Origin of the sequence: Comamonas sp. 17RB (assembly GCF_030056555.1) — a bacterium.
In the GTDB taxonomy this organism is placed as follows: Bacteria; Pseudomonadota; Gammaproteobacteria; order Burkholderiales; family Burkholderiaceae_C; genus Comamonas; species Comamonas terrigena.
In genome coordinates this window covers 626,939-671,270 of sequence record NZ_JASHHY010000002.1, presented here as the reverse complement: position 1 = coordinate 671,270, position 44,332 = coordinate 626,939, and the positions used below count along the sequence as shown (strand labels likewise).

The 44,332-nt window shown below is 65.6% G+C and carries 34 protein-coding genes, 1 other RNA gene and 1 pseudogene (1 of these 36 only partly in view); 21 read left to right on the top strand and 15 right to left on the bottom strand.

Features of this window, described 5'->3' with window-relative positions; genetic code table 11:
* Positions 1-1,216: 1,216 nt before the first annotated feature.
* Together QM470_RS06210 and QM470_RS06205 are read left to right on the top strand one after the other, a co-directional pair.
* Positions 1,217-3,592: a calcium-binding protein gene (locus QM470_RS06210; protein ID WP_283338559.1), complete on the top strand. Its 2,376-nt coding sequence runs from the start codon at positions 1,217-1,219 to the stop codon at positions 3,590-3,592.
* A 284-nt stretch (positions 3,593-3,876) separates the two neighbouring features.
* Positions 3,877-4,896, top strand: a complete 1,020-nt coding sequence (locus QM470_RS06205; protein ID WP_283338558.1) for a hypothetical protein — start codon at positions 3,877-3,879, stop codon at positions 4,894-4,896.
* Positions 4,897-4,992: 96 nt separating this feature from the next.
* Here QM470_RS06205 and QM470_RS06200 read toward each other — a convergent pair whose 3' ends face one another.
* From QM470_RS06200 to sbcD, 4 genes are all read right to left on the bottom strand, one after another.
* Complete coding sequence (locus tag QM470_RS06200) at positions 4,993-5,532, bottom strand: VUT family protein (RefSeq protein ID WP_283338557.1); 540 nt, start codon at positions 5,530-5,532, stop codon at positions 4,993-4,995.
* 151 nt (positions 5,533-5,683) lie between these two features.
* Positions 5,684-7,474, bottom strand: a complete 1,791-nt coding sequence (locus QM470_RS06195; protein ID WP_218333509.1) for an NAD(P)/FAD-dependent oxidoreductase — start codon at positions 7,472-7,474, stop codon at positions 5,684-5,686.
* Positions 7,475-7,783: 309 nt separating this feature from the next.
* Positions 7,784-11,221, bottom strand: coding sequence for an AAA family ATPase (locus QM470_RS06190; RefSeq protein ID WP_283338556.1), 3,438 nt, complete (start codon positions 11,219-11,221; stop codon positions 7,784-7,786).
* Positions 11,218-12,486 carry an exonuclease subunit SbcD gene (sbcD, locus tag QM470_RS06185; protein ID WP_283338555.1) on the bottom strand — a complete coding sequence of 423 codons (1,269 nt, stop codon included), beginning with the start codon at positions 12,484-12,486 and terminating at the stop codon, positions 11,218-11,220. Before sbcD ends, QM470_RS06190 begins: the two co-directional genes overlap by 4 nt.
* 473 nt (positions 12,487-12,959) lie before the next feature.
* Here sbcD and QM470_RS06180 point away from each other — a divergent pair, with 473 nt between their 5' ends.
* From QM470_RS06180 to QM470_RS06170, 3 genes are all read left to right on the top strand, one after another.
* Positions 12,960-15,395, top strand: coding sequence for a membrane-bound PQQ-dependent dehydrogenase, glucose/quinate/shikimate family (locus QM470_RS06180; protein WP_283338554.1), 2,436 nt, complete (start codon positions 12,960-12,962; stop codon positions 15,393-15,395).
* A gap of 437 nt (positions 15,396-15,832) precedes the next feature.
* Positions 15,833-16,792 carry a Bug family tripartite tricarboxylate transporter substrate binding protein gene (locus QM470_RS06175; RefSeq protein ID WP_283338553.1) on the top strand — a complete coding sequence of 320 codons (960 nt, stop codon included), beginning with the start codon at positions 15,833-15,835 and terminating at the stop codon, positions 16,790-16,792.
* A gap of 167 nt (positions 16,793-16,959) precedes the next feature.
* Entirely contained in the window at positions 16,960-17,175 is a 216-nt protein-coding gene (locus QM470_RS06170) for a hypothetical protein (RefSeq protein WP_280013052.1), read from the top strand.
* 192 nt (positions 17,176-17,367) lie between these two features.
* On the opposite strand, the gene QM470_RS06165 is transcribed toward QM470_RS06170, so the two are convergent.
* Positions 17,368-19,212 (bottom strand): ABC transporter ATP-binding protein, encoded by a 1,845-nt coding sequence (locus tag QM470_RS06165; RefSeq protein WP_283338552.1) that lies wholly within the window; start codon positions 19,210-19,212, stop codon positions 17,368-17,370.
* A 314-nt stretch (positions 19,213-19,526) separates the two neighbouring features.
* Between QM470_RS06165 and QM470_RS06160 the strand changes: the two genes are divergently transcribed.
* Positions 19,527-19,883 (top strand): DUF3617 domain-containing protein, encoded by a 357-nt coding sequence (locus QM470_RS06160; protein WP_283338551.1) that lies wholly within the window; start codon positions 19,527-19,529, stop codon positions 19,881-19,883.
* A 126-nt stretch (positions 19,884-20,009) separates the two neighbouring features.
* On the opposite strand, the gene QM470_RS06155 is transcribed toward QM470_RS06160, so the two are convergent.
* From QM470_RS06155 to QM470_RS06140, 4 genes are all read right to left on the bottom strand, one after another.
* On the bottom strand, positions 20,010-20,774 hold the full coding sequence (locus QM470_RS06155) for an amino acid ABC transporter ATP-binding protein (protein WP_066542011.1): 765 nt from the start codon (positions 20,772-20,774) through the stop codon (positions 20,010-20,012).
* 46 nt (positions 20,775-20,820) lie between these two features.
* Positions 20,821-21,471 carry an amino acid ABC transporter permease gene (locus QM470_RS06150; RefSeq protein WP_066542012.1) on the bottom strand — a complete coding sequence of 217 codons (651 nt, stop codon included), beginning with the start codon at positions 21,469-21,471 and terminating at the stop codon, positions 20,821-20,823.
* A 16-nt stretch (positions 21,472-21,487) separates the two neighbouring features.
* Positions 21,488-22,150 carry an amino acid ABC transporter permease gene (locus QM470_RS06145; RefSeq protein WP_283338550.1) on the bottom strand — a complete coding sequence of 221 codons (663 nt, stop codon included), beginning with the start codon at positions 22,148-22,150 and terminating at the stop codon, positions 21,488-21,490.
* Positions 22,151-22,260: 110 nt separating this feature from the next.
* Complete coding sequence (locus QM470_RS06140; protein ID WP_066542022.1) at positions 22,261-23,061, bottom strand: transporter substrate-binding domain-containing protein; 801 nt, start codon at positions 23,059-23,061, stop codon at positions 22,261-22,263.
* Between the two features lie 320 nt (positions 23,062-23,381).
* On the opposite strand from QM470_RS06140, the gene QM470_RS06135 reads away from it, so the two are divergent.
* The 4 genes from QM470_RS06135 (at position 23,382) to QM470_RS06120 (ending at position 27,827) form a co-directional block, all read left to right on the top strand.
* A complete protein-coding gene (locus QM470_RS06135; RefSeq protein WP_283338549.1) occupies positions 23,382-24,254 on the top strand; it encodes a MurR/RpiR family transcriptional regulator in 873 nt (290 codons plus the stop codon).
* Positions 24,255-24,318: 64 nt separating this feature from the next.
* A complete protein-coding gene (locus QM470_RS06130) occupies positions 24,319-25,560 on the top strand; it encodes a diaminopropionate ammonia-lyase (RefSeq protein WP_283338548.1) in 1,242 nt (413 codons plus the stop codon).
* Complete coding sequence (locus QM470_RS06125) at positions 25,557-26,801, top strand: Zn-dependent hydrolase (RefSeq protein WP_283338547.1); 1,245 nt, start codon at positions 25,557-25,559, stop codon at positions 26,799-26,801. The genes QM470_RS06130 and QM470_RS06125 overlap by 4 nt, the downstream gene beginning before the upstream one ends.
* A gap of 69 nt (positions 26,802-26,870) precedes the next feature.
* Positions 26,871-27,827: an N-carbamoyl-D-amino-acid hydrolase gene (locus QM470_RS06120; protein WP_283338546.1), complete on the top strand. Its 957-nt coding sequence runs from the start codon at positions 26,871-26,873 to the stop codon at positions 27,825-27,827.
* A gap of 40 nt (positions 27,828-27,867) precedes the next feature.
* On the opposite strand, the pseudogene QM470_RS06115 reads toward QM470_RS06120, so the two are convergent.
* A pseudogene (locus QM470_RS06115) lies at positions 27,868-29,004 on the bottom strand (sterol desaturase family protein); the annotation flags it as partial.
* Positions 29,005-29,160: 156 nt separating this feature from the next.
* Positions 29,161-30,081 (bottom strand): cysteine synthase A, encoded by a 921-nt coding sequence (gene cysK / locus QM470_RS06110; protein WP_066542020.1) that lies wholly within the window; start codon positions 30,079-30,081, stop codon positions 29,161-29,163.
* Between the two features lie 269 nt (positions 30,082-30,350).
* On the opposite strand from cysK, the gene QM470_RS06105 reads away from it, so the two are divergent.
* Both QM470_RS06105 and rnpB read left to right on the top strand, forming a co-directional pair.
* Positions 30,351-30,515, top strand: coding sequence for a hypothetical protein (locus QM470_RS06105; RefSeq protein ID WP_225608711.1), 165 nt, complete (start codon positions 30,351-30,353; stop codon positions 30,513-30,515).
* Positions 30,516-30,576: 61 nt separating this feature from the next.
* Positions 30,577-30,915, top strand: an RNA gene (rnpB, locus tag QM470_RS06100) — RNase P RNA component class A.
* 391 nt (positions 30,916-31,306) lie between these two features.
* Here rnpB and QM470_RS06095 read toward each other — a convergent pair.
* Positions 31,307-32,092 (bottom strand): RNA pseudouridine synthase, encoded by a 786-nt coding sequence (locus QM470_RS06095; protein ID WP_066537830.1) that lies wholly within the window; start codon positions 32,090-32,092, stop codon positions 31,307-31,309.
* A 102-nt stretch (positions 32,093-32,194) separates the two neighbouring features.
* Positions 32,195-33,871: an MBL fold metallo-hydrolase gene (locus QM470_RS06090; protein WP_283338545.1), complete on the bottom strand. Its 1,677-nt coding sequence runs from the start codon at positions 33,869-33,871 to the stop codon at positions 32,195-32,197.
* 145 nt (positions 33,872-34,016) lie between these two features.
* Here QM470_RS06090 and QM470_RS06085 point away from each other — a divergent pair, with 145 nt between their 5' ends.
* Positions 34,017-35,018: a Bug family tripartite tricarboxylate transporter substrate binding protein gene (locus tag QM470_RS06085; protein ID WP_283338544.1), complete on the top strand. Its 1,002-nt coding sequence runs from the start codon at positions 34,017-34,019 to the stop codon at positions 35,016-35,018.
* Between the two features lie 136 nt (positions 35,019-35,154).
* Here QM470_RS06085 and QM470_RS06080 read toward each other — a convergent pair whose 3' ends face one another.
* The gene (locus tag QM470_RS06080; RefSeq protein ID WP_283338543.1) at positions 35,155-35,547 is read right to left on the bottom strand and encodes a DoxX family protein; all 393 of its coding nucleotides are present in this window, start codon (positions 35,545-35,547) and stop codon (positions 35,155-35,157) included.
* 314 nt (positions 35,548-35,861) lie between these two features.
* On the opposite strand from QM470_RS06080, the gene QM470_RS06075 reads away from it, so the two are divergent.
* Complete coding sequence (locus QM470_RS06075; protein WP_283338542.1) at positions 35,862-36,449, top strand: BPSL1445 family SYLF domain-containing lipoprotein; 588 nt, start codon at positions 35,862-35,864, stop codon at positions 36,447-36,449.
* A gap of 103 nt (positions 36,450-36,552) precedes the next feature.
* Here the strand turns inward: QM470_RS06075 and QM470_RS06070 are convergent, their stop codons facing one another.
* Complete coding sequence (locus tag QM470_RS06070) at positions 36,553-38,121, bottom strand: FAD/NAD(P)-binding protein (RefSeq protein ID WP_283338541.1); 1,569 nt, start codon at positions 38,119-38,121, stop codon at positions 36,553-36,555.
* A 21-nt stretch (positions 38,122-38,142) separates the two neighbouring features.
* Between QM470_RS06070 and QM470_RS06065 the strand changes: the two genes are divergently transcribed.
* The 7 genes from QM470_RS06065 to QM470_RS06035 all read left to right on the top strand — a co-directional run.
* Entirely contained in the window at positions 38,143-38,775 is a 633-nt protein-coding gene (locus tag QM470_RS06065) for a 2-hydroxychromene-2-carboxylate isomerase (RefSeq protein ID WP_283338540.1), read from the top strand.
* Between the two features lie 30 nt (positions 38,776-38,805).
* Positions 38,806-39,681, top strand: coding sequence for a diaminopimelate epimerase (gene dapF / locus QM470_RS06060; protein ID WP_280013069.1), 876 nt, complete (start codon positions 38,806-38,808; stop codon positions 39,679-39,681).
* On the top strand, positions 39,678-40,376 hold the full coding sequence (locus tag QM470_RS06055) for a DUF484 family protein (protein WP_066537810.1): 699 nt from the start codon (positions 39,678-39,680) through the stop codon (positions 40,374-40,376). The genes dapF and QM470_RS06055 overlap by 4 nt, the downstream gene beginning before the upstream one ends.
* 65 nt (positions 40,377-40,441) lie before the next feature.
* A complete protein-coding gene (locus QM470_RS06050) occupies positions 40,442-41,383 on the top strand; it encodes a tyrosine recombinase XerC (RefSeq protein ID WP_283338578.1) in 942 nt (313 codons plus the stop codon).
* A 267-nt stretch (positions 41,384-41,650) separates the two neighbouring features.
* A complete protein-coding gene (locus QM470_RS06045) occupies positions 41,651-42,760 on the top strand; it encodes a CobW family GTP-binding protein (RefSeq protein WP_283338539.1) in 1,110 nt (369 codons plus the stop codon).
* Between the two features lie 272 nt (positions 42,761-43,032).
* Entirely contained in the window at positions 43,033-43,758 is a 726-nt protein-coding gene (gene dksA, locus QM470_RS06040) for an RNA polymerase-binding protein DksA (RefSeq protein ID WP_083520462.1), read from the top strand.
* 39 nt (positions 43,759-43,797) lie between these two features.
* Positions 43,798-44,332, top strand: partial view of an STAS domain-containing protein gene (locus QM470_RS06035; RefSeq protein ID WP_283338538.1) — the 5' portion only. Its footprint extends 581 nt past the window's final position; only the first 535 of its 1,116 coding nucleotides appear in the window; the start codon lies at positions 43,798-43,800; the stop codon falls past the right edge of the window.

Here is a 44,332-nt window from a genome sequence, read left to right as displayed (position 1 = left end):
GACGGAAGCCCCGACTGAAGCCCCGACTGAAGCCCCAACCGAGGCTCCGACGGAAGCTCCGACTGAAGCCCCAACGGAAGCCCCAACGGAAGCCCCAACGGAAGCACCTACCGAGGCTCCAACCGAAGCCCCGACTGAGGCTCCGACCGAGGCACCTACTGAGGCGCCCACGGAAGCACCAACTGAGGCTCCGACGGAAGCGCCTACCGAGGCACCAACCGAGGCACCAACCGAGGCTCCAACGGAAGCGCCTACTGAAGCTCCGACGGAAGCCCCTACTGAGGCACCGACGGAAGCACCTACCGAGGCTCCAACCGAAGCCCCGACTGAGGCACCTACGGAAGCCCCAACAGAGGCGCCCACGGAAGCTCCGACAGAAGCGCCTACCGAGGCACCGACTGAGGCTCCAACGGAAGCGCCGACAGAAGCTCCGACGGAAGCACCGACCGAGGCTCCTACTGAGGTGCCCACGGAAGCCCCGACCGAGGCCCCAACTGAGGCTCCCACGGAAGCACCGACGGAAGCTCCAACAGAGGCTCCTACGGAAGCGCCGACAGAAGCTCCAACCGAAGTGCCTACCGAGGCTCCGACGGAAGCGCCGACCGAGGCCCCAACAGAGGCGCCTACGGAAGCACCTACCGAGGTCCCAACTGAGGCACCCACGGAAGCGCCTACCGAAGCTCCAACTGAGGCCCCGACGGAAGCGCCGACCGAGGCTCCTACTGAGGCTCCGACGGAAGCGCCTACCGAGGCACCGACCGAAGCTCCTACAGAAGCTCCAACCGAGGCGCCGACGGAAGCGCCTACTGAAGCTCCGACCGAAGCCCCGACTGAGGCACCTACGGAAGCTCCGACAGAGGCCCCAACTGAGGCGCCCACGGAAGCTCCGACTGAAGCGCCTACCGAGGCACCAACTGAGGCTCCAACGGAAGCCCCGACAGAGGCGCCTACTGAGGCGCCCACGGAAGCTCCGACTGAAGCGCCTACCGAGGCACCGACTGAGGCTCCAACGGAAGCGCCTACTGAAGCTCCGACGGAAGCACCTACCGAAGCCCCGACTGAGGCGCCTACTGAAGCTCCGACCGAAGCCCCTACCGAGGCTCCAACGGAGGCCCCAACTGAGGCCCCAACTGAGGCTCCAACGGAGGCGCCTACTGAAGCTCCCACCGAAGCACCGACAGAGGCTCCGACGACTCCGCCTGGAAATCCTCCGGAAGTGACCATCTCGCTGGAGGAAGAGTCGCGCCGTACGGAAATCATCTATACCAAGGGCGACTCCTCCATCACGGTGGGTGACGGTGGCGTGGTCGTGGACGGCATGGGCAAGACAACGGTGACTGCCGTGACCTATGACATGGGTGTAGGCACCCAGTCCCATGCAGTGGTCATCAACCAGGTGGGCTACAACCACACCACGGTGAAGGGGACGACCAATGTGGTGGGCACCTGGGATCAGGCCAACCAGAAGCCGGTGGACATCCTGGTGCTGCCCAAGCCGCTGGACCAGTACGACCTGTCGGGCCTGGTCTATCAAGGCGGAAGCTGGAAGGGCACGATCAAGGACAAGTCGTCGCCAGACACCTTGTCGCTGACGCTGGACCGTTTTGCCGGCATTGTCTTTGGCGACGGCCAGACCATCGATGGCGGCATGCCTGGGTTTGAACAGCACCTGACCGATCAGGTGACGCTGGACCTGGATGCCCTGCTGACGCAAGGTGATGCAGGCGATGCAATGTCCGATGTGGAGGTGCGTGGCCTGGGCGATGCCAAGGTGGTTTCGATCGAACACAACGGCAAGACCCTGGTTGAAGGCACGGACTACACCTTGCACGATGGCGTGCTGACCTTGCACAACCCGGGCGGCGTGAGCCTGGCCGATGTGAAGATCACGCTGGACGTGCCGCATGGCAGCCCGGCGCTGGACCTGACGGCGGATGTGTCGGCCTCGGGCAAATACGGCAGCGACACCGCATCGGATGATCTGACCGTGGCAGTCCCTGCCGTGGTGGTGCCGGAAGTGCCGGAGGTGCCCGGCGATCCGGACCCGGTGGTCAATGCACCCGAGGTGCAGCTGGAGATCACTGCGCACAATGTCGCCAAGGATCCGCTGGAAGGCACGACGGCCGTCAACGGCGGTGCCAAGGACCCCAGTGGCAATGGCTTCAACCTGGATGCTGCCGGCAACGTGGTGGCCGTGGGCTTCAATGTGCGGGTGTGGGGAACCTATTCCACCAGGGGTGTCGATGGCACGGGCAAGACGCCGATCAACGACTTTGACTCCAACGGCGATGGCAAGAACGACATCCTCGTCTACAAGAACGGTGCGTTCAGCGAGGCCCAGTACGGTGAAAACCTGATCCGCATTGGCTACGACACCAACGGCCAGGCCAACACCAACTCCGCCGCTGCCGACAAGACCGACCTGTTCCTGCTGCACAGCAGCAGCGGTACCTGGTCGGGCAATGGCAATGTCTCGGATGGCGAGTACGGCTCCTGGCGTGCGTTCAACAACTTCACGGGCAACAACGGAGCCAAGGGTTCGACGGCACCAGACTATGCGATCCTGATTGGGGACGCCGCCTCTGGCGCCAAGATCAACACGCCGACGGCCAACAACGCCAGCACCCAGGTCAATGTGCTGGAAAGCCTGAACATCTCCACCAGCACTGGCAAGCAAGTGGGCCAGGGCATGAACAAGGTGGAAGGTGTCTTCGCTGGTGGCCAGCTGGTGGTGAACACCCCGGGCCACACGGATGTGAGCAAGCTGACCACGGTGCCCGTCACGGCTGATGCGGCCGAGTACATCGTGACCATCACCGCCACCTTGGCGGATGTGGATGGCAGCGGTGAAGTGCTGTCGCAGCATCTGACCCTGGAAGGCATTCCTGCCGGGGCCAAGGTGGTCTACAACGGTGTGGAAGTCGCGGTGGTCGATGGCAAGGTCCACATTGACGGCGTGCTGGCGGACAACGGCCAGTCTGTGCATGCGCAGCTGACCATCACGGGGGCCAAGGATGCCGACTTCACGCTGACCGCGCATGCGCAGTCTGCGGATGCGCACGATGCATCGGCCACGGCCGATGGCCATGACGCCTCCAGCGTGGTGGCCGGTGCCGACGCAGCGGACACACTGCTGGGTTCCGACGACGATGACCTGCTGTTTGGCGGTGCCGGTAACGACAAGCTGGAGGGCGGCAAGGGCGACGACCACCTGTATGGCGGTAAAGGCAACGATACGTTGCTGGGCGGTGATGGCGACGATACCTTTGTCTGGCTGAAGGGCGACGAAGGCACGGCCAAAGCGCCGGCGGTGGATACCGTCCAGGACTTCGGCAACGGCAAGGATGTGCTGGACCTGAGCGATCTGCTGCAGGGCGAGAACAAGTCCAACCTCAGCGATTACCTGGGCGCCTCCACCGAAACGGTGAACGGCAAGTCGACGACGGTGCTGAACATCTCGACCACAGGTCATCTGGCCAGCGAAGGTGCCAACCAGAAGATCGTGCTGGAAGGGCAGAACTACGACACCACCGACCAGGCCAAGCTGGTGCAGGACCTGATCAGCCAGGGCAAGCTGCACGTGGATCTGTAAAGCCAGGCGCCGGCGCTCGTGTGCTGCAAGGTGTACGGGCGCTGCCACCACCAGAGCTGCTTGTGCCTACGGGCACAGGCAGCTCTTTTTTGTGTGGGCTGCCATGGCACCGCGGGCGCGCCGCTGCCTTGATGGCCTGGCCTTTTCTGCTTGGCTGCAGCGAGTGGGGCAAGGCATGAGGCCGTGGCGCTTGGTGGCAGAACCCGTATCGGTGAAAATCGCATGGGGCTGAGGTATTCAGCAGATAAAAGCCACGCGGTCAAAATTTTTATGAATGATTCGGAATGAGTCAGAACCGGTTGTCCGAAGCAGAATATAGAGAAGCGGTCGCCCAAGATGCTTTGAATCACAAAGCCTGGTATGGCCTTGGCTTGTGCCTGAAAGACATGAAGCGCTACCAGGAAGCTTCGGATGCCATCTTGGCAGCGATGCGCATCCAGGAAGACAATTTTTATTACCGGAATGTGCTGGTGTCCACGTTGTGGCTGGCAGGGAAAGAAGACGAGGCGGTGAGACAGGGCTATTTGTGCCTGGCGCTGAAAGACCGTATTGCGGTAGATAAATTCCAGAGCTCTGCCTATGCTGATTTTTCAGTCAGAAGCAGGCATCCGCTGTTTGACTATAAAAAAAAGAAAAGCAATATCATCGCTTTTTCCTTGTGGGGGGATGATCCGGTTTACGTCACCGGTGCATTGATCAATGCACAGCTGATACCGCATATGTATGACGGCTGGACCGCCAGATTCTATTGCGATGCATCGGTGCCGCCCCAGGCGCTGGATGCCTTGAGAAAGCTGGATGCCCAGGTGGTGATGATCGAGGATGAACGCCTGAAGAAATTCCGCTCCATGTGGCGGTTTCTGGTGATGGATGATCCGGGTGTGGAGTATTTTCTGTGTCGGGATACTGATTCACGGGTGAATGTGCAGGAAGTCGTTGCGGTGCAGGAATGGCTGCATTCGGACAAGAAGTTCCACATCATGCGTGACCATCCCTACCATGTGGAGCTTATCTTGGCCGGCATGTGGGGTGGGGTGGCCGGGGTGCTGCCAAATATCCAGGAGATATTGCTGGAGAGTGGCAAATATGGGAACAATCCACTATTCGACCAGGTATTTTTGATGGAAGTGGTCTGGCCGCTGATCAAGCAGGATGTGCTGGTCCATGACAGCTACTATGCGTTCCCGGATGGCAAGGATTTTCCAAAAGCGTTTCGCTTGCCTCCCGGCAGGCATGTGGGGGGCGGCATCAAAAAAATACCCGAGAATCAGCAGAATTTCTTCAAGGATTTCTATATGAAATGAGCGGAAACTCCAGGCGCAGGATGTCTGGAATTTCCAATCGATGCAGCAGATTTCCCTGTCGCTGCATTCCGCGCTGAATGCGTGGATCCCGCAGGCTCAGCGCGTTGCCACCACTTTGCCCATCAGCAGGCGGAAGGGCAGCAGCAGGCACACCCCCAGCACCAGCTTCACGCCCAGATCGCCCAGTGCCCAGGTGACCCAGGGCAGTTCTTCCCCGGCAAAGCCCACGCTCCAGAAGATGGCGGTATCCAGGCAGGCGGCCAGCACGGTGGCAATCAGCGGCGCGCGCCACCAGCGGCTGTGGCGCAGGCGGTCAAACACGGTGATGTCCAGCATCTGCGAGCAGGCGAACGCCAGGCCCGAGGCCATCGCAATGCGCGGTGGTGCCAGGACCAGGGAGGCGGCCACGGCCACGGCAAAACCCACCCAGGCCACGCGCCGCGCCTGCACCGGGCCAAAGCCGCGGTTGACCAGTTCGCTGACCAGAAAGGCAAACGGGTAGGTGATGGCGCCCCAGGTCAGCCAGTCGTTGATGGCGTACTGCACCAGGATGTTGGACGACAGCACGACCACCACCATGGCCGCGATGGCGATCAGCAGCGGGGTGCGGGAGGCAACGGTGGGGTGGTGGTTCATATGCAGAAATCCATGGCACTGCGCGCAGTCACCGGCCTGCGCAACCGGTACGGCCCCTTTGCAGAGGCCGCGAGGAGGGGCCTCCCTGCGCCGTGGTGCCCATCCCCTTGAGAGGGGTGGCGCACCACGCGGCAGGGGGCGTTCAATGTACTTACGCCGCGCCGCCCGAACTGCGGATGCCGGACGACGGCAGCTCCAGTCCCAGCATGGCGCAGGCCACGGCCTCACCCACCTTCACGCCGTCCACACCGGCCGACAGAATGCCGCCGGCGTAGCTGGCGCCTTCACCGGCCGGGTACAGGCCGCGCGTGTTCTCGCTCTGGAAATCGGCGCCGCGGCCGATCTTCACCGGCGAGGAGGTGCGTGTTTCCACGCCGGTCAGCACCGCATCGGGCATGTCGTAGCCGCGGATCTTCTTGCCGAAGGCGGGCAGGGCTTCGCGCATGGCTTCGATGGCGTAGGCGGGCAGGGCATGGTGCAGATTGGTCAGGTGGATGCCGGGCTTGTACGAGGGCTCCACGCTGCCGAATTCCCTGGATTCGGTGCCGGCCACAAAGTCACCCACCAGCTGGCCGGGGGCGCTGTAGTTGCGTCCTCCCAGCAGGAAGGCCTTGGACTCCAGTTGGCGCTGGAAGACGATGCCGGACAGCGGGTGAAACTGGCCTTCCGCCAGGTCTTCCACGCCATAGGTCTTGCCGTCGAAGGCCCAGGCAAAGCTTTTGGCATCGCGCGGGAAGTCTTCGGGGTTGATGGCGCAGACCATGCCGGCGTTGGCATTGCGCTCGGCGCGCGAGTACTGGCTCATGCCGTTGGTGACCACACGTTCGGGTTCGCTGGTGGCTGCCACCACGGTGCCGCCCGGGCACATGCAGAAGCTGTAGACCGCACGGCCGTTGGCCGCGTGGTGCACCAGCTTGTAGTCGGCCGCGCCCAGCAGGGGGTGGCCGGCATCCTTGCCCCAGCGGGCCTGGTCGATGATGCTTTGCGGATGTTCGATGCGAAAGCCGATCGAGAACGGCTTGGCTTCCATGGCCACCCCGCGCTCGTAGAACATGGCAAAGGTGTCGCGCGAGCTGTGGCCCAGGGCCATCACGGCGTGCTGCGTGGGCAGGGCATAGCTTTCGCCAGTGGCCTGGTTCAGCACCTGCAGGGCCGTCAGCTGGCGTTGTGCACCTTCGCCGTCAATCTGCACATCGGTCACGCGCTGCTCAAAGCGGATCTCGCCGCCCAGGCGGATGATTTCCTCGCGGATGCCTTCCACCACCTTGACCAGCTTGAAGGTGCCGATGTGGGGATGGGCGGCGTAGAGGATTTCTTCCGGTGCGCCGTGCTGCACAAACTCGGTCATCACCTTGCGGCCCAGGTGGCGCGGGTCCTTGATCTGGCTGTAGAGCTTGCCATCGGAGAAGGTGCCGGCGCCGCCTTCGCCAAACTGCACATTGGACTCGGGTGTCAGTTCGCGCTGGCGCCACAGGCGCCAGGTGTCTTTGGTGCGCTCGCGCACTTCCTTGCCGCGTTCCAGCACGATGGGGCGGAACCCCATCTGTGCCAGCACCAGGGCGGCAAAAATGCCGCAAGGGCCAAAACCCACCACCACCGGGCGTTCGCTGTCGGCCAGCGTGGCAGGGGCTGCGCCCACGGGTTTCCACGCCATGTCCGGCGTGGGGTTCACATGGGACTGGTCGGCAAACCGGGCCAGCAGGGCGGCTTCCTGCGCCGGATCGGCCAGGGTGATGTCGGCGATATAGACCGCCAGCAGCGCGCTCTTGCGGGCGTCAAAACTGCGCTTGTGCACATGCAGCCGGGCAATGGCGCTGGCGGGGATGCCCAGACGCTCGGCCGCCAGGGCGGTCAGCTTGGCGATGGGCTGGTATTCGGTGTGGTTCTCGGGGTGGTATTCCACTGCCGAGAGGGGGAGTTTGAGTTCTGCAATCCGGATCATGGCTTGTACCTATCAAGCAAGGGCCTGGATGGTACGGTAAAGCACGCCCATGCAGGGGGCGCGCGCGTGGTGGCCTTGGAGCAGGCTCGGGAACGGAGCGGTGGCAGCGCTGTTTTTTATAGCGTTCCATGCAGGTACCACAGGTACCACAGGTACCACAGGTACCACAGGTACCACAGGTACCACAGGTACCACAGGCACCACAGGTACCACAGGCACCACAGGCACCACAGACGCAACCGGCATCCGCGGGCTGTGGGCCGGTTGAGAGGGAAGGCCGGCGCACGGTGTAGCCCCTGCGCCGCAAGCCTAGATCACCAGCCGCGAATGGCCCACGCCGCCACCCTTTTCCACGCGGATCTGGGCGGGGATGCGTTCCTTCAGCGCTTCGACGTGGCTGATGATGCCGATCATCTTGCCGCTGGCGTTCAGGGCATCCAGTGCGGTCAGCGCCACTTCCAGCGTGTCGCCGTCCAGCGTGCCAAAGCCTTCGTCCAGGAACAGCGAGTCGATCGAGGTCTTGTGGCTGACCAGATCGGACAGTGCCAGGGCCAGCGCCAGGCTGACCAGGAAGGCCTCGCCGCCCGAGAGCGTGCGCGTGTCGCGTGCCACATCGCCTTGCCAGCTGTCCACGATGTCCAGTTCCAGCTCGCCTGTGGTCTTGCGGCGCAGCAGGTAGCGGCCATGCAGCCGGGAGAGGTGCCGGTTGGCCAGGTGCAGCAGGTGGTCCAGCGTCAGACCCTGGGCGAATTTGCGGAACTTGTCGCCCCTGGCCGAACCGATCAGCCCATCCAGGCGTTGCCAGAGGTCGCTGTCTTCGGCCAGCACCGTCATCTGCTGCAGCAGGGCCTGCTGGCCCTGGTGGCGCCGTGCATCGTCATCCAGCCGGGCGCGGGTGGCGCCCATCTGTTCGCTGAGGGCGGTGCGCTGCGCTTCCAGTGCCTGCAGCTGCGCGGCCAGGGTCTCGGGCGCGGCATCGGTCAGTGCCTGGCTGTGCAGCTGCTGGTGGCGTTGCAGCGCCTCGGCATGGAGCGTGGTGGCGCGTTGCAACCCGGTGTGCAGTTGCTGCTGCAGGGCGGTCAGGCGCTCCACCTCGGCGGAGGGCAGCAGGGCCTGGGCATAGGCCGCTGCATCGGCAAACGGGCTGGATGCCAGGGCCTGCGTCCATTCCGATGTGGCCTGCGCGGCGTCGTCGCCTTGCTGAGCCAGCGTGGCCTGTAGCTGGCGGATCTGGCCATCCAGCGTGGCCATTTGCTGGCGCTGCTGTTCCAAGGCCTGCACGCAGGCTGCCAGCTCGCCGGGCAGGGCGGTGGCTGCCGGTGCGGGAGCGGCCAGGGATGGCTGCAGCTGCTGCCAGCGGCCCTGCCACAGCGCGGCATCCTGCTGGGCGCTGGCGCTCAGGTGCTGCTGCAGATCGCGCTGGTGCACCGTGTCCTGCCATTGGCTGTGCTGGCTTTGCCAGGTCTGCCATTCCGTCTGGCGGGCCTGCAGCCAGGCTAGGTGGTCGCTATCGGGCGGCAAGGGGTAGCCGGCGGCTTCGACGACGGTGCGCAAGGCCTGGGCCAGCGTGGCGGCCTCCGCTTCCAGGGTCTGGGCCGCCTGGGTGCTGCGCTGCTGCTGGGCCGCTGCGTCGCATTGGGCCTGCTGCAGGCTGTCCAGCCGGTGCTGTGCGGCTTGCAGCCCTTGCAAGGCCTGCTGGCTGGCATCTTTGGCGGACTGCAGCGTTTGCTCGCCCGCCTCGGCGGCTTGCAGGGCCTGGGACAGCGCTTCCAGTTGCGCCGCGGCGTGGGTGCGGGCATCGGCCAGCGCCTCGGGCTGTTGCCAGGCGTTGGCGGCGGGGGACGGCTGCAGGCCGGCGCACAGTGCCGTCCATTGCGCCTCCCAGCCGGGGATACGGGCGGCCAGTTCATCGCGCTGCGCCTGCAGCGCGGCATGCCGGGCCTGGTGGGCGGCATGGGCGCTGGCCTGCTGTTCGCCCTCTGCCTGCAATGCATCCAGCGTGGCGCGGGCCTGTTGCAGCGCGGTCTGGGTGGCCGAGAGGTCCAGCGCTGCGTAGGCTGCAATGGCCGGGTGTTCGACGGCACCGCACAGCGGGCAGGCCTCTCCGGGTTGCAGTGCATGGCGGTGGGCTTCCAGGCTTTGGATGCGCTGCTCCTGTTCCAGCAGCTTCTGCTTGTCGGCTACCCGCTCTTTTTGCTGCTTGTATTGGGCGCGCAAATGGGCCAACGCCTGCGTCTGTTGCGCGGCATGTTCGGTGCTGGTCTGCTGTGCTTCTTCGGTTTGAGTTTGCTGCAGGGCCCATTGGCGGCGCTGGGCCGCGTGGGCTTCCAGCTGCTGCCTGGCATGTTGCAACTGCTGCGCCGCTTGCCACTGGGCACGCAACTGGGGCAGGCTGCCGCCGTGCGGTGCCAGGCGCTGCGCCTGGGCGTGCTGCGCCTGTGCGGCAGCCGCGCTGGCCTGCTGGTGCGCCAGCCCGGCTGCGGCCACTTCTCCGTGCTGTGCCGCAGTGTCTTGCTGCAGTTGGGCGCACCGGGTGGTGGCATGGCGCAGTTCCAGCTGTTGCGCGGCATGTTGCTGCTGTACGTGGCGCTGCTGTTCCAGCTGCTGTTGCCAGCCACTGAGCCGTTCACCCAGCTGCGCAAAACGCGCGTGTTCCGTGCGCCAGTGCTGCAGGGCAGCTTCTTGCGCCTGCAGCGATTGCAGTGCGTGCTGTGCGGACTGGGCTGTGCGGTCGGCCAGCACATGCGCCTGGTGGTGCAACTGCAACTGCCGCAGTTGGGTGCTGTCCTGCGCGGACTGCAGTTGCTGCAGCTGGGCGGCACTGCCTTGCTGCAGGGCCTGGGCATGCTGCCAGCGCTGGTGCAGCGGCTGCAGGGCCTGGGCGGGGGCATGGTGCTGCAAGCGTTGCAGCTGCGGGGCGGCGGCATCCAGGGCCTGCTGGGCGGCGGTGTGTGCCAGGCCGCTTTGCTCGGCATCGTGTGCGGCCTGTGCCGTTTGCTGGTGCCAGCGTTGCAGGGCCAGGGTGGCGCTGTGATCGCCCTGCACCTGGGCCAGCTCGCCTTGCAGGCGGTCGCTGTCCTGCTGCAGCTGGGCGCGTGCCTCGCTGGAGAGCAATTGCATGCCATCGATCTGGGCCTGGGCCTTGTCCAGCTGCTGGCGTGCGTCGCGGGCGCGTTCAAACACGGCTTGCGATATCTGTCCGTAGATTTCGGTGCCGGTCAGTTCTTCCAGCAATTCGGCGCGTTCATTGGCCGTTGCCTGCAAAAAGGCCGCAAAGCCGCCCTGGGCCAGGAGCATGGACTTGGTGAAGCGCGCAAAGTCCAGACCGGTGAGCTGTGCAATCTGCCGCAGCTTGTCGCCGCTTTGGCTGCTGAGGATGTGACCGTCTGCCACCCGGGCCAATTCCACCTTGGGGGCCTGCAACGCACCCTGGGCTTTGTCGCGGGCGCGGCGCTGGCTCCAGAAGGCGCGGTAGACGGTGCCCTGGACTTCGAATTCCACTTCGGCCAGGCAGTCGGCGGTGTGGCGCGTCATCAGATCGTTGCTGCCGGCGCTGATGGTGGCCAGGCGCGGGGTCTGGTGGTACAGCGCCAGGCAGATGGCATCCAGCAGCGTGGACTTGCCTGCACCCGTGGCGCCGGTGATGGCGAACAGGCTGTTGTCGGCAAACGGTGCGGCGGTGAAGTCGATCTGCCACTCACCGTGCAGCGAGTTCAGGTTCTTGAGCCGCAGCTTGAGGATCTTCATGCCGCACCTCCTGGGGCATCTTCTGCCGCTTCTCCTGCCGCATTTGTGAGGCGCTCCACCACCTGGCGGTAGCGTGCGGTCAGCGCCTGCTGCAGCGGAGGCTCCAGCGTTTCCTGCGCCAGGCGGCGGGCAAAGACTTCCTGCGGGCTGAGTTCATCCAGCGATTCGCTGGCGTCGGCCGTGAGCTGGGCAGTCGCAGTGCCGCGCTGGCGCCTGATGCGCAGCAGGTGCACGGGCAAACCTTCCAGCAGTGCCTGCACCCGGGGCGCCAGATCGGTCAGGTAATCGTCTTCCTCGATGGTGACTTCCAGCCAGACCGGGCGTTCCGGGGTGGCGCTGGCAGCGAGGGCCTGCAGGGCGCTGGGCAATTCCGCCAGGGTGCCGCGCACCGATGCCAGGGGCTGGAACACCGGCACCGGCAGGGGGGTGACGGCCTGCAGGCCGGCTTCATTCAGATCGACCAGCAGCACCTGCTTGGTCTGGCGTGCCTCGTCAAAGCCCAGGGCAATGGGGGAGCCGCAATAACGGATGTGTTCCAGTCCGCCGACTTTCTGCGGCTGGTGGATATGGCCCAGCGCAATGTAGTCGGCCGCCGGGAAGGCGGTGGTGGGGAAGGCTTCCAGCGATCCCACATAGATTTCGCGCACCGATTCGCTGCTGCTGGCGCCCACGGTGGTCAGGTGGCCGGTGGCTACGATGGGCAGCTTGCGTCCCAGCGATTGCTGCAGCGCCGTCTGCTGTGCCACGGCGGCGTCATACACCTGCTGGTAGGTGGTCAGGATGGCCGTCTGCAGTGCCTGCTGTTTGTCCTGGGCGCTTTGCGCCGCCTGGCTGTGGACCACATCACGCGGGCGGATGAAGGGCAGGGCGCAGACGATGCAACCGGGTTCTACCGGCTGGCCGCGCAGCGGCAATGTGACCACATGCCCGGACGCCTCGCCCACAGCGGCAATCACCCGGGTACCCAGGTAGGCCAGCAGGTCCTGGCTTTCGCCCAGCACGCTGACGGAGTCGTGGTTACCGCCCAGCAGCAGCAGGGCCACGCCAGCCCGGTGCAGGCGGGCGATGAGCTGGTTGTACAGCTCGCGCGCATAGCTGGGGGGGGCGCCGGTGTCGAAGATGTCGCCTGCAATCACCACCGCGTCCACCGCATGCGCTTCCACCTGGACCAGCAGCCAATCCACCAGCGCACTGTGCTCGGCCTGGCGGCTTTGGCCCATGAAGTGCTGGCCCAGATGCCAGTCGGAGGTGTGAAGCAGTCGCATGCGAAAAGGAATGGAAGACGTGACAGGGGCGGCGCAGCTAGTGCCGCCGAACACGCCATGGTAGCGATTGCCCGGGGCGGTGCTGCGAGGCTGGTCGTTGGCAGCTTGCCAGGCCGGCTGTTGGTAGGAATGTCGTTGGATATGACATTCTTTTTGGGAATAACTGGTCGGTCGCTCGGGATGCGCCAGATGGTGCTTGGGGCACCTGAGCGGGGTGCGTGAAGGTGTGGTCCAAATACGCAATAAAGAGAAGGTTTTATGCAGATTGCTGTATTTTCAGTGCTTTCTGAAAATAAAAAATACATTTGAATTCAAATGCTTGTATTGCATTTGCAAGATTTTATTTTCGAGATACCTGTCGGTAATATTTTGTTTTGCAGCCTGCTGCCTACAGGCGCTGCAACCCTCTGCAGGAAACAGTCAGGCTTCCTAGAATCATTCTGGTATCGATTGAATGAAACATAGGAATCAACATGTCACAAGCTGATGTGCCGAACCGCGTGCCCGTATGGCCGCGCGTGTTGGGCGTTGTCTTGGCGCTGGTGGGTCTGGCGCTGCTGATGGGCGGGATCCAGCTGGTCACGCTGGGTGGGTCTTGGTATTACCTGATCGCTGGGGCTGCCTCCGTGGTGTCCGGCGTGCTGCTGGTGCGCGGCAAGCCACTGGGTGCCCTGCTGTATCTGGTAGTGGTCATTGCCACGGCCATCTGGGCGCTGGCAGAAGTCGGCACCGCATTCTGGGGGCTGGTGCCGCGTCTGGCGCCGGTGCTGGTGCTGGGCCTGTTTGCCGCGCTGGCGCTGCGTTCGCTGCGCTCGCCGGCCCAGGCCATTGCCCTGCCTGCCGCAGCCGTGCAGGCCGTGGTGGTGCTGGCGGGTGCTGCCTCGATCTTCACGCCCCACAACACCGTGGAAAACACGGCCAAGAAGGGCGTGGACATCGTCAAGGAAGTGGCTGTGGTGAGCGATGCCGCCAGCCCGGACAACCGCTGGACGCACTATGGCCGCGACGACCACAGCAACCGCTTTGCACCGTTCGACCAGATCACGGCCGACAACGTCAAGGGGCTGGAAGTGGCCTGGACCTACCGCACCGGCGCGAAAACCGGTGGCGGCAACGAAGACCAGAACACCCCCATCCAGGTGGGTGACTCGGTCTACCTGTGCACGCCGCAGAACAAGGTCATGGCGCTGAACGCCGAAACCGGCGAGGAAAAGTGGGTGTTCGATCCCAAGACGCGTGAGAATAAGTGGTGGAGCCGCTGCCGTGGCGTGGCCTACTACGAAGTGCCTGCCGTGGCATCGGCCGCTCCCGCCGCACAAGGCGGCGACAGCGCGCCTGCCGCACCGGCGCCTGCCAAGTGCAGCGCACGCATCATTACCACCGACAAGGATGCACGCCTGTGGGCGCTGGATGCCAAGACCGGTGAAGTCTGCGATGGCTTTGGTGACACCGGCAAGGGCTATACCGACCTGAGCGTGGGCATGGGCCAGTACCAGGACTTCTATTACATGCCCACGTCGCAGCCGCTGGTGGCGGGTGACCGCGTGGTCATCGGCGGCTGGGTCTGGGACGGCAAGAAGACCGAGCAACCTTCCGGTGTGGTGCGTGCTTACAGCCTGAAGGATGGCGCGCTGGAATGGGCCTGGGATCTGGGCAACCCTGCGATCACCAAGCTGCCCCCCGAAGGGCAGACCTACACCAAGGGCACTCCCAATTTCTGGTCGCATGGCGCCTATGACGCCAAGCTGGGCCTGATCTACCTGCCGCTGGGCAATGCCACGCCCGACTTCTGGGGTGCGCACCGCACACCCGAGATGAACCAGTACTCCACGTCCGTGGTGGCACTGAAGGCCGACACCGGCCGCGAAGCATGGCACTTCCAGGCTCTGCACATGGACACCTGGGACTATGACAACGGCACGCCTCCCACCCTGGTGGATGTGCCCGATGGCAAGGGTGGCAACACCCCGGGCCTGGTGCTTGCCACCAAGACCCACCAGCTGTTCCTGCTGGACCGCACCAATGGCAAGCCGCTGGCGGATGTGGAAGAAAAGCCCGCGCCCCAGGGTGTGATGGAAGGTGATGCTGCACCATCGCCCACCCAGCCCTGGTCCGTGGGCATGCCGCAGGTGGCCAAGAACACCTTGACGGAGAAGGACATGTGGGGCGCCACCATGTTCGACCAGCTGTACTGCCGCATCAAGTTCAAGCAATTGAAATATGACGGCCCCTACACCAAGCTGACCGACAAGATGACGCTAATCTACCCCGGCTACTACGGTGGCTTCAACTGGGGCGGTCATGCCTATGATCCGCGTACCAACATGCTCATCGTCAACGACATGGTCATGCCGCAGATCGGCTTCCTGCACCCGCAGGAAGGCGCCAAGGAAAAGCTGGAGTCGCTGAAGAAGAACGACATCACCAATGCCTCGTGGGCCACCCACGTGCAGGAAGGCACGCCCTTCCAGTCCATCCGTGGTGCGTTCAACTCCTTCCTGGGTCTGCCCTGCCACCAGCCTTCCTGGGGCAATCTGACGGCCATCGACCTGAACACCAAGTCGATTGCCTGGCAGGTGCCGCTGGGTACGGTGGAAGACAGCAAGCTCCAGGGCGTGCGCTTTGGTCTGCCGGTGCCGGTGGGCATGCCTTCGCTGTCCGGCCCGTTTGCCACGGCGGGTGGCCTGACCTTCTATGCCGGTACCCAGGACTACTACCTGCGCGCCTTTGACAACCAGAGCGGCAAGGAGGTCTGGAAGGGCCGTCTGCCCGTGGGAGCCCAGGCCACGCCCATGACCTATCTGTCGCCCGAATCGGGCCGCCAGTTCGTGGTGGTGTCTGCCGGTGGTGCTCGCATGACCACCGACAAGGGCGATTATGTGATTGCCTACGCACTGCCTAAGAAGTAGGCAGCGGCTGGGGCTGAGGCCCCGTGACCCCGCGACAGAGAGGCCCGCCCTCCGCAAGGAAGGCGGGTTTTTTTGCGTCTGCCAGCGGCTGCGGACCTGACCTGACTTGGTCTGGTCTGTGCGTTTTCTGCAGAGCCGGATGGCGGTGACCAGGCTTTGGGGGCAGTGGTGGGTGATGCGCAATACCATCCTGCGGCCCAATGAAGCGGCGGCAATTGAGTCTGTAGTTTGTCGCCTAAATGACAAGTATTAGACAATCGAAGGCGCTGCGCTGTCGCTGGAACGGGCCGATAAGCCGCGCCATTGCTGGGATCTGGCCTCAGGGAATGGATGATTAAAGGGTAAACCCTTGATGTGGATTTCCCGTAAAGGTTGCCCCGGAGTACGCACCTACATTGCAAGCTCTTTCGAGCAAGCAAGAGCAAGAGGAGACTTGAATGCAGCGTCGTACGTGGGGTGCCGTGGCCTGTGCCGTGGCCGCTTTGTGGGCTACCGGTGCCCAGGCCCAGGCCAACTACCCGAACCAACCCATCACCCTGCTGGTGCCCTACGCGGCCGGCGGGACCACCGACGTCCTGGCGCGCGCCCTGGCCAACAGCATGGGCAAGCTGCTCAAGCAGAGCGTGATCGTGGAAAACCGGCCCGGTGCCGGCGGTTCCATGGGCGTGGTGGAAATGCTCAAGACCAAGCCCGACGGCTACAAGCTGACCTTGACCCCGGTGGGCATCTTCCGCCAGCCGTACCTGCAGAAAACGCCGTACGACCCGATCCGCGATGTGACCTACATCGCCTCGTTCGCCACCTATGACTTCATTCTGGGCGTGTCCGCGACGGCGCCGCACAAGACGCTGAAGGATCTGGTGGATTACGCCAAGAAGAACCCCGGCGCCATCGACTACGGCACGCCCGGCAAGTATTCCGGCAACCAGGTGGCCATGGTGCTGCTGGGCAAGGCCGTGGGCACGGAATTCGTGCATGTGCCGTTCAAGGGCGACGCCGAGAACGTGAACGCGCTGCTGGCTGGTCACATCAAGTCGTCGGTGTCCACCAACAGCATCATGACCTTCATCGAATCGGGCAAGGTCCGTCCGCTGGCGATTGCGTCCGAGCAGCGCTCGCCCGCCTTCCCCAATCTGCCGACCTTCAAGGAGCAGGGCTATGACGTGGTCGTGCCATCTCCGCTGGGCGTGGGCGGTCCCAAGGGGCTGCCCCAGCCCATCGTGGAGAAGCTGGATGCGGCCGTGAAGGCAGCGCTGCAGGACCCCGACTTCCAGCGCGTCGTCAAGAACTACGGCATCCGCACCGATTACCGTGACGCCAAGACCTACACCGAGTTCGCACGCACCACGTTTTCGGGTGAAAAGGCCTTGGTGCAGAGCATGGGCCTGAACGACTGAGGCTGGCGCTGACCGCTACCCGGAGCCCAGGCATATCCCGTGGCTCCGGTGCGGTCCCCGGGGCCTGCCTGCGCAGGCTGCTTACAGTCTTTACCTGCGTGATGGACAGCGGCGTGCAAAGCGGTGGCATGCTGGCTCCATCACCACTTGCAGGAAAGGACGAACCCATGCGTACATCCCGTTGGCTGGCACTGGCTGGCGCCGCGGTGGCTGCGGCGGCCCTCTCGGGCTGCATACTGCCTCCGCCGCACGACCATGGCAGGGACGGCGGTCGTGGCGATGGCCGTTATGACAACCGAGGTGACCGTGACGGCGACGGCCGCTGGGACCGCGATGGCCGGCCCTCGGGCCCACCGCCCGGCGGCTATGGCCAGCGCTATTGACAGTGAAGATGAGGACGGCCTCCGATGGGGGCCGGATGCAAAAAACGGGTGCCTTGGCACCCGTTTTTTTTATGGACTTGCGCTGAAAGCGCCGCCGCGTGTGCGGCCCCCTGTGTTCTGACGTCCGGCCAACCGATGTCATAGATGCCACCGATGCAACCGGTGACACAGGCACCGCTGCCGCCGCCGGAATCAGTCCGCCGGATCCTCGGGCTCGGCCAGGAAGCCTCCGCTCTGGTGGGCCCACAGCTTGGCGTAGATGCCGCCCTTGGCCAGCAGTTGCTGGTGCGTGCCTTCTTCGACGATATGGCCTTCGTTCATCACGATCAACCGGTCCATGGCGGCAATGGTCGAGAGGCGGTGGGCAATGGCAATCACCGTCTTGCCGTGCATCAGGCCATCCAGGCTGTGCTGGATGGCGGCTTCCACCTCGCTGTCCAGTGCGCTGGTGGCTTCGTCCAGCAGCAGGATGGGGGCGTTTTTCAGCATCACCCGGGCAATGGCCACGCGCTGGCGCTGGCCGCCCGAAAGCTTGACGCCGCGCTCGCCCACCTGGGCGTCATAGCCGCTGCGGCCTTTGAGGTCGGTCAGCGTGGCGATGAAGTCCGAGGCCTCGGCCTTGTCGGCAGCGGCGCGCATCTCGGCCTCGGTGGCATCGGGCCGGCCGTAGAGGATGTTGTCGCGCATGGAGCGGTGCAGCAGCGAGGTGTCCTGCGTGACCATGCCAATGGCGCCGCGCAGGCTGTCCTGCGTGACGTGTCGGATGTCCTGGCCGTCGATGGTGATACGGCCGCTTTGCGGCTCGTGAAAGCGCAGCAGCAGATTGACCAGCGTGGACTTGCCGGCGCCCGAGCGGCCGATCAGGCCGATGCGTTCGCCCGGGCGGATCTGCAGATTCAGCTGGTCGATGACCTTCTTGCCGCCGTCCTTGTAGCTGAAATCCACGCCTTCAAAGGCAATGGCTCCCTGCGTGACCTGCAGCGGCTGGGCATTGGGCGCATCGACGATGGAGCGGGGCTTGGTCAGGGTGGTAATGCCGTCCTGGATGGTGCCCACGTTCTCAAACAGGCCGGTCATCTGCCACATCACCCAGTGTGAATAGCCCATCAGGCGCAGCGCCATGGCAATCACCGCGGCCACCACGCCGGCGCTGGCATGGCCCTGGGTCCACAGGTAGAGGGCGGTGCCGCCGCTGCCCAGCAGCAGCAGGGCAATCATCAGGTGGTTGGTGATCTCGAACAGGCTGACCAGGCGCATCTGCGCATAGCCCGTGGCCTTGAAGGCCTCCATGGCGTTGCGCGCGTACTCGGCCTCGCGGCGCGTGTGGGCGAACAGCTTGACGGTGGCGATGTTGGTATAGGCATCGGTCACGCGGCCGGTCATCATCGAACGCGCATCGGCCTGCTTCTTGCCGATCTGCCCCAGGCGCGGCACAAAGTAGAAGCAGGCGGCGATGTAGGCGGCAAACCAGATGGCGAAGGGAATCATCAGCCGCCATTCGAAGCTGGCCGCCAGGATCAGGATGCCGATCATGTACACGCCGACCCCGACCAGCACGTCGACCACCATGAACACCACTTCGCGCACGGACAGCGCGGTCTGCATGATCTTGGTGGTGATGCGGCCGGCAAATTCGTCCGCGTAGAACGACATGCTCTGCCCCAGCATCAGCTTGTGGAAGACCCAGCGCAGCCGCATCGGAAAGTTGATGGCCAGTACCTGGTGCATGACCTGGGTGTGCAGGGCCAGCAGCGCCACGCTGCCCAGCAGGATGCCGACAATGCCCAGCACTGTGTCGCGTTGCTGTTCCCAGAAGTTGGCGGGCGATACCGTGCCCAGCCAATCGACCACATGGCCCATGATGGCGAACAGCAGCGCTTCGTACACCGACAGCAGGGCCGAAGTGAGGGTTAACAGCGCAATCCAGCCGCGCATACCCCGGGTGCAGGCCCAGATAAAGGCAAAGAAGCCTGTGGGAGGAACCGGGGGTTCTGTTGCCGGATAGGGCGGCACCTGTTTTTCAAATAAACCGAACAAGATCGAGCTCTCCTTGTACTGCCCATGGTAGTGGGGCGGCCACCCGGTGGAAAAGGAGCAGGCGATGCCCGTGCGGTGGCGGGGAGATTGGCGCAGTCCCTGCCGGCGCCGGGATCCCGTGGCAGGTGCAATCGCTGCCTATACTTTGCCCGGGCTGCTCCGTCCTACAGGGGGCAGCCGATTCAAGCGAAAGCAGGTAGAGATTGAAAGCATATTGCAAACGGATGAAGAGCGGGAGTGCATGGCTTGCCATGTGCCTGTTGGCAGGGGCTGTGCAGGCCGTGCAAGGGCCAACGGTCCAGGACATCGAAGTGTTGAAAACCATTCCCGGCGGGCAGTGGGAGTTGACCAGCCGTGTCGATCACGCGGAAAAGGCGACGCCACCGCAGCTGGGCTGTCTGTCGGCCGAAGGCCTGGCCCGTGGTCTGCAGGAGCTGGTGACCACGGTGCAGTCGGAGCAGCGCTGCACCATCCAGCTGACGAGCAACACCGACGCGCTGGGTGTGCTGGAGCTGCGTTGCCCGCAGGACGGGCGTGAGCTGGTGCCGGCGGTGATGGAGTTCCGGCGCCCGGCGCCGGATCGCCTGGAAGTGCGCAGCCAGCTGCAGTTTGGACCCCGCTCCATGCACCTGGCGCAGGACTACCAATGGAAAGGTGCCTGCCCCCAGTGACCGGGTGAAGGCGCCGCTGCCCGGTCCGGGGCAGAAGGGCCTGGGAGGTACCGGCAGCGGCCTGCGGCTGCCGGTACCTCCGAGCGGCGGGCGCCCACAGGGCGCGCCGGGCGGCAGGTGCAGGTATCAGGCCGTGACCATGCCCAGGAACTGGCGCAGTTCCGGCGTTTGCGGCGCACCGAAAATCTGCTCCGGTGCCCCGACTTCGTGCACCTTGCCCTGGTGCATGAAGACCACTTTGTCGCTGACCTTGCGGGCAAAGCTCATTTCGTGCGTGACCATGATCAGCGTCATGCCCTGTTCGGCCAGGCTTTCCACCACGCCCAGCACTTCGGCCACCAGTTCCGGGTCCAGGGCGGAAGTGACTTCGTCGCACAGCAGGATTTCCGGGTCCATGGCCAGGGCGCGGGCAATGGCCACGCGCTGCTGCTGTCCGCCGGAGAGCTGGTCGGGCATGGCGTCGAACTTCTCGGCCAGGCCGACACGGTCCAGCAGGCGTTCGGCATTGGCGCGGGCGGTGTCCTGCGGCTGGCGCATCACCAACGAGGGGGCCAGCATCACATTGCGGCCCACGCTCAGGTGGGGAAACAGGTTAAAGCTCTGGAAGATCATGCCCACGTTCTTGCGCAGCTCGCGCAGGGATTGGGCGTTGTCGGCCTGCAGCGGCTGGCCATGTACCAGCAGCTGGCCTTCCTGAAAGGTTTCCAGGCCGTTGATGCAGCGCAGCAGCGTGCTCTTGCCGGAGCCGCTCTTGCCGATGATGGACACCACTTCGCTGCGGTTGATCTGCAGGTCCACGCCCTTGAGCACTTCGTTGCTGCCATAGCGCTTGCGCAGGCCACGGATATCGACCAGGGGGAAGGTGGAAGGAGAGGATGCAGGGGCGTTCATGTGCGCAATCCAGAAGTCGTCAGGGGAAACAGGGGGAGGCGTGCCATCAGGTGCGGGGACGCAGTCGTTTTTCCATGCGTTGGCTCCACAGCGACAGCGGGAAGCACAGCACGAAGTACAGCGCGGCCACGCAGCCGTAAACCAGGAAGGGTTCGAACGTGGCGTTGGCAATCAGCTGTCCGGCCTTGGTCACTTCCACAAAGCCGATCACGCTGGTCAGCGCGGTGGCCTTGATGATCTGCACGCCAAAGCCGGCGGTGGGGGCAATGCCCAGGCGCATGGCCTGGGGCAGGATCACGTGGCGTAGCTGTTCGGTGAAGCTCATGGCCAGGCAGGACGAAGCCTCCCATTGGCCGTGGGGCACGGCCTCCACACAGCCGCGCCAGATGTCGCACAGATAGGCGGCGGAGTACAGCGTCAGGCACACGGCGGCCGCCATCAGTGCCGAAGTCTCGATGCCGATCAGCGCCATGCCGAAGTAGGTGAGAAACAGCTGCATCAGCAGGGGCGTGCCCTGGAATAGCTGCACATAGAGCGACACGGCGCGCACGGCCCCGGGCAGCTTGGACAGGCGCAGCACCAGCAGGCCCAGGCCCAGCAGGCCGCCGCAGACAAAAGCGATGAGAGACAGGCCCACTGTCCAGCGCAGGGCCAGCAGCAGCTGGCGGGCAATGTCCCAGTACGTGAATTCAACCATGGGGAACACTCCGAAATCAGCGACGGCGGCCAAAGACACAACGGGGGCCGAACCAGTTCAGGAACTGGCGCAGCAGCACGGCCAGACCCAGGTAGACCAGGGTGACCACGATGTACGACTCCAGGCTGCGGAAGGTGCGGCTGGAGATCAGGTTGGCGGCGTAGGAGATTTCCTCGGTCGAGATCTGGCTGCACACGGCCGAGCCCAGCATCACGATGATGATCTGCCCCGTCAGGGCCGGCCAGACACGGTTCAGGGCAGGTGGCAGCACCACACGGGTGAAGATCTGCATGCGGTTCAGCGCCAGGCACTGGGCGGCTTCGATCTGGCCGCGCGGCGTGGCTTCGATGCCGGCACGGATCTGCTCACAGGCGTAGGCCCCCAGGTTCAGCGTCATGGCCAGCACGCTGGCCACTTCGGGCGACATGCGCAGGCCCAGCGAGGGCAGGCCGAAGAACAGGAAGAACAGCTGGATGATGAAAGGGGTGTTGCGGAACACTTCCACATAGGAGGCGACCAGGGTGCGTACCGCCAGGCCGGCGTGCAGGCGCATCCAGGCGCAGGCAATGCCCAGCAGCACACCCAGTGGCACGGCAAAGGCCGTCAGCAGCACGGTGAGCCACAGGCCCTGAAGGAGCATGGGCCATTGGCCCAGCACCGTTGCGAAGTTCATTTCCATGGGCGTGGCCCCGTTCTCGATTCTGTGCAATATCCAAAGTCAGGTCCTGGCGGCGCGGGCGCGCCAGGCGGGAGGGACCCATGGGGTCCGTCCCGGAAGTCGACCGGCGGTCAGTCCGGCAGATTGCCCATGTCGCGGCCCAGCCACTTCTTGGAGTAGGAGTTCAGCGTGCCGTCCTGCTTGGCGGTGCGCAGGATGTCATTGACCTTGTTCAGCAGCGCGGTCTCGCCCTTGCGCACGCCGATGTAGTTGGGCGAGTCCTTGATCAGCAGCTTGTATTCGGCCTGGACCTTGGGGTTCTTGGCCAGTGCGGCGCCGGCGACGGCTGCGCCCACGGCCACGAACTGGGTTTGCTGCGTCATGAAGGCGGCCATGGTGGCGTTGTCGTCTTCAAAGCGCTGGATCTTCAGCGTCTTGGGGGCGAGGTGCAGCAGCGCCTCGTCCTGGATGGTGCCGCGCGTCACGGCCAGGGTCTTGCCGCCCAGGTCGTCAAAGCTCTTGACGGCGATGTCCTTGGGGCCGAAGACGGCCTGGAAGAAGGGGGCGTACGAGGTGGTGAAGTCGATCACCTTGGCGCGCTCTTCGTTCTTGCCCAGGGCCGAGACGATCAGGTCGATCTTGTTGGCCTGCAGGTAGGGAATGCGGTTGGGGGTGCTCAGGGGCACGAATTCGGCTTTGACGCCCAGCTTGTCTGCAATCAGCTGGGCCGTGGCCACGTCCACGCCGGTGGGCTTGAAGTCGGGGCCCATGAAGCCGTAGGGCGGGTAATCGGTGGGAATGCCCAGGGCGATCGACTTCTTGTCGAGCACGCGCTGCAGCGACTTGTCCTCTTGCGCCATGGCGCCGGCAGAAACGGAGAGGGCGATGGCGGCCAGTGTGGTGGCGGTGAAGGTGCGGCGGCTCAAGGACATGGGTGCACTCCGGGAAGCAAAAAAGTTGCGGGTGCACTGCTTGAGCATTTACCGTGCCAGCTTGAAACGCGGGTTTCTGTTTGCGGTGTCGGGGCGGTGCCAGGCGGTGTCCGCACCCCGGGTGCACGTGCCCAGCCGGGAGACTGCCGATGGCTTTTTCTACAGAGCGCCAAAGCAGGCATCGGTTTTGCAAGCAGGGATGGTGTTGTTGAAACTTTTGTGCCTTTGTTTCATATTTTTGGCACGTTCGTTTCATGTGCGGTGCAAGCCACGCCCCATGGTGGTGCGCACTCCCCAAATTGGAGACAAGGTTCCATCCCATGCACGATCCGCTCAATCCCAGCACGCTGGATGCCCGCATCCGCCATGTCTATGCCCAGCTGTCCTCGGCCGAACGCAAGCTGGCCGATATGGTGCTCACCCGGCAGCGGGAGCTGCTGGGCTATTCGGCCACGGAACTGGCCGGACTGGCTGGCACGTCCAAGTCCAGCGCGGCGCGCTTTTTCCGCAGCCTGGGCTATGCCGGGTATGACGAATTCCGCCAGGCCCTGCGGGCGGCGCAGTTGCAGCAGTCGCCCCTGGCGCGCATGGAGCAGCCACGCCGCAAGCGCAGCCTGGCGCAGCATTTCCAGGCCCATCTGCAGGCCGATGCCGGGCTGCTGAATGCCTGGGCGGAGTCCATCCCCGAGGCGCAGCTGGAAGCGGCGATTGCCATGCTGGTCAGGGCGCGCAAGGTCTGGGTGGTGGGCTACCGCCACAGCCACCTGACCGCGTTCTATGCCCAGTCGCTGCTGGCCCAGGTGCGGGGAGAGGTCGGCAGCCTCAACGATGTGGCCGGGCGCGAAGCGGATCTGCTGGCCAGTGCCTCGGAAAAAGATGTGCTGCTGGCCGTGGACTTTCGCCGCCGCAGCACGCGCCTGCCGCGCCTGCTGGCGGCGGCGCAGGCCGTGGGGGCCCAGACGCTGGTGCTGACCGATGCGCCGGTGTCCGCCCTGGCCATGCAGGCCCAGGTGGTGCTGCGCTGTGGCGCCAGCAGCCCGCAAGGCCTGTTCGATTCCTATGTGTGCGCCGTCAGCCTGGTGAACTTTCTGGCCAGTGCCCTGGCCCAGCAGCAGCGTGTTCCCACCCAGGAGCGGCTGGAACGCATCGAGCGCCTGCATGTGGCGCTGGATGACCTGGAACCCCAGCTGTGACCCGCCGCTGGCTGGCGTGATGTGTTTTCTCCCCCTCTCTCTGTCCCTGATGTTGAAAGCCCCTATGACTTCTGCTTCCCTCCCGGCCCTGACCGTGGAATGCTTTGCCAACCCTGCCGCCAACCGCATGACACCGTATGGTGCGCGCCGCACCGACATCCTGGGTGCCGATGCGCTGGCCCTGGCGCAGCGCGAGCTGTCGCAATGGCAAGGCTATGCCCCCACGCCCCTGCACAGCCTGCCGGCGCTGGCCCGCGCACTGGGCGTAGCCAGCGTGCACTACAAGGATGAAGGCGGCCGCTTTGGACTGGGCAGTTTCAAGGCGCTGGGCGGCGCCTATGCGGTGGCCCGTCTGCTGTGCCGCGAGCTGGGGCGCAAGCTCGGCCGTGCGCTTGGCACCCAGGACCTGCTGCGCCCGGAAATGCGTGCGCTGTGCCAGAACATTACCGTGACCTGTGCCACCGATGGCAACCATGGCCGCTCCGTGGCCTGGGGCGCGCAGCGCTTCGGCTGCCAGTGCGTGATCTACATCCACGCCACGGTGAGCGAAGGCCGCAAGGAGGCCATCGCACAGTACGGTGCGCAGGTGGTGCGCACCAGCGGCAATTACGACGATGCCGTGCGCCAGGCCGATGCCGATGCACAGGTGCACGGCCGTTTCGTGATCTCCGACACCTCCTACCCCGGCTATATGGATGTGCCGCGCGATGTGATGCAGGGCTACCAGCTGATGGTGGAAGAGGCCGCTGCGCAGCTGCAGGAGCGCCCCACGCACATTTTTGTGCAGGCGGGGGTGGGTGGTCTGGCGGCAGCCGTCTGCGGCTACTTCTGGGAACGCGATGGGGGCGACCGCCCCTTCTATGTGGTGGTGGAGCCCGACAAGGCCGATTGCCTGGCGCAGAGCGCCAAGGCGGGCGCACTGACTGCGGTGACGGGCGACATCGACACGCTGATGGCGGGCCTGGCCTGCGGCGAGGTCTCGCACCTGGCCTGGGAAATTCTGGAAAAAGGCACAGATGCGTTCTGCGTGATTTCCGACAGCGCAGCGGTGCAGGCCATGCGCCTGCTGGCCCATCCACTGGAGGCCGATCCGGTGATCGTCGCTGGCGAGTCGGCCGTGGCCGGTGTGGCTGCGGCCCTGGCGGCCAGCCAGAGCGACACCGCACGCGCCCTGCTGGGCCTGAACGCCGGCAGCCGCATCCTGTTCTTCGGCAGCGAGGCGGCGACCGATCCGGTGCTGTATGCCGAGCTGGTGGGCGAAACTGCCCAAGCCGTGGCCGCACGCGCCGACAAGGTGGCCGCATGAGTGCGATGGGCACCCTGCGCATCGATGGTGCGCGGCTGCTGCAGCGGCTGAAGGAGTTGGGCCAGTTCGGTGCGCTGGAGGGCGGCGGGACCAACCGTCTGGCCCTGGGGGACGCCGACAAGGCCGGCCGTGACTGGACCGTGGCACAGATGCAGGCACTGGGGATGCAGGTGCAGGTCGATGCCATCGGCAATGTGGTGGCCACCTGTGCCGGCACCGAAGACCTGCCGCCGGTGATGACCGGCAGCCATATCGACACCGTGCGCACCGGCGGCCTGTATGACGGCAACTATGGCGTGATGGCGGGTCTGGAGGTGGTGGCCACCTTGCGTGACGCAGGGCTGCGCACGCGCAGGCCCCTGCAGGTGGCGTTCTTCACCAACGAGGAAGGCGCCCGCTTTCAGCCCGACATGATGGGCAGCCTGGTGATGGTGGGCGGCATGCCGCTTGAAGAGGCGCTGGCGGTCCGGGCCGTGGACAACGGTGCCACCGTGGGCGCCGAGCTGCAGCGCATCGGCTATGCCGGTGGGGCGCCTGTGGGAGCGCCGCAGGTGGACAGCTTTGTGGAGCTGCACATCGAGCAAGGCCCCGTGCTGGAGCAGCAGGGGGTGGAGATCGGCGTGGTCGAAGGCGTGCAAGGCATCTGCTGGATGGAATTCACCTTCGACGGCACCAGCAACCATGCCGGCACCACGCCCATGGCCTTGCGCCATGACGCGGGCATGTGCGCCATGCGCACCGCCGCCTTTGTCGCCGAGCTGGTGGCGCGCTACGGCGGCCGGCAACTGGGCACCGTGGGGGCCCTGCAGCTCAAACCCAATCTGATCAATGTGATTGCGGCGCAGGCGGTGATGACGGTCGATCTGCGCAACACCGATGGCGCGATGCTGCTGCAGGCGCAGGCCGAGGTGCTGGCGTTTGCACGGCGGATCGCGGCCGAGAACGGGGTGCGCTTTGCACACCGGCAGCTGGCGGACTTTGCCCCCGTGGCCTTCGATGCCGCGCTGGTGCGCAGCGTGGAGCAGCACGCCGGTGCACAGGGTCTGAGCACCTTGCGCATGCCCAGCGGTGCGGGCCATGACGCGCAGATGCTGGCCCGCGTCTGCCCCACGGCCATGGTGTTTGTGCCTTCGGCCGCAGGCCTGTCGCACAACGTGCGCGAGCACACCGATGCCGCGCAGCTGGAGCAGGGCGCGAATGTGCTGCTGCAGGTGCTGCTGGAGCGCGCGAACCGCATGTGAATGCAACGGACCGCCTGGGCGCCGTGCGGCGGCCCGGGCAGTGTCCACCCCATAGAAAGCGAATGTGAAATGACCCGTATCGTCAACGTTGCCCTGGGCCAGCTGGGCCCGGTGCAGAAAGCCGACTCCCGCGCCAGCGTGGTGCAGCGCCTGTGCGCCATGATGCGTGAGGCCAAAAGCCTGGGGGCCGATGTGATCGTCTACCCCGAGCTGGCGCTGACCACCTTCTTCCCGCGCTGGTACATCGAGGACCAGGCCGAGCTGCACCGCTACTACGAGCGCAGCATGCCCAATGCAGAGGTGCTGCCGCTGTTCGAGCTGTCCAAGGCGCTGGGCATCGGCTTTTACCTGGGCTACGCCGAGCTGGCCGAGGAAGCCGGTCGGCTGATGCAGTACAACACGGCCATTCTGGTGGACAAGACCGGCAGCATCGTCGGCAAGTACCGCAAGATCCATGTGCCCGGCCACTTCGAGCACGAACCCTGGCGCCAGTTCCAGCATTTGGAAAAACGCTATTTCACACCCGGCAAGTCCTTCGATGTGTACCAGGCCTTTGGCGGCACCATGGGCATGGCGCTGTGCAACGACCGCCGCTGGGCAGAGAGCTACCGTGTGATGGCGCTGCAGGGCGCGGAAATGATCTTCATCGGCTACAACACGCCCGTGCACAACGCACCGGCCCCGCAGCACGACGACCTCTCGCTGTTCCACAACCAGCTGGCGGTGCAGGCCGGGGCCTACCAAAACGGTTGCTGGGTGGCCAGCGTGGCCAAGGGCGGTGTGGAAGAGGGGGTGGACAGCATTGCCGGCAGCCTGCTGGTGGCACCCAGCGGTGAGGTGGTGGCGCGCTGCACGACCAAGGACGATGAAGTGGTGCTGGGCCGCGCCGACCTGGATTTCTGCGCCGTGTACAAGCGCACCACGTTCGACTTCGATCTGCACCGCCATCCGGAATGCTATGGCCTGGTCACAGCCCGCAAGGGCGAGAAGCTGGCGGCCGATGGCTCGCCCTGGGTCACTGCCTGAAACCGTGGCCTGAACCCACGGCCCTGGCATGGCGTTAGCGCAGCGCCAGGGCGGCCAGACCCGCTGCCGCTGCCTGCAGGGCCAGCGCCATGCCCCAGTGCATGCGGCCTTGCATGGCGGCGCCCAGGGTCCACTGTCCGGCCAGCAGCACGCCAAAGCCCCAGAGGTTGCGCGACAGCGGCGCCTGGTCGGCCTGCCAGAGAAATGCGACGGCGCCGCCCACCAGGGCCGCAAAGTCCAGCACCGCGAACAGGCGCAGCGCGCGGCCCATGGGCGGGGCGAACCGCTGGCGGTGTGCCGCCAGGTCGAACGCCGGTTTGGGGAAGCGCTGCGCCACATCGGCCGGCTGCCAGCCCGGGGGCATCAGCCACACCCTGGCCTTGTCGCTCCAGCGGTGTGCCTGCCAGCTGTCGTGCACCAGATGGCGGTAGACGGCGGCATTGGCCCACAGCGGGTCCCAGCTGTTGAGCAGGCCGCGGGTGCCGTAGACGCAGGGGTCGTGTGGGTCTTCTTCCTTGAAGGTGCCGAACAGCCGGTCCCACACGATCAGGATGCCGCCGTAGTTCTTGTCCACATAGGCGTCGTTGACGGCGTGGTGCACGCGGTGGTTGCTGGGGGAGCAGAACCAGCGGTCGAACCAGCCCAGGCGGCGCACCTGCTCGGTGTGCACCCAGAACTGGTAGAGCAGATCGATCAGGCCGACCACGGCAAACACCAGCGGCGGCACGCCCAGCAGCGCCATCGGCAGGTAGAAGATCCAGGCCAGCAGCGCGCCAGAGCTGGTCTGGCGCAGCGCGGTGGACAGGTTGTAGTCCTGGCTCTGGTGGTGCACCACATGGGCCGCCCACAGCACGGCGACTTCGTGCCCCATGCGGTGCAGCCAGTAGTAGCAGAAGTCGTAGAGCAGCAGGGCCAGCAGCCAGCCGGGCAGGCTGAACCAGAAGGCGTCATGGCGCCACAGGGCCGCGTGGTGGGTCACGGCGGTGTAGATGCCCAGCGTCAGCAGCTTGGTGAAGACCGCGCTGGTCTGGCTCAGCACGCCCAGGTTCAGCGAGGTGATGGCATCGGCCAGTGTGTAGGTGTTGCGGCCGCGCCGGCGGCCGATGGCCCATTCCACGGCCATCAGTGCAAGGAACACCGGGAGGGCCAGAACAATGATTTGGCTGGGTGAGAGCATGGCGCCCGATTCTGGGCGCGGATGGCAGGCACAGCCTTGGCGCGAACCCTAGTTGCGCCCGCAGGCGGTCTGCTGCACGGGTGCCCATGGGGCGGCAACAAAAAACCGCCTGAGCGCAAGCGCTCAGGCGGTTGTCTGGGGCGGCGTGGCCGGCGTTCAGGCGGTGGGCAGGAAGCCTTCCACCGACAGATAGCGTTCGCCCGTGTCATAGGCAAAGCCCAGCACCTTGGCGCCTGCGGGCAGCTCGGGCAGCTTCTGTGCAATCGCGGCCAGCGTGGCACCCGAGGAGATGCCGACCAGCAGACCTTCTTCGCGCGCCACGCGGCGGGCGTATTCGCGGGCGGGTTCGGCATCCACCTGGATCACGCCGTCCAGCAGGCTGGTGTCCAGGTTCTTGGGCACAAAGCCGGCGCCAATGCCCTGGATGGGGTGGGGCGCAGGCTGGCCACCGGAGATCACGGGCGAGGCCGCAGGCTCGACGGCAAACACCTTCAGATTGGGGAACTTGGCCTTGAGCACCCGGGCTACGCCGGTCAGGTGACCGCCGGTGCCCACGCCGGTGATCAGCACGTCAATGCCTTCGGGGAAGTCCTTGAGCACTTCCTGGGCGGTGGTCGCTTCGTGCACCGCCACGTTGGCAGGATTTTCGAACTGCTGGGGAATCCAGGCCCCGGGCGTCTGTGCGGCCAGTTCCTGTGCGCGGGCGATGGCGCCCTTCATGCCCTTTTCCTTGGGCGTCAGGTCGAACGTGGCGCCATAGGCCAGCATCAGGCGGCGGCGTTCGATGGACATGCTCTCGGGCATCACCAGGACCAGCTTGTAGCCCTTGACGGCGGCCACCAGGGCCAGGCCCACGCCGGTGTTACCGCTGGTCGGCTCGATGATCACGCCGCCGGGCTTCAGTGCGCCGGACTTCTCCGCATCCTCCACCATGGACAGCGCAATGCGGTCCTTGATGGAGCCACCGGGGTTGCCACGCTCGGACTTGATCCAGACATTGGCGCCTGCACCGTAGAGGCGGTTGATGCGGATGGCGGGCGTGTTGCCGATGGTTTGCAGAACGTTGTCGAATTTCATGGTCTCTCCAGCAGGTGGGTGGAATTCGGGAACGGCCATTGTGGCGCACTTGTTCCGCCTGGGCGGAATATGAATATGCCCTGGAGACAGGGTCGGCGGCACCCTGTGGTGCTTCCCTGGCTACGGGCTTGTCCGGGCTGCCAAAGCCGTGTGCCGCGCAGAAACTGCAGCTTGCACTTGATGCACATCAAGCGCCGGGTGATCGGTGGCCCGCAAACGCCTGTGGCGCGAAACAATGGACAGGTGTCTTCATGCAAAGGAGGTTCCCCTTGTTGCTCACGTTCAATCACACCATGCTGCTGCTGGGCGCATGCTGCGTGCTGTTGATGGTCGGCTTTTCCTACCGTGATCAGCGCTGGGGCCCCTGGACCATGCTCGTGGCCGTGATCTGCCTGCTGCTGCTGATGGGCTACAGCATCCTGAACCTGCTGTAGCGCAGGGTTGTGCCCGGCCCTGCCGGCAGACGGGCGCCAGACGGGCGATAATGCGCGCTGTGAAGTTCGCTGGACCGCCGCTGGTGCTGGTGCCGAAAGGCCGCACTGGAGGAACGTCCGGACTGCATAGGGCGGCGTAGCAGCTAACGGCTGTCCACCGTGAGGTGAGGATCAGAGCAACAGAGACGAGTCTGGCAGGAGTGCCGCAAGGCAGACCATCCAGGGTGAAACGGGCAATCTCTACGCGCAGCAATACCAAGTAGGCACACGTTGACGGGGCCCCCGGAGTGTGCGGGTAGGTAGCATCGAGCTGGTGGGGCGACCCCCAGCCCAGAGTAATGGCGGTCACGCAGCGGGCAACCGTTGTGCACAGAATCCGGCTTACAGGCGAACTTCACACTTTTAGATTCCAACAAAAAACCGCGCTTCCAGCCACTGGGAGCGCGGTTTTTGTTTCCGTGGATGCCGTAGGTGCCGAGGGTGGCGCGCAAGTTGAAAAGAATTTTTCAACTTTCCGGATCAATGCGCCCGCCGGCCATCCTGACTTCCAGGTGTTTCTCATTGGAGAGAAGGTTGCCTGGGCAACCCCCGCTATGCATTTGCAAGTGCGGGCGGTGGCGATGCTGAAAAGAATTTGCCAGATGGCGGGCCGCAGCGCAGGGGCGCGCCGGTGGGCGATTCACCGCGCTGCGCCATGGCCGGGCGGTGGGTGCGCCCGCCGCCGCAGGCTGGGGCACGTCGGTGGTGCGGGCGGGGCCCCGCCCGGCGGGACGCCGCGCCGCAGCAGGGGGTTAGAACCGTTCCCAGGGCATGGCGTAGCGCCACTGTCCCTCGGGCAGCTTGGCCACCGAGATGCGGCCGATGCGCTGGCGCTTCATGCCGATCACTTCCAGGCCCACGCATTCGCACATCTCGGCAATCTCTTCGGGAAAGATGCCTTTGAGCGCAAAGCGCAGATGGGTCTCGTTCTGCCAGCTGACCTTGATGCGGGGCAGGCGCTTGCCGTCGATGGAGGTGCCGTCGCACAGGCGCTCCAGCCCGCCTTCATCGATGGTGCCGCGCACTTCGACAATGCATTCCTGCTCCAGGTACAGCGCTTCTTCCTGCAGCTTGCGCGCCACGCGGTGGTCCTGGGTGAACACCATCAGGCCGCTGGCGGGCACCGGAATGGGCAGCAGGCATTCCAGGTTCTTGAAATGCTTTTGCAGCACCAGGATGGGCGCTGGCGTGTCCACATCGGCCAGGTTCTCGGGCACCAGCAGATCGTAGGCATTGCCCACCTTGCCGCGGGTGTGGCCGCGTGCGCCCTGGGGGTTGCGCACGGTGTAGCCGGCGGGCTTGTGCAGCAGCAAGGTGACGGGGGGCGCGCCTTCGGGCTTGGCGCCTTCCTTGACGCTGACGGCTTGCTGCGGGCGCACGCGGGTGGCAGGGGTCTGGACGGTGATGCCGTCCACCTGCACGGCGCCGCTTTCAATGTAAAGCTCGGCTTCGGCGCGCGAGCAGCCCAGCTGGGCGGCCAGGCGTTTGGACAGGCGGACGCCTTCGTCCTGTGCTTCGGGGTGTTCAGTCGGTGACATAAGCGCGCAGTCTACGAGGCCCGCGATGGCCTGTGGGCCTCGCGGTATCTGCGGCGGCCAAAAAGCGGGGCCGCCGTGTGCGGCCCCGGCGAGGCGCCAGCGTCAGGCAGCCGGTGCTAGCCCCAGCGCCTGGATGCGTTCCACATGGGCCAGCAGGCTGCGCTCGGCCAGCTTCCACAGCGGCTGGGGCGTGTCGGCGTAGGCGTGCTGCACCCAGTCCTGCATGCTGCCGCCGGGCAGGGCCTGCATGGCGGCCAGCACCTTGGCCTCGCGTGCCAGGCGGTGGTTTCTCAGGCGGGCGATGACCGCGCGGGCGGCGCCCAGCACATAGCCGTGTGCGGGCAGGATGAAGTCGATCTCTTCCTGCGCACAGATGGCGTCCAGCGTGTCCAGCGAGCGCAGGTAGGCATCCATATTGCCGTCCGGCGGGTTCACGATGGGCGTGCTGCCGTTCAGGATGTGGTCTCCGCTGAACAGCAGCTCGTCCTCTTCCAGCACCAGGCAGACATGGTTGGCGGCGTGGCCGGGCGTGAACACGGCGCGCAGGGTGTGGGTGACGGGGATGTCCTGGCCTGCCGGCGGCGAGGCAGACAGCACCAGCCGCTCCCCATCCTGCAGCGCCAGATCCGGGGTGAACCGGGCGGATGCCGAGGCCGTGGGGGCGGACGGCAGGCCATGGATCTGCGGGCGGGGCACGCCCCGGTCCTGGCACAGCTGCTGCAGCACAAAGGCCCCGGGGGCATGGTCGGCATGGGAATGGGTGCAGACGATGGCGCGGATATCGCCGCCCGCGGCGTCGTACAGGCGCTGGATGTGGGCGGCATCGGCCGGACCGGGGTCGATGGCGATGAAACCCGTGGCCGTCTCCCCCACCAGATAGCTGTTGGTGCCGGGACCGGTCATCACGCTGGCGTTGGGGGCCGTCAGGCGCAGCAGGTTTTTGCGCAGCGGCACGGGCTGTTCGCTCTGCCAGTCGAGCGGGTGCAGGCATTGGCCGTCGGGGCAGACCATGGCCAGCTCGCCGTAGGGGGCTTCGTCCTCGGTAAAACGCGCTTCCTTGCCGCTTTGCAGGCCGGTGCGGGGTGAATGCTTCCACAGCGGACCGTTGACCACGGCCGCCAGCACGCCTTCGGTGCTGCCCAGCTGGGCCAGCCGCGTCAGGGTGCGGATGGTGGGGAAGATCATGGGCATCTGCCGGGCCTGGAAGCGCTCCAGCGCCTGGGCCGGCTGCACCCAGACGGGCTCGAACTGCTCGCGGTTGTCGGGCTCCGGTGTCTGGCCGGACGGCATGCGGGCCACAAAAAAGGGCACGGCAAAGCGCTTGGGCAGGTTGCGGTCGGCTGTGAAATGGCCAATCTGCCACAGCTGGGCCACGTCCAGCCGCAGGCCGCGCGCGCGCAGCTGGGGCCACAGCGGGGCATGGCGGTCCAGCGCATCCACATCGGCCTGGGTGGCGGGGCTGCCGTCGGCATGCACGGCCAGCAGCAGGCCCATTTCCTCGAAGGTTTCGCGCAATGCCGCGGTGGCGGCCGTGCGGCCGGTGGCGTCCAGCCCGTCGCGGCTGCGCACCACATCGTCGCTGGCCTGTGCGTCCTGGGCCTCGATGCCGCCGCCGGGGAAGACGTACATGCCCGGCGCGAAGCTGGCACGCTCGGAGCGGCGGGTCATCAGCACTTCGCAGCCGCCGTCCGGCAGGTCGCGTAGCAGCAGCAGGGTGGACGCGTCCAGCGGCGTGACGGGGACGCGCTGGGGGTGGATGAGCAGGTGGTCGCGGGGCATGGCCACATTATTGGGGCGGTGCGGCGTGCACGTCTGTCACCTGCAGCCATGCATATAAACACATGCCGGAATCTTATGAAAGGACGGCTACCATGGCTGTCATTGATCCAGATCAGACCCGATCCGCTTGCTAAGGCCATCACCCATGACCGTTTTTCACCGCCGCACCCTGCTGGGCGCCTTTGCCGCCGCTGCCCTGACCACTTCCGCCCCCGCCGTGCTGGCGCAGGGTGACTGGCCCAGCCACCAGCCGGTGACCATCATCATGACCTTCAATGCCGGCTCCGGCGTGGATGTGGTGGCGCGCCTGATCCAGGAGCCGCTGTCCAAGCTGATCGGCCAGACCGTGATCATCGACTACAAGCCCGGGGCGGCCGGCAACATCGCCAGCGAGTATGTGGCCCGCGCCAAGCCGGACGGATACACCCTGGTGTTCGGCACGGCGGCCACCCATGGCACCAATGCGGCGCTCTACCCCAAGCTGCCGTTTGACGTGGAGAAGGACTTCGAGGCCGTGGCCCCGGTGGTCGATGTGTCGAATGTGCTGACCATCAACCCGGATGTGATCAAGGTGAATTCGCTGGCCGAGTTCGTCAAGGAAGTCAAAGCCAACCCCGGCAAGTACAACTTTGCCTCCACGGGCAATGGCACCGGCACGCACATGGCGTTTGCCGAGCTGAACTGGCGCCTGGGCCTGGACATGGTGCATGTGCCCTACAAGGGCGGTCCGGAAGCCATCACCTCGGTGCTGCGCGGCGAGACCTGCTGCATCATGAACCAGGTGCAGACCGTGCTGCCGCACTACAAGAGCGGCAAGCTCAGGCTGCTGGCTGCCACCACCGCCAAGCCGATTGCGGCCGTGCCGGAAGTGCCGCCCGTGGCCGCCAGCGGTCTGCCCGGCACCAAGGGTTTTGACAGCGCCATCTGGTTCGGCCTGTGGGCTCCCAAGGGCACGCCGGCGCCCATTGTCAACAAGCTGAACGCGGCCATCCAGCAGGTGCTGCACCAGCCCGAGATCAAGAAGCGCCTGGAAGACAGCGGCAACAGCCTGCGCTTCGAGACGCCCGAGCAGTTCCGCAAGACCGTGCACGAAAACCGCCTGAAGTCGGCCGAGATCGTGAAGGCGGCCAAGATCACCATCCAGTAAGCGGCGCTGCGGCCGCCCGCTCGGCACCAGGCGCGGGCGCCGCCGCCATGCAAAAAAGCGACAGGCAGGCCTGTCGCTTTTTTGTTGCCCTTTGCAGGCGCCGGGGCGGGCGCCCAGGTGTCAAAGCGCCAGAAGCCTATTTGCCCTTGCTGTAGCCCATGGCCACCACGATGGCACAGACCAGGTAGAAGGCCTGCAGCTCCAGCGCCCAGCCGCCCGTGGGGTGCAGCCCCAGGAACTGCCCGGTGTGCACCAGAAACAGCGCAAACAGCATGCTGATGGCCATCACGATGGCGGCGGGTACCACCCACAGGCCCACCAGCATCAGCAGCGGCGCCACCACTTCGCCCAGGTAGACGCCGTACGCCACCCAGCCAGGCAGGCCGGCCTTCATCACCAGCGATTCGATGCCGCCCACCCCCTTGGTGATCTTGGCCCAGCCGTGGAACAGCATCAGCACGGCCAGGGTGACACGCAGCAGCACCATGGCCGCCTGGGGGTGGTGGAAAACACGCAGCAGATTGTTCATGGTCACCTGTCGTCAAAAAAGCTGGGGGAATGGTAATGCAGCCTGGCGGCGCTGCGGGGCAACACGCTGGTGCTGTCGGCGCAAAGCGGCTACGGTGTACAGGCAGATGCCATCTGCCGTGTAGGCGGTTTGCGCAAAGCGTATGCAACGGCGCACAAACCGGCGCGGCACGCCTAGCATGGACAGCACCGACACGGACCACAGCGCTTTCGTGTACGCGGAAGGGGCACGGTCATCGTCCTGTCACCCGCAGGGTTGCAGGATGGGCTCCAGCCCCTTTTTTCTTCGGACGTTTCTTACTGAGGAGGTACCACATGGTCGCAATTTCCCACCGTTCCACCTGGCTGGCTGCCGCAGCGGTTGCCGCTGCGCTGGGCATCGCAGGTTGCAGTTCCACCGGTCAGACCCAGGGCAAGGGCAGCGCGCCGCAGACCAAGGAACAGCTGGAGTCCCAGTCCACCGCCGCACTGAACCGGCTGTATGAGGCCATGCCCGGCACCCGCGAGCTGGTGGCCAAGTCGCGCGGCGTGCTGGTGTGCCCGGCGGTGATCGGCGGCAGCTTTGTGATCGGTGCCGAGCACGGCAAATGCGTGCTGCGTGCCAACGGCACCACGCGCGGCTACTACAGCACCACGGCAGCGTCGATCGGCTGGCAGGCAGGCGGGGCATCCAAGGCGGTCATCTACGTCTTCAGCTCGCAGGATGCCTACAACAAGTTCCTGAACAGCGATGGCTGGTCTGTGGGGGCCGATGCCAATGTGGCCGTGGGCAAGGCCGGCGCCAATGGCGGTGTCGACACCACCACGGCCAACGCGCCGGTCAGCAGCTATGTGCTGAACAATACCGGTCTGGAAGCCGGCGTGTCCGTCAACGGCAGCAAGATCAGCAAGATCAGCATGTGACGGCGCAGCTGCGCCGCCAGCGTGCGGTGCAACATGCAACATACGAAATGCAAAAAGACCGGCCTGGGCCGGTCTTTTTTTGTGCTGTCGGATGCGCCGCCGTTCAGGTGGGCGAGTCGGTGCTGGCGCCGGGCGCGGGCTGGTACCAGCGGGTGGCGATCAGCTCGGGTTCGTCGTGTTCCAGCAGCTTCTGCCAGTGCAGATCGGCGTCCTGCACGAACAGATCGCTCACCAGGGCCTGGGCCAGGCGGGTGGCGCCGATGCCCAGGCCGGGAATGTCGCTGCCCAGGGCCGCATGGCTCATGGTGGCGCCCCAGTTGAACAGGTGCAGGCGCGACAGGGCCTCGGCCTTGTCGCCGTCGGCGCTCTGGAGCGCGAAGTTGGCCGCCAGATAGGGGAAGCGGGCCGGTTCAGGCTGGGCGGCCGCCATGGCAGGGGACACATGGCGGCCCCAGGTGTCGATGTGCGGGGTGTAGCGGGCCAGCTCGGGGCGGTCCAGCAGGTCCACATCAAAGCCGGTGCCCAGGATGACGGCGTCAAAGCGCTGCACGCTGCCGTCGGCCAGCGTCACGGTCACACCGTCGGCCAGGGGCTGCACATCCTTCCAGCCGCAGCCCAGGCGCAGCGTGAAGCTGTCGTGGGCGTCGCAGCGGCGCACGGTTTCCCAGGGCGGAGGCACCTGTTCGTCGAAGATGTAGGTGTAAAAGCGCCATTTGCGCGCATCGTCCAGTGCCGAGTAACCGCGCAAAAAGCCGGGAAAGGAGGCGGCCTTGCTCTTGTTGATCTGCGGCAGCACGGCGCGGCGGGCGAACTGGCTGACGGCGGCGCCGGCTTCCAGCGCGCAGGCGGCATTGTCAAAAGCCGAGGCACCGGCGCCCAGCACGGCGATGTGCCGGCCGCGCAGGGCATCGAAGTCGATGGCATCCATGGTGTGGAACACGCGGCCGGCGGCCAGCGGGTCCTGCATGGACAGCGAGGGAAAATCCGGCCAGCGCGGGGCGCCGCTGCCGTCGCGGCCCAGTGCCAGGATGATCTTGCGGGTGCGCACCGTCTCCACGCCCTGGGGGCCTTGCAGGCGGGCGGTCAGCACACCGTCGGCATCGCCGACTTCCAGCAGGCGCACGCCGTTTTCCACCTGCACCCCGGCGGTGTCGCGTACCCACAGCAGGTAGTCACGCCAGTCCACGCGGCCGATCTTGTGCAGCCCTGCCCATCCAGGGGTGGCGGCATCGAAAGGCGAGATGTCGCCGGTGCCGTGCTGGGCTTCGTACCAGGCGCGGAAGGTGAGGCTGGGCACGCCCAGGTCGGGGCCGATCAGCTGCTTGGGGCTGCGCAGCGTCAGCATGCGGGCGTAGGTGGCCCAGGGACCTTCGTCGCCCCGGGCGGCGGCGTCGATCACGCGGATCTTGCGCACGCCTTCGCGCAGCAGGGCAAAGCCCGCGGTCTGGCCGCACATGCCGGCGCCCACCACCAGCACGTCCAGGGTGGGGTCGTCGGCAGCGGCCGTGCCCTGCACCCAGTTGGGGGCGGGGTAGTTCAGGCGCTCCAGGTCACGGCGGGCCTCGGCGGCGAGGGCTTCGAGCGCGGGCTGGTTGCGGGGGCTGGACAGGGTTTGGAGGGGAACCGCAGGAAGTTCGGCGGAAGAGGAGGGGGAAAGGCTTTCGTTCGTCACAGGTAGGAAGATAATCCAAGGATGACCCAACTTGACTGTTTCTATAGCCTTTCTTCTCCCTGGGCCTATCTCGGAGGCCCCCAACTGCAGGACATCGTGCGCCGCCACGGCGTCAAGCTGGTGCTCAAGCCCTATGACTTCCAGCTGGTGGTGCCGCAGACCGGCGGCATTCCGCTCAAGACCCGTCCCGAGCCCCGCAAGACCTACCACGCGCTGGAACTGGCACGCTGGAGCGACTATCTGGGCCTGCCGCTGAACCTGGTGCCTGCCCACTATCCCCAGGGCGTGGCCGACGACGTGAACTGGAACAAGACCCCGGGCTGGATGGTGATTGCCGCCCAGTTGCAGGGCCTGGATGCCTTCCCGCTGTCGCACGCGCTGCTGCGTGCCCTGTGGGCCGAAGAGCGCAAGACCTCCGACGCGGCGGTGCGCATTGCCGTGGCCAACGAAGCCGGCTATGACGGCGCCGCCCTGCATGCGCTGGAAACCTCGGCCGAGGTGCAGGCCCAGTACCAGGCCAACAGCGAGGAAGCCGTGGCCCAGGGCGTGTTTGGCGCCCCCACCTTCATCCTGAACGGCGAGCGTTTCTGGGGCCAGGACCGCCTGCCGTTCGTCGACCGTGCACTGGCCAAGCTGGCCGCTGCCAAGGCCTGACAGGGCCTGATCCACCCTCTGCCACACACCATGCACATTCGCTTCACCAAGATGCAGGGCGCGGGCAACGACTTTGTCGTGCTCGACGAGACGCAAGGCCGCCTGGGCCTGACGGCGGCGCAGTACCGCTTTCTGGCGGACCGCCATTTCGGCGTGGGCGCCGACCAGATCCTGACGGTGCGCCCTTCGCCCGCCGACGGCGTGGATTTTGAATACGTGATCCACAACGCCGACGGCGGTGAGGTGGAGCAGTGCGGCAACGGCTCGCGCTGTTTTGCCCGCTTTGTGTATGACAAGGGCCTGACCGACAAGACCACCATCCGCGTGCAGACGCTCAGCGGGGTGATCGCGCCCCAGCTCACGCCGGATGGCCGCGTCACCGTGGACATGGGCCTGCCGGTGCTGGACGCCCCGCGCGTGCCTTTCGACGCCAGCGGGCTGACGGCAGCCACGCGCCACCGGGCCCAGGTCTGGCCGCTGGCGCTGGCGGCGCCTGCGCCCGCCCAGGTCGAGGTGGTGGTGGTCTCCATGGGCAATCCGCACGCGGTGCAGCTGGTGGACGATGTCGACCAGTTCCCCGTGGCGGTGGTGGGCCCGCAGGTGGAGCGCCATGTGCGTTTTCCGCAACGCGTGAACGCGGGCTTTCTGCAGGTGCAAAACCGCGCGCAGACCAAGCTGCGCGTCTATGAACGTGGCTCGGGCGAGACCCTGGCCTGCGGCACCGGCGCCTGCGCGGCCGTGGTCGCCGGCATCCAGCAGGGTTTGCTGGATGCGCGTGTCGATGTACAAACCCGGGGGGGCTTGCTGACGATCGCCTGGGAGGGCGGCGCGCAAGACCATGTGTTCATGACCGGCCCGGCCACCACGGTGTTCGAAGGCCAGATCGAGATTCCTGACGCTTTATGACTTCCAACGTCTCCACCATGAATGACGACAGCATTGCCGACTACCTGCGGCAGCACCCCGAATTCTTTGAACGCCACGCCGAGCTGCTGTCGACCGTGCAGCTGAGCAGCGGCCACGGCGGCCGTGCCGTCAGCCTGCAGGAACGCCAGGCCGAGATGCTGCGCGACAAGATCAAGGGCATGGAGCAGCGCATCATGGAAATGGTGCGCAACAGCAGCGACAACGCCAGCATTGCCCACAAGATCCACCGCTGGAGCTGTGCGCTGGCCAAGGTCCAGGATCCGCGCCAGCTGCCGCACACGGTCAGCGAAGGCATCCAGCGCGAATTCGAGGTGCCCCAGGTGGCCGTGCGCGTGTGGGATGTGGCCGGCCCCTACCAGGGCGGCATGTACACCATGGGCGTGAGCGACGATGCCAAGTCCTTCGCCACCTCGCTGACCATGCCGTTCTGCGGCCCCAACCTGGGTTTCGAGCCCACCAGCTGGCTGTCCAAGCCCAGCGAGGTGCAGTCGCTGGCGCTGCTGACGCTGCGCGAAGGCCCGAACGACAGTGCGGCCCCGGCCTTCGGCCTGCTGGTCCTGGGTTCGCCCGATCCGCTGCGTTTCGATGCCACCATGGGCACCGAGTTTCTGGCGCGCATTGCCGAACATGCTAGCGCGGCCCTGGGCCGCCTGCGCATCACCCCCGGCAACTGACGGGTACCACCATGGCGGCCACCGGTCGGCTTACCGCAGGGCGTCCCCGCGCCGGCCAGCCCGCCATGGCGCACCCGGTGCTGGACGCCGTGGCGGGCCAGTACCTGGAGCATGTGCGGGTGGAAAAGCGCCTGTCGGCCCGCACGCTGGCTCTGTACACCTTGGATCTGGAGCGCCTGAGCACGCTGGCACAGACCGTTCAGACCCCGCTGCTGCAGTTGCAGCCGGTGCAGATACGCCGCTTTGTGGCCCAGATGCACGGCCAGGGGCGCAGCGGGCGGGGCATTGCACTGATCCTCTCGGGCTGGCGCGGTTTCTTTCACTGGGCGGCGCAGCAGGGGCTGGTGCCGCACAACCCGGTGCAGGGGGTGCGGGCACCCAAACAGGCCAAGCCCCTGCCCAAGGCCCTGGGGGTGGACGATGCGGTGCAGCTGGCCGGTTTCCGCAACGACGATGCCGATCCCTGGACCGAGGCGCGCGACGCCGCCATGACCGAGCTGCTCTACAGCAGCGGCCTGCGCGTGGGCGAACTGGTGGGCCTGAATCTGCAGCCCGGCGATGCGGCGCAAAGCGGCTGGATCGACTGGGAGGCGGCCGAAGCCCATGTGCTGGGCAAGGGCGGAAAGCGCCGCACCGTGCCGGTGGGCAAGCATGCGCTGTCGGCCTTGCAGCGCTGGCTGCGCCACCGTGCCGAGCCGTTTGAGCCCGATTGGGCAGAGCCAGCGTTGTTCGTGGGCGCACGGGGCGGGCGCATGTCGGCCCAGACCGCCTGGGCGCGGCTGCGCCAGCGCGGCCAGCAGGCGGGCCTGGCGCAACCGGTGCACCCGCATGTCCTGCGCCATTCCTTTGCCAGCCACATGCTGCAAAGCAGCGGCGACCTGCGTGCCGTGCAGGAGCTGCTGGGCCATGCCAACATCGCCACCACCCAGGTCTATACCCGGCTGGATTTCCAGCACCTGGCCCAGGCCTACGAGCAGGCCCACCCACGCGCCAAGCGCAAGGAGTGAGCGCGGCAGGGGGCGATGGCCCCTGTGCCCACCGTCGCCGTGGCTTCCTGATTTGATAGCGGCCTGTGCCGGTATAGCGCTATGGGGCAATCGATAACACCTGCAAGGCGGACGCCCCCATGGGCGCAGGGCACTTGACCGGCTGGCTACACTGACTGTTGTTGCGCGCCCTGGAATTTTCGGGCGGCGCCCCCAGCTGATTGCTGTTTTCCCCCGTTTCGCGGCGGCCCGGTGCGGCTGCCGCGCCAGATTACAAGGCATACCACCATGGCACTGATTCCCGTCAGCATCCTCACCGGCTTCCTGGGCTCGGGCAAGACCACCTTGCTCAAGCGCGTGCTCAGCGAATCCCACGGCATGAAGATCGCCGTGATCGAAAACGAATTCGGCGAAGAGAACATCGACACCGACATTCTGAAGACCGAATCCAAGGAACAGATCCTGCAGATGAGCAATGGCTGCATCTGCTGCACCATCCGCGAAGACCTGCGCGAAGCCCTGCAACTGCTGGCCGCCAAGCGCCGCAAGGGGCTGGTGGAGTTCGACCGCATCGTGATCGAGACCACCGGCCTGGCCGACCCCGGCCCGGTGGCACAGACCTTCTTCATGGACGACGAGATCGCCGAGAGCTATCTGATCGACTCCATCATCACCCTGGTGGATGCCAAGCATGCCAACCAGCAGCTGGACGACCGCCAGGAAGCACGCCGCCAGGTGGGCTTTGCCGACCAGATCTTCCTGACCAAGACCGACCTGGTCAACGCCTCCGACAAGGAGGCACTGGTCCACCGCCTCAAGCACATGAACCCGCGCGCGCCCATCCAGGCCGTGCATTTCGGCGAAGTGCCGCTGTCCGAAGTGTTTGACCTGCGCGGCTTCAATCTGAACGCCAAGCTGGACATCGATCCCGATTTCCTCAAGGCTGACGAGCACGACCACAGCCATTGCGACCATGATCACGGCAAGTGCGAGCATGACCACGATCACGGCCATGCCCACCACCACGAACACGGCGAGCACTGCGACCATGACCATGCCCATGGTGCGGAGTGCAAGCACCCGCACCACCACCACCATGACGACGATGTGAAGAGCTTCGTCTACCGTGCCAGCCGTCCGTTCGACCCGGCCAAGCTGGAGGACTTCCTGGGCGCGATCGTCAACATCTACGGCCCACGCATGCTGCGCTACAAAGGGGTGCTGAACATGAAGGGCACCGAGCGCAAGGTGATCTTCCAGGGCGTGCACCAGCTGATGGGCAGCGACCTGGGGCCGGAATGGGAAGCCGACGAGGCGCGTGAAAGCCGCATGGTGTTCATCGGCATTGACCTGCCGCAGGACATCTTCAAGCAAGGGCTGGAACAAAGCCTGGCATAAACCCTGCTTCGTGGTTTGCCGCCGGTCGCGGCCGGGCCCCTGGCCGGCCGCGGGGCCGCTGCCGCACCGGCGCAGAATCGCCCGCCACCTCTCGCAGCCATGCGGGAGAGGGCGGGCGATTTACATGGTCTTACCAAAGCTGGTTGTGTGATATCCGCAACTTTGCGTTAGGTATTGTTGGAGATGGCTACAATCCCGCCCCTAAAGAGAACCCGGTCGGTCTGCCCACGGGGAAGACAGACTGGGACGGTCATACTGTGAGGAGACAGGACGTGACAGCCGAGACCAGCAAGAAGAAAGCCACACCCAAAGTGGCTGCACCTGCGGCCCCCAAAGCCGCAGCCGTGAAGACGCCTGTCAAGGCAGCTGCCAAGAAGGTGGCCGCACAGCCCAAGGCTGCGGCAGCCCCCGCCGTTTCCCCTGCGCGCAGCCCTGCGCGCAGCGCCTCAACCCAGCCTCTGGCAGCCGCTTCGACGGCTGCCAAGCCCACAAGCACGAAAGCCATGCCTTCCACTATCTCTGCCCCCACAGCCGCCGTGCTCAAGCGTGACCCCAAGCTGGCCAACAACTGGAAAACCAAGTCTGCCGAAGAGCTGAGCGATGCCGAAGTCATTGCCATGCCCGACGAGGAGTACATGAACGACAAGCAGATGGCGTTCTTCCGTCACAAGCTGGTGCAGCTCAAGCAGGACATGCACAACAACGCGGGCGAGACGGCTGAAAACCTGCGCGAAGACACCGTGGTGGTGCCCGATCCCGCAGACCGTGCCACCATTGAGGAAGAGCACGCCCTGGAACTGCGCACCCGCGACCGCGAGCGCAAGCTGCTGAAGAAGATCGAACAGTCCATCGCCCGCATCGACGCCGGTGACTACGGCTACTGCGACGAAACCGGCGAGCCCATCGGCGTGGGCCGTCTGCTGGCCCGTCCCACGGCCACGCTGTCGCTGGAAGCCCAGCAGCGCCGCGAGCTGAAGCAAAAGATGTTTGGGGACTGATCCACACCCCGGATCCACCGCCCACCGTTGCAGGACACCATGAACCAGGAATCAGGCAAGACAGGCGGTTTTCTCTCCAAGATGCTGCAGAAGGTCACGGGCTCCTCCGCGCAGGAGCCTGCCGACCTGGCTGCCAGCGATGAAGGGTCTGGCAAGGAGGCCCTGCACCAGATGGTGGAGCGCAAGCGCCGCGACGACGCCATCCGTGCCCAGGAATTTGCTGAGCTGCGGCAGCTGCGCAGCCAAAGCGGCCGCGGCGGCCCCCCGGCACGCATGCCGGCTTCGGCGTTTTTGCCTTCGGCGCTGGACGCCGAAGACCACGGCACCACCACCTTGCGAAAAATCGATGCCATCGAAGCGCAGATGGCGCAGCAATGGCTGAGCGCTGCCGATGGCTGCGCGCCGGTGGCCGACGCCGTGCCCCCGGTCACAGACGCCCACGCTGCGGCGTCTAGCCCGGCACCGGGCCGGCCGCCTGGCATGACGGCGGCCCAGTGGCAGGTGATCCCCACGCTGGGCGAGGAAAGCCGGGTGCCCCCGGTGCCGGTCGACACCGCGGACGGTGCGGGCTTTG

What these genes read in the sequence shown, in the direction of transcription:
- QM470_RS06205 (WP_283338558.1), top strand. Translation starts at nt 3,877, where the DNA reads ATGAGTCAGAACCGGTTGTCCGAAGCAGAATATAGAGAAGCGGTCGCC.
- QM470_RS06200 (WP_283338557.1), bottom strand. Translation starts at nt 5,532, where the DNA reads ATGAACCACCACCCCACCGTTGCCTCCCGCACCCCGCTGCTGATCGCC.
- QM470_RS06195 (WP_218333509.1), bottom strand. Translation starts at nt 7,474, where the DNA reads ATGATCCGGATTGCAGAACTCAAACTCCCCCTCTCGGCAGTGGAATAC.
- QM470_RS06190 (WP_283338556.1), bottom strand. Translation starts at nt 11,221, where the DNA reads ATGAAGATCCTCAAGCTGCGGCTCAAGAACCTGAACTCGCTGCACGGT.
- sbcD (WP_283338555.1), bottom strand. Translation starts at nt 12,486, where the DNA reads ATGCGACTGCTTCACACCTCCGACTGGCATCTGGGCCAGCACTTCATG.
- QM470_RS06180 (WP_283338554.1), top strand. Translation starts at nt 12,960, where the DNA reads ATGTCACAAGCTGATGTGCCGAACCGCGTGCCCGTATGGCCGCGCGTG.
- QM470_RS06175 (WP_283338553.1), top strand. Translation starts at nt 15,833, where the DNA reads ATGCAGCGTCGTACGTGGGGTGCCGTGGCCTGTGCCGTGGCCGCTTTG.
- QM470_RS06170 (WP_280013052.1), top strand. Translation starts at nt 16,960, where the DNA reads ATGCGTACATCCCGTTGGCTGGCACTGGCTGGCGCCGCGGTGGCTGCG.
- QM470_RS06155 (WP_066542011.1), bottom strand. Translation starts at nt 20,774, where the DNA reads ATGAACGCCCCTGCATCCTCTCCTTCCACCTTCCCCCTGGTCGATATC.
- QM470_RS06150 (WP_066542012.1), bottom strand. Translation starts at nt 21,471, where the DNA reads ATGGTTGAATTCACGTACTGGGACATTGCCCGCCAGCTGCTGCTGGCC.
- QM470_RS06145 (WP_283338550.1), bottom strand. Translation starts at nt 22,150, where the DNA reads ATGGAAATGAACTTCGCAACGGTGCTGGGCCAATGGCCCATGCTCCTT.
- QM470_RS06140 (WP_066542022.1), bottom strand. Translation starts at nt 23,061, where the DNA reads ATGTCCTTGAGCCGCCGCACCTTCACCGCCACCACACTGGCCGCCATC.
- QM470_RS06135 (WP_283338549.1), top strand. Translation starts at nt 23,382, where the DNA reads ATGCACGATCCGCTCAATCCCAGCACGCTGGATGCCCGCATCCGCCAT.
- QM470_RS06130 (WP_283338548.1), top strand. Translation starts at nt 24,319, where the DNA reads ATGACTTCTGCTTCCCTCCCGGCCCTGACCGTGGAATGCTTTGCCAAC.
- QM470_RS06125 (WP_283338547.1), top strand. Translation starts at nt 25,557, where the DNA reads ATGAGTGCGATGGGCACCCTGCGCATCGATGGTGCGCGGCTGCTGCAG.
- QM470_RS06120 (WP_283338546.1), top strand. Translation starts at nt 26,871, where the DNA reads ATGACCCGTATCGTCAACGTTGCCCTGGGCCAGCTGGGCCCGGTGCAG.
- cysK (WP_066542020.1), bottom strand. Translation starts at nt 30,081, where the DNA reads ATGAAATTCGACAACGTTCTGCAAACCATCGGCAACACGCCCGCCATC.
- QM470_RS06095 (WP_066537830.1), bottom strand. Translation starts at nt 32,092, where the DNA reads ATGTCACCGACTGAACACCCCGAAGCACAGGACGAAGGCGTCCGCCTG.
- QM470_RS06090 (WP_283338545.1), bottom strand. Translation starts at nt 33,871, where the DNA reads ATGCCCCGCGACCACCTGCTCATCCACCCCCAGCGCGTCCCCGTCACG.
- QM470_RS06085 (WP_283338544.1), top strand. Translation starts at nt 34,017, where the DNA reads ATGACCGTTTTTCACCGCCGCACCCTGCTGGGCGCCTTTGCCGCCGCT.
- QM470_RS06080 (WP_283338543.1), bottom strand. Translation starts at nt 35,547, where the DNA reads ATGAACAATCTGCTGCGTGTTTTCCACCACCCCCAGGCGGCCATGGTG.
- QM470_RS06075 (WP_283338542.1), top strand. Translation starts at nt 35,862, where the DNA reads ATGGTCGCAATTTCCCACCGTTCCACCTGGCTGGCTGCCGCAGCGGTT.
- QM470_RS06065 (WP_283338540.1), top strand. Translation starts at nt 38,143, where the DNA reads ATGACCCAACTTGACTGTTTCTATAGCCTTTCTTCTCCCTGGGCCTAT.
- dapF (WP_280013069.1), top strand. Translation starts at nt 38,806, where the DNA reads ATGCACATTCGCTTCACCAAGATGCAGGGCGCGGGCAACGACTTTGTC.
- QM470_RS06055 (WP_066537810.1), top strand. Translation starts at nt 39,678, where the DNA reads ATGACTTCCAACGTCTCCACCATGAATGACGACAGCATTGCCGACTAC.
- QM470_RS06050 (WP_283338578.1), top strand. Translation starts at nt 40,442, where the DNA reads ATGGCGCACCCGGTGCTGGACGCCGTGGCGGGCCAGTACCTGGAGCAT.
- QM470_RS06045 (WP_283338539.1), top strand. Translation starts at nt 41,651, where the DNA reads ATGGCACTGATTCCCGTCAGCATCCTCACCGGCTTCCTGGGCTCGGGC.